This is a genomic window from Amycolatopsis sp. NPDC102522, assembly GCF_055584485.1.
This window is the reverse complement of sequence record NZ_JBVJLY010000005.1, coordinates 56,784-113,479: the sequence shown is the minus strand read 5'-3', so window position 1 is coordinate 113,479 and position 56,696 is coordinate 56,784. Positions and strand designations below refer to the sequence as shown.

Here is a 56,696-nt window from a genome sequence, read left to right as displayed (position 1 = left end):
TCGGGTCAGCCACGTCGTCAAGCCTATGGGGCACCACCGACAGTCTTACGAGCCCCCGCCCTAAGACCGGGTCCGGTCAACCCTTCGAGTGGCCATTCCCACGATCCGGTCCGTATTTCACTACGTATACCGACCTAAGTCGGGTATTCGGGCGGAACCGACGTTCGTTGGTTCCTAGCGAGTGAACTGGGTGATTACTTTCCGTCCCAGTTCCACTTCACTCGGTTCTTCGTCAGATGACGCTCGAAAGGACTCCTGCACCGTGAGCCGTCTTCGTACGCTGGGCGCCGCCACCCTCGCCGCCGCAGCCCTCACCATGACCGCCGGCGCGGTCGCCTCCGCGGGCACCCCCACCGGTGTCCAGCCCAACATCGTGGGCGGCGGCACCGCCCCCACCGTGAGCTGGGGTGCCCAGGTCTACGTCAACACCCCGGGCCGTCAGTGGGACGGCTTCAACTGCTCCGGCAGCGTCATCGCCCAGCGCTGGGTCCTGACCGCCAAGCACTGCCTCGACTCCGACGGCACCGGCATGCGGGTCCGTGTCGGCAGCAACCAGCTCCAGGGCGGCCGCGTGATCGCCGTCGACCGCAAGGTGTCCTCGCCCGCGGGCTCCGACATCTCGCTGCTGCACCTGGCCTCGGACGCCGGTGTCACGCCGATCGGCCTGGCCAGCTCGAACCCGTCGAGCGGGTCCACCAACCAGCTCTACGGCTGGGGCCGTGAGACCCCGACCGGCCCGCCCGCCTCGGCGCTGAAGGTGGCCAACGTCCGCGTCAGCGGCAGCTCCTCGGACGCCTACGGCGGCCCGGCCATCCAGAGCGTCGGCATCAACGGTTCGGCGTGGAAGGGCGACTCGGGCGGCCCCCAGGTCTCCAACGGCGTCCAGGTCGGTGTCGCTTCGACCGTGCAGAACCAGAGCGGCTCGAACACCCGCGGCACCAACAACTACGGCAGCGTCGCTTCGGCCCGCTCCTGGATCCGCACGACCGCCGGGGTCTGACCTCTTCCCCGGCGGGGCCCCTCCGAGACGCGACCCGTCTCGGAGGGGCCCCTTTCGCGTCAGGATGTCGGTGGGGTGTGGGACGCTCGCGGGCATGCGGATCGCGACCTGGAACGTGAACTCGATCGGGCCCCGGCTGCCGAGAGTGCTGGACTGGCTCGGCTCGGCCCAGCCGGACGTCCTGTGCCTGCAGGAACTCAAGAGCGGCACCGATGCCTTCCCCGTCGACGCCGTGCGGGAAGCGGGCTACGAGACCGCCGCGTACGGCATCGGGCGCTGGAACGGCGTGGCCATCCTCTCCCGCGTCGGCCTGGAAGACGTGACGCGCGGCCTGACCGGCGAGCCCACCTTCGAAGACAAGACCGACGCGCGGGCCATCGGCGCCACCTGCGGCGGGGTGCGGCTGTGGTCGGTGTACGTGCCGAACGGGCGCGACCTCGAGAACCCGCACTACGAATACAAACTCGCCTGGCTCTCGGCGCTGGAGGCGACCGTGCGGGAGGAGCAGGCGCGCGGCCTGCCGTTCGCGGTGCTCGGCGACTTCAACATCGCGCCCGCAGACGAGGACGTCTGGGACATCGGCGTGTTCGCCGAGTCGACGCACGTGACCGAGCCGGAGCGGAAGGCGCTCGCGGCGCTGCGCGATCTCGGCCTGTCCGACGTGTTCCCACGGCCGCTGAAGTACGACCACCCATTCACGTACTGGGACTACCGGGCCGGGAACTTCCCGAACAACAAGGGAATGCGGATCGACCTCGTGTACGCCGACTCCCGTGTCTCCGGCGCGGTCACGGATTCCTATGTGGACCGTGACGCGAGGAAGGGCAAGGGGCCCTCGGATCACGCGCCGGTCGTGGTGGATCTTTCGCTTTAGGGGGCCTTCACGTACTTCAGCGACCATCGTGCCGAACCGCGGAGGGCCGGGTGGGCCGTGAGGCTGGAGGGAGGCGACATCCGACGGTGAGCCACTGGGGGTCCGTGAACCCTGAGGGACGGAAGGCCCAGCGCGCCCCGCCCCCGAGTGTTATGAAGGGGGCTTTCATCGCAAATTTTGCGATGAAAGCCCCCTTCATAACACTCGAAAGAGCGCGAAGAGCGTCAGCCGTTCCAAGCCGCCTTGTGCAGCCGCCGCAGCGCCCGCACCGCGGCCACCGCGCGGTCCCGGTCCACCGCCTGCACGGCCATGACCGAGTAGTACTCGTCGTCCGGCAGCTCCAGCCGCGCCCACGAAGCCCCGTCCGGGAAGCTCACCGAAAGCACTTCGCTCCAAGCGAACTTCTTCGTCAGCAGCACGTTCCGGACCTCGATGCCGTCGGCGTCGGCCTTCACGCGCGCGGTCGCGAACAGCATCGTGCCCGCGGCGAGCAGGACCCCGATGCCGATCATCGCCGCCTGGTCGGACGGCTGGAAGATCACGCCGGTGTCCGAGCCGCGCAGCAGTACCGCGACGACCACGAACGTCGCCAGCAGGATCACCGCCAGCACCGAGCACATCACCAGCGCACGGCGGGGCCGCACCACCACGACCTCGGACTCTGTCATCACACCTGCCTCGACGCTCACACGAAGCCCCGCTCGGTCCACGGCTGCCGCAGGTTCCGCAGCGCGTGCGCGGCGTCCAGCGCGGCGACGGTCGCTTCGTAGCCCTTGTCCTCGACGGAGCCGGGCAGGCCGGACCGGTCGAGGGCCTGCTGCTCGGTGTCGCAGGTGAGCACGCCGTTGCCGACGGGGGTGCTCTCGTCGAGCGCGACCCTGGTCAAGCCCGCGGTGACCGCGTCACAGACGTACTCGAAGTGCGGCGTCCCGCCCCGGACGACCACGCCCAGCGCGACGACGGCGTCGTGCGTGCGGGCCAGCGCCTGCGCGGCAACGGGCAGTTCGACGGCGCCCGCGACACGCACGACCGTCGGCTCTTCCTCCAGGTCGGCCGCCTTGGCCGCCTCGAGGGCACGGTCCAGCAGGGCGCTCGTGATCTTCGTGTGCCAGCGCGTGGCCACGATCCCGAGGCGGATGTTCTTACAGTCGGACAGGTCGAGTTCGACGTCCGGACGGCCCTCGCCGCTCACCGCGTGCCACCTCCGTTGCCCTGGTCGACTTCGGCGCCGACCTGGTCGTAATGCTCCAGCTGGGACAGGTCGTGCCCCATCCGGTCCCGCTTGGTCTTGAGGTAGCGCAGGTTCTCCGGGTTCGGCGAGATCGGCAGCGACACCCGCCCGGTGACCCGCAGGCCGTATCCCTCCAGGCCGACCCGCTTGGCCGGGTTGTTCGTCAGCAGCCGCATCGAGCGGACGCCGAGGTCGCACAGGATCTGCGCGCCGGTGCCGTAGTCCCGCGCGTCGGCGGGGACGCCGAGCTGCAGGTTCGCGTCGACGGTGTCCGCGCCGGCGTCCTGCAGCTGGTAGGCCTGCAGTTTGTGCAGCAGCCCGATGCCGCGGCCCTCGTGACCGCGGATGTAGAGCACGACGCCGCGGCCTTCCTTGGCCACCGCTTCGAGCGCCGCCTCCAGCTGCGGGCCGCAGTCGCAGCGCAGCGAGCCGAAGACGTCGCCGGTGAGGCATTCGGAGTGCACGCGGACCAGGATGTCCTCGCCGTCGGCGATCTCGCCGTAGACGAACGCGATGTGCTCGATGCCGTCGAGCAGGCTGTCGTAGCCGACCGCGCGGAACGTGCCCGCCGTCAGCGGGATGCGCGCCTCGGCGACCCGCTCGACCTGCTTCTCGGTGCGCCGCCGGTACGCGATCAGGTCGGCGATGGTGATCATCTTGAGGTCGTGGTCCGCGGCGAAGACCTCGAGCTCGTCGCGGCGGGCCATGTCGCCCTCGTCCTTCTGCGACACGATCTCGCAGAGCACGCCGGACGGCGAGAGCCCGGCGAGGCGGGCCAGGTCGACGGAGGCCTCGGTGTGCCCGGGGCGCCGCAGGACGCCGCCCTGCTTGGCGCGCAGCGGGACCACGTGGCCGGGACGCCGGAAGTCCGCCGCCGTGGACGCCGGGTCGGCGAGCAGCCGGACGGTGTGCGAGCGGTCGGCCGCGGAGATGCCGGTGGTGATGCCCGCGGCGGCGTCGACCGTGACGCTGTACGCGGTGCCGCGCTGGTCCTGGTTCGTGTGGTACATCGGCGGCAGGTCGAGCCTGTCCGCCTCGGCCTCGGTCAGCGCCACGCAGACGTACCCCGAGGTGTAGCGCACCATGAAGGCCATCAGTTCGGGCGTGGCCTTCTCCGCCGCGAAGATCAGGTCGCCTTCGTTCTCACGGTCCTCGTCGTCCACCACGACGACCGGACGGCCCGCCTTGATATCGGCGATCGCCGCCTCGATGAGCTCGGCGTTCACGGCCACCCCGCCTCCACAGGGGGTCAGATCAGCCGACCCCGGAATCGCACTCGTCCCACTCACGCCCGCTCCTCCGTACCGCCATTGTCCCCCTGCGCGCGCAGGTGCGGCATGGCCAGCTTCTCCACGTACTTGGCGACCACGTCGACCTCGAGGTTCACCAGGTCGCCCGGGGTGTTCCGGCCGAGCGTGGTGAGTTCGAGAGTGGTCGGGATCAAGGCGACCGCGAACTCCTCGTCGGTCACCGAAGCGACCGTGAGGGAGACGCCGTCGACCGCGATCGACCCCTTCTCGACCACGTACCTGGCCAGTTTGCCCGGCAGGGCGAACGAGGTGAGCCCCTGTTCGTCCCGCTTGAGGAAGACGCCGGTGCCGTCGACATGGCCCTGCATGATGTGCCCGCCGAGCCTGCCGCCCGCCGGCGTCGCGCGTTCGAGGTTCACGACGTCGCCGACGTGTACCTTCGCGAGGCTGGAGCGCTGCAGGGTTTCGTGCACGACATCGACGGTAAACTCACCGCCCGCCACCGCGACCACGGTGAGGCACACGCCACTCACCGCGATGGAGTCGCCGTGACCGGCGTCGCTGGTCACCAGCGGCCCCCGTACGGTCAGCCGCGCGGCGCTGGGGACCTGCTCGACCGCGGTGACCTCGCCGAGTTCCTCGACAATGCCGGTGAACACTCCTGCTGCCCTCCTCCTGGGTCGCACCGTCGCTGGAACGGTGCTTGCCCCATCCAACACCCAACGGGGCCGTTTCCTTCTCCTGACCCGATAGGTGGATCAAGAGCCGGGATCAGCCGCGGGCGCGGGCCGCCTGCTCGCGCAGCGCCGCGACGGCCTTACCAGGGTCTTCGGCGCCGTAGACGGCGGAACCGGCGACGAAGCAGTCCACGCCGGCCTCGGCGGCCCGCTCGATGGTGTCGGCGTTGATCCCGCCGTCGATCTCGACGACGAGCTTGAGGTGCCCGGTGTCGACCAGGCGACGCGCGGTGCGCACCTTGTCGAGGACGCCCTCGATGAACGACTGGCCGCCGAAGCCGGGCTCGACCGACATCACCAGCAGCGTGTCGTAGTGCTTGAGGGTGTCGAGGTGGTCCTCGATCGGCGTGTTCGGCTTGATCGACAGCCCGGCCTTCGCCCCGGCGGCACGGAGGTTCTTCGCCAGCGCGACAGGGTCGTGCGCGGCCTCGACGTGCACGGTGACGTTGTAGGCGCCCGCCTCGGCGTACCCGATGGCCCATTTGTCGGGATTCTCGATCATCAGGTGGCAGTCGATCGGCACGTCGGTGGACTTGATCAGCGACTGCACCACGGGCAGCCCGAGCGTCAGGTTCGGCACGAAGTGCGCGTCCATGACGTCCACGTGGACCCAGTCGGCGCGCGTGTCGCCTTCACCCGCGACGGCGCGGATCTCGTCGCCGAGCCGGGCGAAGTCCGCGGATAGGATGCTGGGTGCGATCAAAGGTCGGTGAGCCACGCGCCCGAGTGTAGGAGGACGCCGCTAACGCCCGCTAACCGGCTGTGACCGGCGCCGGTGGTCTTGAGGATGACGCGAAATGGCCCCGGAGTGGGAGGTGCACGCACGCGGCGCCGAATAGCGTTCTGGTCATGGTCAACCCACTCACAACCCTGGTGCGGATCGGTAGTTACCGCAGCGTGCCCTTCGGTCTCCTCGGCATGGCGGCGACGGCGGTCCCGTTCCCGATCGCGCTCATCCCCGCCGTCCTCCTCCCCGGCGACGCGAGGGTGAAGCTCGTCTACGGGATGCTCGCGATGGGCGTCCTGGTCGGGCTGATCGGGTTGGCCGGGCCGATGCGGCGCGTCGGCATCTGGTTCTCCAACCAGATGCTGGGCACCCGGATCGCGCAGCCCCCGCCACACACCAAGATCGCCTGGGCCGAACGCTGGCGTTCGGCGGCCTGGCTGCTCCTGCACACCGGGCTCGGCTGGGTGCTCTTCGGGATCGGCTGCTTCCTGATGATCGGCTTCGCGTTCGCCGTGATCTGGCTGGGCGGCGGTGGCAGCCCCATCGAGTTCTTCGGCGAACGGGTCACGATCGAAGCCGGTGCCGCCGGGCTGTGGACGCTGCCGATCGCGCTGGTCACGCTCGTCGTCATCGCGTACGTCCTCGCCGGTTTCACCAAGCTCTTCCAGTACAGCGCGCTCTCGCTGCTGGGCCCGTCGGCCGCCGAACGCGTCGCCGCGGCCGAGGTCCGGGCGAACCATTTCGAGCAGCGCAACCGGCTGGCTCGCGAACTGCACGACTCCATCGGCCACACCCTGACGACGTCGACCATCCAGGCCGCCGCGGCCGCCGAACTGGTCGATTCCGAACCGCGGCTGGTGCGCCGGGCGCTGGGCACCATCGAGGAGTCGTCCCGGGCGGCGCTCGAAGACCTCGACCACGTACTCGGCCTGCTGCGGGAAGACCGGTCGTCCCGTGAGCCCGAACGGAGGCTCCTCGAAGCCGGGACGCTGGCCGAGCGGGCCCGCGCGGGCGGCGCGGTGATCGACTACGAACTGACCGGGCCCGCCGCCGAACTGCCCGCGACCCTTTCGCGGGAGGCGTACCGGATCGTCCAAGAAGGACTGACGAACGCGTTGCGGCACGCCCATCCCGGGCCGGTGACCGTCCGGGTCGCGGTGCTCGCCGACGCGCTGCGGATCGAGATCGTGAACCCGCTCGTGGAGCACGCGGCCGCGTCCGGCCGCGGCGGCAACGGTCTGCCGGGGCTCACCGAACGCGTCGAGGCGCTGCGCGGCGAGCTCATCGCGGGGCCCGCGATCGACGGGGAACCGCTGTGGCGGCTGGTGACCACGATCCCGCTACGGTCACGCTCATGACCCTGCGTGTCCTGATCGTCGACGACGAACCGCTGCTGCGCGCCGGCTTGCGCTCGCTGCTGGACAACCAGCCCGACCTGACCGTGGTCGGCGAGGCGGGCGACGGCGGCGAGGTGGTCGGCCTGGTGCGGCGGGCGAATCCCGACGTGGTCCTGATGGACGTCCGGATGCCGCGCGTCGACGGGATCGAGGCGACCCGACGGATACTGGCAGAGATCCCCGAACCGCCGAAGGTCCTCGTGATCACGACGTTCGACAACGACGACTACGTCTACGACGCGCTGCTGGCCGGGGCGAGCGGGTTCCTGCTCAAGCGGGCGCGCAAGGAGGAGTTCGCGCACGCCATCCGGACCATCGCCGCCGGGGAAACGCTGCTGTTCCCCGACGCCATCCGGCGGATGGTCACCGCGCGCCCGGCGCCGTCTGGCCTGGCGCCACGGCCGTCGTCGCTGACGAAACGGGAGACCGAGGTGCTGCGGCTCATCGCCACCGGGATGTCCAATGTGGACATAGCAGCCGATCTGGTCATCAGTCTCGAAACCGTCAAAACCCATGTGGGCAACATCTTCGGCAAACTGGGCGCGGCCAACCGCAGTCAGGCGGTGGTGTTCGCTTACGAGAGCGGCGTCGTCGCACCGGGTCACAGCCTGCGCTAGCGGACGGCCGTTGTTCCACTCGCGTTCATCCGGAAACCCCCGGCCGCACACATGCGCGGTGACTAATGGGACTGCCCCGATCCCCGGGTATCCCCCAGTGTCACAAGGAGATTTTCGATGGCTTCGCTGTTCACAGGACGGCGCAAATGGCTCGCGGGCGGGGCGCTCGGCGTCACGCTGATCGCGCTGGCGCCCGCCGCTCTCGCCGCCGGCGACGACGCCCGCCTCGCCTCCGCGCAGGGTGACCGCACCCAGGACGTGCGCGCCGCGATCAAGGGCGGCCACGCCCGCAACGTCATCCTGTTCATCGGCGACGGCATGGGCCAGTCCGAGATCACCTCGGCGCGGAACTACGAGCGCGGCGCGGCCGGGCGGCTCGCGATGGACGGCCTCCCGCTCACCGGTGACTACACGACGTACGCGGTCGAGAAGAACAACCCCTCGAAGCCCGACTACGTGACCGACTCGGCCGCCTCCGGCACCGGATGGGCCACCGGCGTGAAGACCTACAACGGCGCGATCTCCGTCGACCCGTACGGCAACGCCGTCCCGTCGATCCTCGAGATCGCCAAGCGTTCGGGCCTGCGCACCGGCGACGTCACCACGGCCGAGGTCCAGGACGCCACCCCCGCGGTGCTCGGCTCGCACGTCGTCAACCGCGACTGCAAGGGCCCCGACGAGACCAGCAAGAAGTGCGCGGCCAACGCCAAGGAGAACGGCGGCGCCGGATCCATCGCCGAGCAGCTGGTGCAGACCAAGCCGGACGTCCTGCTCGGCGGCGGCGCGAAGTACTTCGACCAGCAGGTCAAGGCCGGGAAGTTCGCCGGCAAGACCGTGCTGGAGCAGGCGAAGTCCGCCGGCTACCAGGTGGTGAACACCGCGGCCGACCTCGACGCGGCCAAGCCGGGCAAGCCGCTGCTGGGTCTGTTCGCCGCCGGCAACATGCCGGTCAACTGGACCGGCCCCGCCGCCAAGCTGGGCGGCACCCCGCCGACCCGCTGCACGCCGAACCCCGCGCTGCCCAAGACGCAGCCGAAGCTGGCCGACCAGACCCGCAAGGCGCTCTCGCTGCTCGACGACCGCCGCAAGGACAAGGGTTTCTTCCTCCAGGTCGAGGGCGCGAGCATCGACAAGCAGGACCACGCCGCCGACCCGTGCGGCCAGATCGGTGAGACGATCGACTTCGACCAGGCCGTCGCGGCCGGGCTCGCGTTCGCACGCAGCAACCCCGAAACCCTGGTGATCGTCACCGGCGACCACGGCCACACCAGCCAGATCATCGGCAACGGCACCGTCAGCCCCGGCCAGACCGCGACCCTGATCACCAACGAGGGCGCGAACATGACCATCAACTACGGCACCGGCATGCCCGGCTCGTCGCAGGACCACACCGGCACGCAGATCCGCGTCGCGGGTTACGGGCCGCAGGCGGCGAACGTCGTCGGCCTGACCAACCAGACCGACCTCTTCGACACCTTGAAGCGCGCGCTGCGTCTGCGTTGATGGTGGGGCAGGCCCCCGATGAGGGGTGGGGGCCTGCCTCATGGTCGCGCGCGGCCGGTTTCCCTAGCTTGGGATGCATGCGAAAAACCTTGCCAGGTAAGAAGATTGTCGCAATAAGTTCGCTGATCGCCTTGCTGGCCACCACCACCGCCGCACCGGCGCTTGCCGTGACCAAACCGCACGACGAGGTCGACAAGGCGCTGAAAACGCTGGTACAGGACGGGGCTCCCGGCGCGCAGGCGACGGTGACGAGCGCGTCCGGGCGGACGTGGTCGGAACGCGAGGGCGTCGGGAACGTCAAGACCGGGACGCCGATCCCGCACGGCTCGAAGTTCCGGACGGCCAGCATCACCAAGACCTTCGTCGCCGTCGTGGTGCTGCAACTGGTCGCCGCGGGAAAGGTCCAGCTGGACACGCCGATCGACCGGTATTTGCCGGGTCTCGTACGCGGGAACGACAACGACGGCACCAAGATCACCGTCCGGCAGCTGCTCCAGCACACCAGCGGGCTCTACAACTACGTCCGCGACCTCGACGTCGCCGAGTGGCGGCATCGTGGCGCCGAACCCGAAGAGCTGGTGGCGATCGGCCTCGCCCATCGGCCCGACTTCACTCCCGGCACGAGCTGGGCGTACTCCAACACGAACTACATCATCGCCGGAATGCTCATCGAGAAGCTCACCGGCCAGTCCGTCTCCACCGAGATCCGGAACAGGATCGCCAAGCCGCTCGGCCTGCGTAACACCTATCTACCGCTGCGCGGCGACGAAAGGCTGCCGTCACCACACCCCCGGGGATACGCACCGGGCGAGGACGGGCTCGTCGACTTCACCGAACTCGACCCGTCGATCGCCTGGGCCTCCGGTGGGCTCATTTCGACCGGAGAGGAGCTGAACCGCTTCTACGGGGCTCTCGTCGAAGGCCGTCTCCTGCTTCCGCCGGAACTGGCGGAGATGCAGCGGACCATTCCGGTACCCCTTGGCCCGCCCGGCGCGGAGTACGGGCTCGGCCTCGCGTCCGTCAAGTTGACCTGCGGTGGCAAATTCTGGGGGCACACCGGAAGCCTCCGTGGCTTCACGAACATGTCCGGCGCCGTCCCGTACGGCAAGCGGGTGAACGTCATGGCGAACCAGGACCCGTTGCCGGCGAAGGCTTCGAAGTCCCTCCTGACCGCCGTCGACACGGCGTTCTGCGCCCGCTAAGGCTTCGGGAGCAAGTCCAGCACGGAGGTCCAGGGCGCGTCCGGAGTGAGCCGTGTGGTGGTGACGCCCGCCGATTCGAGGGTGTCGAGATGCCGCCGCCACGCCGGATGGTGCACCCGCGTGTCCTGGATCTGGTAGCCGAGAGCGATCGTGATCCCCGGCGTGCCGAGGACGTCGCCGAGCAGGGTCAGCGCCTGGTTGTCGGCGATGCCCAGAGCCAGTTTCGCCACGGAATTCGCCGACGCGGGCGCGAACAGGAACACCGAGGGATCCGGATGCGGCCGGGGTTCGCCCGGCAGCCGGGAGGTGCTGCGGACCGGCAGCCCGGTGCACGCTTCGAGGTCACCGAGCCCGCCGGTCTTCTCCAGCCAGCGGGCCGCGGTGGGGGTCAGCGTGATCGCGAGCTCCCAGCCGCGGTCCGCGGCCGGTTTCGCCAGCTGCGCGGCGAACCGGGTGTCCAGTCCGCCGCACGAGCTCGCGACCAGGCCGAGGATCCTGCTCACCCGGCGGTTTCCGGCTTCCGCAGGACGGCGCAGAACATCGCGTCGGTGCCGTGGCGGTGCGGCCACAGCTGGACGTACGGGCCGTTGCCGAGCTGCGGGACGTCCGGGAAGAACGGCCGCGCGTCGACGATCTCGGCACCGGCGCGGCGCGCGGTCTCCCCCACGACGCCTTCGGTCTCGGCCAGATGCGGCGAGCAGACGACATAGGTGACCACACCGCCGGGGCGGACCAGGTCCAGCGCCGCGGTGATCAGCTGGCCCTGCAGTTTCGTCAGGTCCGAGATGTCGCTGGGCTGACGGCGCCAGCGCGCCTCGGGGCGGCGGCGCAGCGAGCCGAGACCGCTGCACGGCGCGTCGACCAGGACCCGGTCGTAGCCCGGTTCGAGGTCGGTCTCGCGGCCGTCGGCGACGTGGATGGTCACCGGAAGCCCCTGGACGGCGTTCTCGATCAGCTTCGCGCGGTGCGGCGCCTTCTCGACGGCGTCCACGGTCGCGCCGCTGATCGACGCCAGCGCGCCCAGCAGCGCGGCCTTGCCGCCCGGGCCGGCGCACAGGTCCAGCCAGCGCTCGTCGGAGCCGGTGAGCGGGACCTTCGTGACGGCGACGGCGCACAGCTGGCTGCCCTCGTCCTGGACCGCGGCCAGCTTTTCCTTGATCGGCTCGATGTCGCCGGGGTCACCGGAGCCCGAGGGCATCCGGACGCCGTACGGCGAGTACGGGGCGACGTCGCCACCGGTGATGGCGGCCAGCTCGTCGGCGCTGATCTCGCCGGGCCGGGCGACCAGGTGCACGTCGGGACGGTCGTCGTCGGCCTCCAGGGCCGCCTTCAGCTCGGCTCCCTTGTCTCCCAGCGCTTCCGCGAACGAACGCGCGACCCAGCGCGGGTGCGCCGTCCGCAGCGCGTAGGCGCCGATCGGGTCGGCGGCCTCGTCCGGGGCCAGCTCGTTCAGCCAGGTGTCTTCGTCCTTTTCGGACACCGAGCGCAGCACGGCGTTCACGAAACCCGCGATCCAGGAACCGACTTCGGCGCGGACGAGGTCCACAGTGGCCCCGACGGCGGCGTGCTGGGGGATGCGGGTGCGCAGCAGCTGGTACGCGCCGAGACGGAGGCCGTCCAGCACGATGGCGTCGACCTTCTCCAGCGGGCGGTCCAGGCAGGCAGCGATGACGGCGTCCAGCATGCCGACCGCGCGGCAGGTCCCGTAGGTCAGTTCGGTGGCCAGCGCCGCGTCACGACCGGAGATCCGGCGGTTGCGCAGCAGTTGCGGCAGCACCAGGTTCGCGTACGCGTCATCTTCCCGGACCGCGCGCAGGACGTCGAAGGCGACCTGCCGGGCCGGGTCGATCTGCGGCGGGCGGCTGGGCCCTTCCTTGCGCGGGCCCGGACGGCCTCGCTCCGGCCTCGACGGCCGGCGTTCCCTACGCTCGTTCACTGCAGGCGCTCCCCTTGTTCGATCCTCGTACCGCGCGCCCAGTCGGTGGCCGCCATCCGCTTCTTCCCCTGCGCCTGCACTTCGCCCAGCCGCACCGGTTTCGACGCCGTGCCGACCAGGACCCGCTTGCGTTCCACGACCAGTTCGCCGGGCGGGGGGCCCGGCTCGTCGACGACCGTCACCGAGCCGAGCTTCAGCCGCTCGCCCCGGAACTCCGCCCACGCGCCCGGTTCCGGGCTGACCGCGCGGATCAGCCTGTCGACCGCGGCGGCCGGGTCGGCGAACGACACCCGCGCGTCCTCGACGGTCACCTTGGGCGCGTAGCTCACGCCGTCGCCGGTCTGCTCGACCGCGCGCAGCGTGCCGTCGGCGATCCCGTCCATCGTGGACACGAGCAGCTTCGCCCCGGACTCCGAGAGCCTGCCGAGCAGTTCCCCGGCGGTGTCGCTGTCGGCGATCTGCTCGGTGATCACGCCGTAGACCGGGCCCGCGTCGAGTTCCTTGACGATCCGGAACGTCGAGGCGCCGGTGATCTCGTCACCGGCGCGGATCGCGGCCTGGACCGGCGCGGCGCCACGCCACGCGGGTAGCAGCGAGAAGTGCAGGTTGACCCAGCCGTGGACCGGGATGTCCAAGGCGGCCTGGGGCAGCAACGCCCCGTACGCGACCACCGGGCACGCGTCCGGGGCGATCTCCGCGAGCCGGGCGAGGAACGCGGGGTCGCTCGCCTTCGGCGGGGTCAGCACCTCGATCCCGTGCTCGTCGGCCAGCGCGCCGATCGGGGACCGGACGACCCGGCGGCCGCGGCCTGCCTGCGCGTCCGGGCGGGTCACGACGGCGACGACCTCGTGCTGCTCGGACGCGAGGAGCGCGCGCAGAGACGGGACGGCCGGTTCGGGGGTGCCGGCGAAGACAAGGCGCATCAACGCACCTCCACCGAGGGGACGGGTACCTCTGACTGGGCGAACATCGCCGGTCAGTCTATGTCGCGCGCTGACGGAAACATTTCGCAGGGCGCGGCATCGCTGTCACGTCACGTGGGCGAAGAGGGCGCCCTGCAAAATGTTTCCGTGGCCTCCGGCCGAAAGAGGCGCGCGACGGTGAAGTCTTCTGCCGCGCTGACGCGCTCCCAGGAGACGTACTGCCGGTCACCTTCGGGTCGGTCCCTATCGGTGCGGCCAGGGCAGGACGACGGCTGCGGAGCCGCCACCACGGCGCGTGGGTTCGGCCGCGGCGAGCCACCGGCCGTCGCGCAGCCGTTCGACACCGGTCGCGGCTCCGATCTCGGCGGGCGCCGTCGAGAAGCCCTGCTGCTTGGCCTTCAGGATCGCGAGGACGTCGGTCTGGTCGAGGAACGCCTGCTCGACCTGCGCGGCCGCCGAGTTGCGCTGCGAGGCGCGCGGTTCGGCGATCGCGTCGACCAGCTTCAGGCCGCGGTCGATGCGGCCGGTGAGGACCTGCAGCACCGTGGTGATGATCGACGCGCCACCCGGCGAACCGACCGCGAGGAACGGCTTGCCGTGATCGAGCACGATGGTCGGCGCCATCGACGAACGCGGCCGCTTGGCCGGGCCCGGCAGGTTCGGGTCGGGCACGCCCGGCGTCACCGGGGTGAAGGAGAAGTCGGTGAGTTCGTTGTTGAGCAGGAACCCGCGGCCCGGCACGACGATGCCGCTCCCGCCCTCCTGCTCGATGGTCAGCGTGTAGGCGACGACGTTGCCCCACCTGTCGGCGACCGTGAGGTGCGTGGTGTTCTCGCCCTCGTACGGCGTCGGCGCGGCGTTCGTCCCCGCCACGCACGGCGCCGGCTTACGCGGGTCCGCAGGCGCGACCGGGCTCGTCCCGGCCTTCGCGGGGTCGATCAGGCACGCGCGGCTGTCGGCGAACTTCTGGCTGATCAGTTCCTTCGCCGGAACGTCGACGAAGGCCGGGTCGCCGATCCACCGGTTGCGGTCGGCGAAGGCGTACCGGGTCGACTCCAGGAAGTAGTGCAGGTAGTCGGCCTTCTCCAGCTTGGAGAGCTTCGTGTTCTCGAGGATGTTCAGCGCCTCGCCGACGGTCAGCCCGCCGGACGACGGCGCGGGCATGCCGTAGACGTCGAGACCGCGGTACTCGGTCTTGGTCGGCTTCCGCTCGACGACGCGGTACTTGGCGAGGTCGGCCGCGCTCAGGTCGCCAGGGCGGACGTTCAGCGTCGACGCGGGGTCGACCGGCGGTTTCCGGACCGTGTCGACGACCTCCTTGCCGATCGGGCCGCGGTAGAGGACGTCGGTGCCCTTCGCGGCGAGTTGCGCGTACGTCCCGGCGAGGTCCGGGTTCTTGAACGTCGTGCCGACCGCGGGCGGCGCCCCGCCGGGCAGGTACAGCGAGCGGGTCGACGGGAACGCCGAGAAGCGGGCGGCGTTGTTCGAGATCTGGGTGTTGAAGGTCTGGTCGACGGTGAAACCCTTGCGGGCGAGGTCTTCGGCGGGCTTGACCGCCTTCGCCAGCGACTTGGTCCCCCACTTGCGCAGGGCTTCCTGCCAGGTGGCGGGCGTGCCGGGCACGCCGACGCTCAGTCCGCTGGTGACGGCCTCGGCGAACGGGATCGCCTTGCCGTTCTCGACGAAGAGGTTCTCGTCCGCCGTCGACGGCGCGGTCTCGCGGCCGTCGAGCGTGTGCACCTCGCCGGTGCGCGCGTCGTAGTAGACGAAGAAGCCGCCACCGCCGACCCCGGCGGAGAACGGGTCGGTGACACCCAGCGCGGCGGCCGTCGCGACGGCGGCGTCGACGGCGTTACCGCCCTCACGCAGGATCTTCGTGCCGATCGCGGTCGCGTCGGAGTCGATGCTCGACACCGCGCCCAGATAGCCGACGGCGACCGGGGACTTGGGCGGTGGTGCCGCCGCCGCGGCGCCCGGAGCGGCGGTGGCGACCAGTGCGGCGATCGCGGTGACTGCGGTGATGCGTCCCGGAGTGCTTCTGTGCGCGGCCATGGCGCGAGTCTGCCCCGCCTGTCCACCCCGGACAAGACCCGTCCAGACCTGCGTTCGTCGGTGGTGCGGCCCGGCCGGGATGAGCAGAATGCGGTCCATGAAGACTCCCGGCAGGCGGTGGGGCGCGCTCCTCCCGCTGCTCATCGCTCTCCCCGTCCTCGCGGTCCCCGGCGTCGCGCAAGCCGAAGGCGCGCGTGGCTGCTTCGACGACTCGGCGGCGATCACCGTCGAGGAGAAGCGGCTCGCCGCGACGATGCCGTCGGGCGGCCCCGCGGTCGGTCCGGAACTGGTCCGGCTCGCCGGATTCGACAAGCTCGTCTCCGACTTCACGACGCGGCTCTGCGCGACGAAGACCGCTTTGCGCGCCGGGAAGCTCGCCGAGACCGCCGGTGACGGGCTCTGGCGGACCGCGGTCGACCGCGCGCAGGGCCGCCGTCCCGACCTCGGCAGCATCGACAAGGCCGACGACCGGCCGCTCTACTGGGCGCGGCTGCAGATGAGCAAGGCGCTGCGCCAGTGGACGCCGCGCTTCCCGCTGTCCGCACCCGCCCGCGCCGACCTGCTGAAGACGTTCGACGTCGGCGCGCGCGGCCTCGACGACTCCCGCTTCCCGTCCGGCCCGAAGCTGCGCCGGGTGCTGGTGAGCGGGTTCGACCCGTTCACCCTCAACGGCGCGGGCGTCCGCATCGCGAACCCGTCGGGCGCGGCCGCGCTGCACCTGGACGGCAAGGTCGTCCAGACCCCGACCGGGCCCGCGCAGGTGCAGGCCGTGTCGTTCCCGGTGGTGTGGAGCTACTTCGACGCGGGCATCGTCGAGGCGGCCTACGGCCAGGCGTTCAAGGACCGCTTCCGGCAGCCGGAGCTGATCATGACGATCAGCCAGGGCCGTCCCGGCCGGTTCGACATCGAGCGATGGGCCGGTGCCTGGCGCGGCGGTTCGCCGGACAACCTCGACGAGGCCGTGAAGGGTCAGGTCCCGCCCGCCAAGGGCTGGCCGCAGCCTGCCGACCAGTTCATCGAAACCACGCTGCCGTACGAAAAGATGCTCGCCGCGCCCGCCGGGGCGTACCAGGTGCAGTACAACCAGGCGTTCTGCGTCTGGCCGGACAGCGGCCAGCCCGGGACAGGGACCGCGGTGTGCCGGACGGACGCGCCGAAGCCCGGTGAGATCGCCGCTTCCGGCGGGGGCGGCAACTATCTGAGCAACGAATCGATGTACCGGAGCAACCGGCTGCGGACGGGACTCGGCCTGACCGGGATCGCGGGCGGGCATCTGCACACGCCCGTCCTGGGCACTCCCACCGACCCGGCGGCGCTGACTGACGCCGATTTCGAGGCGCGGCGGGCGGCGATCTCGTCTCAGATCGTCTCGCTGCTCACCGCCGCCCTGGGCGGCTCGGTGCCGACCAAGCCCACTACGCCCGCTCCGGATGCTTCGGCTCGCGCCGACGTCCTCGCCACCCTCGGCACCACCCTCTGACCCCACGCGATTCGTCCTCTGGATGCGGTAGTTCAGCGTCGGACTACCGCATCCAGAGGACGAAACGCGGGCGCTAGATGAGCTCCAGCGGGTCCAGCTGGATCCGGATGGGCTCGGAGGCCTTGCGGGCGTCCCGGCGCCCGGCCGCGGCGTGGATCTCGGCGGCGAGCGCCTTCCCGTCGGGGCGCGCGACCCGCACCAGGGCCCGCTCCCGTTCGGCGTTGCCGTCCTCGTCGACCTCGCCGAGCGGCACCGGGCCCAGCACCTCGCCGGTCTCCGGGAGACCGAGGTCGTCGAGCAGCGCGGCGACCGCGTCCGGGGTGCCTTCGATACTCGCCATCCGCATCGCGGGCGGGAAGCCGAGTTCGCGCCGCTCCGCCAGTTCGAGGCTCGCGTGCCAGCCCGGGTCCCACCGCACCAGCGCCTGCACCACCGCAAGACCCGCTTCCGCGCCGACGAACACGCGTCCGCCTTCGGTCCCCGGCCGCACCAGGGCCGCGGCCGCCATCCAGCGGCGCAGGGTCTCCTCCCCCGCGCGCAGGTCCTGCCGCCCGAGCAGCGCCCAGCCGTCCAGCAGCAGCGCCGCGCCGTAGCCGCTTTCCGCGACCGGCTCGGCTCCCGGCGTGCACACGATCAGCGCCGGTTTTCCGGGCACCGAAGCCAAAACCTCCGTCGCGCCCGAGGTCCGTACCGGGAACCCGGAGAACGCGCGGCCGAGTTCCTCGGCGGTTCGCTTGGAGCCGACGACGACCGCCCGCAGCCGCACGGAACCGCAAGCGGCGCAATGGAAGTTCGTCTCGGGCACGCCACACCACCGGCAGGCGGGCGGCCTCGGCGCGCCGTCGATCAACCCACCCGGCAAGGAAAGCGGGCCCGCGCAGCGACGGCAGTGCGCCGACGTCCGGCAGTTGCCGCAGGCGAGCCCCGGAACGTATCCGCGGCGCGGAACCTGCACCAGGACAGGGAATCCGGCGGCCAGCGACTGTCGCGCCGCCTCGAAAGCGACCGAAGGGAGACGTGCCGCCTTCGCCGCTTCGTCCCGGGCGACGTCGAAGTCCTCTCCCACCGGCGTGACCCGGGGCGCGGCCGCCCGCAGTTCGGGACGCGCCGCCACGAGAGGCTGGGCCCAGCCCGATTCCACCAGGAACTGCGCCTCGGCCGTCCGCGCGAACCCGGCGACGAGCATGGACCCCTTCGCGGCGTGCGCGCGGTCCATCAGCACGTCGCGGACGTGCGGATACGGCGCGTGCTGGTCGAGGTGGACGTCGTCACCGTCGTCCCACACCACGAACAGGCCGGGATCGGCGACCGGCGCGAACATCGCCGCGCGCGTGCCGACGACGACCCGGACAGCGCCGCGCAGCACCGCGAGCCAGCGGCGGTACCGCTCGGCGGGGCCCAGCCCGGCGATCAGCGCGACCACGGAATCGGGGCCCAGCAAGGAAACGCACGCGTCGTGCAGCCGCGTGAGATCACGATGGTCCGGCACGACCATTACGACGCCACGTCCGGTGGAGGCCGCCACCGCGGCGGCTTCGGCCAGGCGACGTGGCCAGTCCTCCCCCGGCAGCGCCTGCCAGACGGCGTTGGCCGGACGTCGTTCCGCGACGGCCTCCAGGAACGCCGGACCGCTCTGGTACTTCTCCCAGGCCGTGGTTTCGGGCGCTTCCGGCGTGGGCGCGGGCTCGGCGGGCGGCTCGCCCTCGGCCTTCGCGTGCCGGGACGGGATCGCGAGCCGCAGGACGTCGCTGAGCGTGCCGCCGTACCGGTCCGCGACCGACCGGCAGAGCGTGTGCAGCGCCGGAGGCAGCACAGGCTCGCTGGAGGTCACCCTGTCGATGTACGCGAGCTTTCCGGCGAATTCCGTGGAGTCGGTGCGCTCGATGAGATACCCGTCCACGAGCTGGCCCGCGAACCGGACGCGCACCCGGCAGCCGGGCACGGCGGTTTCGTGGAGTTTCTCGGGAATCTGATAGTCGAAGGTCCGGTCGAGATGCGTGAGCGGGATGTCCACGACGATCCGCGCGACAGGGTTCTCGGGCGCGGGGTTCTGCGCGCCGCGACGGCTGGCGCTCTTCGCGCGCGAAGGCTTGGCCTTCCGAGCCGGTTCGGCTTTCGGCGAAGGCTCCGGAAGGTCCCACAGCGGGGTCGGTTCGGGACTGCTGCTCACCCGGTGATCTCTACCAGACTCCGTCGCCACTGGCCGTACCGCGTGGCCGGTACATGAAGGCCCCCTTCCTGTACCTAGGCGCAAGGAAGGGGGCCTTCATGTACTTGAGCGGAGCTGGCGAATCAGGCGCCCGCGGCCGACTTCAGGTCCGCGGCCCGCGCCGTGCTCTCCCACGGGAGACCCAGCTCGGGACGGCCGAAGTGGCCGTACGCGGCCGTCGGCGCGTAGATCGGGCGAAGCAGGTCGAGGTCGCGGATGATCGCGGCCGGACGCAGGTCGAAGACCTCCGTGATGGCGGCCTGGATCTTCGACGGGTCGACCGTCTCGGTGCCGAAGGTCTCGACGAAGAGGCCCACCGGGGCCGCCTTGCCGATCGCGTACGCGACCTGGACCTCGGCGCGCGTGGCGAGCCCGGCGGCGATGACGTTCTTCGCCACCCAGCGCATCGCGTACGCGGCCGAGCGGTCCACCTTGGAGGGGTCCTTGCCGGAGAACGCGCCGCCACCGTGACGGGCCATGCCGCCGTAGGTGTCGACGATGATCTTGCGGCCGGTCAGGCCCGCGTCACCCATCGGGCCGCCGATGACGAAGCGGCCGGTCGGGTTGACCAGCAGCCGCACGTTGGAGGTGTCGAGCCCGAGCTCGGCGATCTCCGGCGCGACCACGTGCTCGCGGACGTCGACGCCGAGCATCTGCTCCAGGTCGATGCCGTCCGCATGCTGGGTGGACACGACCACCGTGTCGAGCCGCACCGGCTGATCACCGGCGTACTCGATGGTGACCTGGGTCTTGCCGTCCGGGCGCAGGTACGGCAGCACGCCGTCCTTGCGGACCCGGGTCAGCCGCTGCGAGAGCCGGTGGGCCAGCGCGATCGGCAGCGGCATCAGCTCGGGGGTGTCCGAGCAGGCGTAGCCGAACATCAGGCCCTGGTCGCCGGCGCCCTGGCGGTTGATCTCGTCCTCGTCGGACTCGACGCGCGACTCGTACGCGGTGTCGACGCCCTGCGCGATGTCCGGCGACTGCGAGCCGATCGCGACGTTGACGCCGCACGAGTTCCCGTCGAAGCCCTTGGCCGACGAGTCGTAGCCGATCTTCAGGATCACGTCGCGGACGATCGTCGGGATGTCCGCGTAGGCCTCGGTGGTCACCTCGCCGGCGACGTGCACCTGGCCCGTGGTGATCAGGGTTTCGACCGCCACCCGGCTGCGCGGGTCCTTGGCCAAGAGGCCGTCCAGGATCGAGTCACTGATGGCGTCGCAAATTTTGTCGGGATGACCCTCAGTCACTGACTCCGATGTGAACAGTCTGCTCGTGGACGCGGTCACGGTGGCCGTCACTCCCTCACCTAGACGTCTGATGCCTAGAAAGTTAGGCACCCCTCAGCTTGTACTCAAGCCTACTGACTATCGTTCGAGGAGCTCTCAACGCTTCATCAAGGTCACAACAGCGTCCCACAATGTGGACGCCAGTTCGGCCTTGGCTCCCAGCGGGATCGGGATCTCGGTCCCGTCGGCCCCGAGCAACCAGCCCGAGTTGTCCTCGGTGCCGAACGCCTTCCCCTCCCCGACGGCGTTCACCACCAGCAGGTCCGCTCCCTTGCGCTTGAGTTTGACCCGCGCATGCTCGAGAACGCCACCCTTGTCGTCGCCGGTTTCCGCGGCGAACCCGACGACCACCTGGCCTTCTGTCCGGTTCCGCACCAGTTCGGCCAGGATGTCCGCGTTGCGCGCGAGTTCGACCACGGGGTCCGGCGAATCGTCGGACTTCTTGATCTTGTGATCGGCCCGGTTCGACGGCCGGAAGTCGGCGACGGCGGCGGCCATCACCAGGATGTCGGCGGAAGCGGCTTCGGCGTGCATCGCCTGGCGCATCTCCTCGGCGGTCGACACGTGGACGACCTTCGCGCCCGCGGGCTCCGGCAGCGCGACAGTGTGCGCGGCCACCAAGGTGACCTCCGCGCCGCGCTGGGCGGCGACGCGGGCCAGCGCGTAGCCCTGTTTGCCCGACGAGCGGTTGCCCAGATACCGGACCGGGTCCAGCGGCTCACGGGTGCCGCCCGCGGAAATCGCCACGCGCACGCCTTCGAGGTCGCGCGGGAGGGCGTCCGGCACCGCGAGCAGGAGTCGCGCGAGGTCGACGATCTCGGCGGAATCGGCGAGCCGCCCCTTACCGGTGTCCTTGCCGGTGAGCCTGCCGGCGGCGGGTTCGGCGACGACCAGGCCGCGCGAACGCAGCAGCGCCACGTTGTCGCGGGTGGCCGGGTGCTCCCACATCTCGGTGTGCATCGCCGGGAAGAAGGCCACCGGGCACCGGGCGGTGAGCAGGGTGTTCGTCAGCAGGTCGTCCGCGATGCCGTGCGCGGCCTTGGCGAGCAGGTTCGCCGTGGCGGGCACGACGATCACCAGGTCGGCTTCCTTGCCGACGCGGACGTGCTGGACCTCGGGCACTTCGGTGAAAACGCCGGTGTGCACCGGGTTCCCGGAAAGTGCCTCGAAGGTGGCCGCGCCGACGAAGTTCAGCGCGGCTTCGGTGGGGACCACGCGGACGTCGTGACCGGATTCGGTCAGTCCGCGCAGGACCTCACAGGCCTTGTAGGCGGCGATCCCGCCACCCACGCCTAGAACAACCCGGGGTTTACTCACCCTCGGTGTGCTCGAGCAGGCCACCGTGGATCTCGCGCAGGGCGATGGACAGCGGCTTCTCGCGCGGGCCTGGCTCGACCAGCGGGCCGACGTACTCCAGCAGACCCTCGCCCAGCTGGGCGTAGTAGTCGTTGATCTGGCGAGCACGCTTGGCCGCGTAGATCGCCAGCGCGTACTTCGAGCTGACCTTTTCCAGCAGGTCGTCGATCGGCGGGTTGGTGATGCCTTCGAGCTCTTCGTGAATACCGAGCGTGGACATGGTCGTCACTCGTGGTGCTCCGAATCTTCAAGTGTCAGGTCGCCGATTATCAAGTTTAGCAACTGCTCGGCGGCGTCTCGCACGTCGGCGTTGACGACGCGCTCGTCGAACTCCCCGGCGGCGGCGAGTTCGCGCTCCGCCTCGGCCAGCCTGGCCTTCACCGCGGCCTCGTTCTCGGTGCCGCGGCCGGTCAGCCTGCCGACCAGTTCGTCCCACGACGGCGGCATCAGCATCACCAGCCGGGCCTCCGGCATCGCCTTGCGGACCTGCCGCGCGCCCTGGAGTTCGATCTCCAGGATGGCGTTGCGCCCGGCGGCCAGCGCCCGCTCGACGGGCTCGCGCGGAGTGCCGTAGCAGTTGCCGGTGAACTCGGCGTGTTCCAGCAGTTCGCCGTCGGTGACCATGCGGTCGAACTCGGCGCGGTCGACGAAATGGTAGTGCTCGCCGTCGACCTCACCCGGCCTCGGCTTCCTGGTGGTCACCGAGACGCTGAAATAGATCTCCGGATCCAGCTTGCGCAGCTCCCCCGCCACGCTCGACTTCCCGACCCCGGAAGGCCCTGATACGACCGTGAGCCGGTGCCGGGATTCGACTCCCGCCACCGGCTCACCGCCGCGGTCAGCGCCCGGGTTCGCCGGGTGGTCCTGACCGGTGCCGCTCACTCGCCGCTGAATTCGGCCAGCAGCGCCTTGCGCTGCCGGTCGCCGAGGCCGCGGAGACGACGGCTGGGTGCGATCTCCAGTCGTTCCATGGTCTGCTGGGCGCGGACCTTGCCGACACCCGGAAGAGCCTCGAGCAGAGCCGAGACCTTCATCTTGCCGAGGACTTCGTTCTCCTCGGCCTGCTTCAACACGTCGACCAGAGTGGTACCGCCCCGCTTCAGCCGCTCCTTCAGCTCAGCACGGATGCGGCGGGCGGCGGCGGCCTTCTCCAGCGCCGCAGCGCGCTGTTCCTCTGTCAGCTGGGGAAGTGCCACGTTTTCCTCCGGTAGTTCTCAAATCTGGGTGGGTGTGGCGACGGTACCCACCCGTTACCTCGGCCCACAATGCGGGGGTGGCTGGTCATGACGGATTCCCGGGCCTGCTATTGGCCTTTTTCCAGGGGTCCGAGGGAATCCCGTGTCCTCCGAACGGCCGCACGGAGGGATTCGGGGTCCGGTCCGTGCTTGAGGACGTCGCGGGACGACGCGGGGAGCACACCCGGCAGTCCCGGCCCGAAAAGGGCGCGCAAATCGGCCGGAGTGGCCCCCTGGGCCCCGAAACCGGGCGCCAGGACAGGACCGTTCAGCTTGCTCAGATCGAGTTCTCCCGGCGCGATGGTGGCACCGACGACGACACCGATGTCACCCAGTGGCCCGACACCGGCGTTGTACGCCGCCGCCGTGTCGACGATGTCCTGCGCGACAGTCTTTCCGTTGGGCAGCAAGGCGTTCTGCAATCCCTGCGCCTCCGGGTTGGAGGTGCGCGCGAGGACGAACAGGCCCTTGCCTTGCGCCTGCGCAACCTCGACGGCGAAGTCCAGCGAGCCGAACCCGAGGTAGGGGGACACCGTTATGGCGTCGGCCTCGAGTTCCGCGCCGGGCGGCAGGAAAGCCGCCGTGTACGCCGCCATCGTGGAACCGATGTCGCCGCGCTTGACGTCCAGCAGGACGAGCGCGCCCGCCTCCCGGCACACCTTCATCGTCTTGGCCAGGACAGCGACCCCAGGAGGCCCGTAGGCCTCGAAAAAGGCCGACTGGGGCTTGATGACCGCGACCTCGGGCGCGATCGCCTCGGCGGCGGTGAGGGCGAACTTCTCCAAACCGCCCGCGTCCGCCGGGAGACCCCACGCCTGGAGCAACCCGGGATGGGGGTCGATCCCGGCGCAGAGCGGTCCCTTTTCCGCGACCGCCCGCGCCAGCCTCGCCCCGAACCGCCCGCTCACGCCTTGGCCTTCAGCGCCGCCTGGAGGCTCTGCAGCGATCGGACGCCGATGTCGCCCTTGATGACGGCTTCTATCCCGTGCACGGCCGCCGCGGCGCCCTGCACGGTGGTGATGCAGGGGATGTCCCGCGACACCGCGGCGGTACGGATTTCGTAGCCGTCGATCCGCGGACCGCTGTTGCCGTAAGGAGTGTTGATCACCATCTGCACTTCGCCGCTGAGGATGACATCCACGACGTTCTGTTCGCCTTCGGCCGAACCTTCGTAGTGCTTGCGCACGACGGTGCAGGCGATCCCGTTGCGCCGCAAGACTTCCGCCGTACCCGAGGTGGCGAGGATCTCGAAACCGAGGTCCGCCAGCCGTTTCACCGGGAACACGAGCGAACGCTTGTCGCGGTTGGCGACGGAGACGAAGACCTTGCCCGACGTCGGCAGCGAACCGTAGGCACCCGCCTGTGACTTGGCGAACGCCTTCCCGAAGGAAACGTCGACACCCATGACCTCGCCGGTGGACTTCATCTCCGGGCCGAGCAGCGAGTCGACGCCGTGGCCTTCGGGGGTGCGGAAGCGGTGGAACGGCAGGACCGCCTCCTTGACCGCGACCGGCGAATCGGCGGGCATGTGGCCCCCGTCACCCTCGGCCGGGAGGACGCCGGACGCGCGCAGGTCCTTGATCGACGAGCCGGTCATGATCAGCGCCGCGGCCTTGGCCAGCGGCACCGCGGTCGCCTTCGACACGAACGGCACCGTCCGCGACGCGCGCGGGTTGGCCTCCAGGACGTACAGGACGTCGTCCTTGAGCGCGTACTGGACGTTCAGGAGCCCGCGGACGCCGACGCCGCGCGCGATGGCCTCGGTCGAGCGGCGCACCGTCTCGATGTCGGTCCGGCCCAGCGTGATCGGCGGGAGCGCGCACGAGGAGTCGCCGGAGTGGATCCCGGCCTCCTCGATGTGCTCCATGACGCCGCCGAGGAAGAGGTCTTCGCCGTCGAAGAGCGCGTCGACGTCGATCTCGATGGCGTCGTCGAGGAAGCGGTCGACCAGCACCGGGTGCTCGGGCGTGACCTCGGTGGCGCGGTGGATGTAGCCGGCCAGGGACTCCTCGTCGTAGACGATCTCCATGCCGCGCCCGCCCAGCACGTAGGACGGCCGCACCAGGACCGGGTAGCCGATCTTGTCGGCGATCCGCTTCGCGCCCTCGAACGAGGTCGCCGTGCCGTACTTCGGCGCGGGCAGCCCGGCGTCGGTGAGGACCTCGCCGAACGCGCCGCGGTCCTCGGCGAGGTGGATCGCGTCCGGGGAGGTGCCGATCACCGGGACACCGGCGTCGGCGAGGCGCTTCGCGAGCGAGAGCGGCGTCTGGCCGCCCAGCTGCACGATGACCCCGGCGACGGTGCCCGACTCCTGCTCGGCGTTGACGACCTCCAGCACGTCCTCGAACGAGAGCGGCTCGAAGTAGAGCCTGTCCGAGGTGTCGTAGTCGGTGGAGACGGTCTCGGGGTTGCAGTTGACCATGACGGCCTCGAAACCGGCCTCGCGCAGGGCGATCGCGGCGTGCACGCACGAGTAGTCGAACTCGATGCCCTGCCCGATGCGGTTCGGCCCGGAGCCGAGGATCAGGACCTTCGGCTTCTCGGTCTGCGCGGTGATCTCCGACTGCGCGGCGGGATCGGTCTCGTAGGCCGAGTAGTGGTACGGCGTCTTGGCCGCGAACTCGGCCGCGCAGGTGTCGACGGTCTTGTACACCGGCCGTACGCCGAGACGGCGGCGCAGCGCGCGGACGCCGTCCTCCCCCGCCAGTTCCGGCCGCAGCGAAGCGATCTGGCGGTCGGAGAGGCCGATCCGCTTGGCGCGCCGCAGCAGCGGCTCGTCCAGCACCAGGGCGTCGCGGACCTCGGAGCCGACCTCGCCGATGAGGGCGATCTGGTCGATGAACCACGGGTCGATGCCCGAGGCCTCGTGGATCTGCTCGACGGTGCCACCGAACCGCAGCGCCCGCTCGACCTCGTAGAGCCGGCCGTCGTGCGGCGTGCGCAGGGCGTCCAAAATGGACTCCAGCGTCGCGCCTTCGGGGTCGGGGCGCGTCCAGAAGCCGGTGGCCTTGGTGTCGATGGAGCGCAGCGCCTTGCCGAGGGCTTCGGGGAAGCTGCGGCCGAACGACATCGCCTCGCCGACGCTCTTCATCGTCGTGGTCAGCGTGGGGTCCGCGCCGGGGAACTTCTCGAAGGCGAACCGCGGCACCTTCACCACGACGTAGTCCAGCGTCGGCTCGAAGGCCGCCGGGGTCTCGCCGGTGATGTCGTTGCGGATCTCGTCGAGCGTGTAGCCGATGGCGAGTTTCGCGGCGATCTTGGCGATCGGGAAACCGGTCGCCTTCGACGCCAGCGCGCTCGACCGGGACACGCGCGGGTTCATCTCGATGACGACCATGCGGCCGTCGGCCGGGTTGATCGCGAACTGGATGTTGCAGCCGCCGGTGTCGACGCCGACCGCGCGCAGCACGTCGATGCCGACGTCGCGCATGTGCTGGTACTCGCGGTCGGTCAGGGTCATCGCGGGCGCGACGGTGACCGAGTCGCCGGTGTGCACGCCCATCGCGTCGATGTTCTCGATCGAGCAGACGACCACCACGTTGTCGTGCCGGTCGCGCATGAGCTCGAGTTCGAACTCCTTCCAGCCGAGGACGCTCTCCTCGATGAGCACCTCGGTGACCGGCGACTCGTCGAGGCCGGTGGAGGCGAGCCGCTCCAGTTCCTCGTCGGTGTGCGCCATGCCCGAGCCGAGCCCGCCCATGGTGAACGACGGCCGGATGACGACCGGGAGGCCGACGTCGGCGACGGTCGCGCGGACCTCGTCCATCGTGTTGCAGACGCGGCTACGCGGGGTCTCGGCGCCGATTTCGGCGACGATGTTCTTGAACTTCTGCCGGTCCTCACCGCGCTGGATGGCTTCGACGTCGGCGCCGATCAGCTCGACACCGTACTTCTCCAGGACACCGCGCTCGTGCAGGGCGACGGCGCAGTTCAGCGCCGTCTGGCCGCCGAGGGTCGCGAGGATCGCGTCGGGACGCTCCTCGGCGATGACCTTCTCGACGAATTCCGGCGTGACCGGCTCGATGTAGGTGGCGTCGGCGAACTCGGGGTCGGTCATGATGGTCGCCGGGTTCGAGTTCACCAGCGAGACCCGCAGTCCCTCTTCGCGGAGTACGCGGCAGGCCTGGGTGCCGGAGTAGTCGAACTCCGCCGCCTGGCCGATCACGATCGGCCCGGAGCCGATCACCAGCACGTGCTGGATGTCTGTCCTCTTCGGCATTACTTGGCCTTCTCCATCAAGCTCACGAACTCATCGAACAGGGGGGCCGCGTCATGCGGGCCGGCGGCGGCCTCGGGGTGGTACTGCACCGAGAACGCGGGGACGTCGAACGCGCGGACACCTTCGACGGTGTCGTCGTTCGGGCAGTAGTGCGAGATCTGCGCGGCGCCGAACGGCGTCTCGAACCGCTGACCCGGCTCGCCTTCGAGGGCGAACCCGTGGTTCTGCGCGGTGATCGCGACGCGTTTGGTCGCCACGTCGATCACCGGGATGTTGATCCCGCGGTGGCCGTAGCGCATCTTGTAGGTGCCCAGCCCCAGCGCGCGGCCGAGGATCTGGTTGCCGAAGCAGATGCCGAACAGCGGGATCTCCCGCTGCAGCACCGCTTTCGTCAGCTCCGTCGCGTGCGCGGTGGTCGCCGGGTCGCCGGGACCGTTGGACAGGAACACGCCGTCCGCCTCGACAGCGAGCAGATCGTCCACAGTGGACGACGAGGGCAGCACGTGCACCTCGATGCCGCGGGCGGCCATCATCCGCGGGGTGTTGGACTTGATGCCCAGGTCCAGCGCGGCGACCCGGAACTTCCGCTCGCCCTGCGCTTCGACGACGTACGTCTGCTTGGTGCTGACCTCGCCGGCGAGGTCGGCGCCCTTCATCTGCGGACTGGCCTGCACCTCGGCGAGCATCTGCTCGTCGCTGCCCAGTGCGTCACCCGAGAAGACGCCGGACCGCATGGCGCCCTGTTCGCGCAGGTGCCGGGTCAGCGTGCGGGTGTCCACTTCGGAGATCCCGACGACGCCCTGGCGCTCCAGTTCCTCATCGAGCGTGCGCTTGGCGCGCCAGTTCGACGGGGTGCGCGCGGGGTCGCGGACGACGTAGCCGGAAACCCAGATGCGCGAGGACTCGTCGTCCTCGTCGTTCCAGCCGGTGTTGCCGATCTGCGGCGCGGTCTGGACCACGATCTGCCGGTGGTAGGAGGGGTCGGTCAAGGTCTCCTGGTAGCCGGTCATCCCGGTGCAGAACACCGCCTCACCCAGGCTCCGGCCGCGGGCGCCGTACGCGGAGCCGCGGAACACCCTGCCGTCTTCGAGGACCAGCGCGGCGGGGGTCCTGGTGTTGTTCGCGGTGCTCATCAGGCACCTCCCTTGATGTCGTTGGGAATGTCTTGCAAAGCTTCGATCCACTGTGGATAGTCGTCGACGTCGTCGCCGCGGAATCCGGTGTCCAGTTCGACGTCCCCGGCGAGCCAGGTGATGACCAGCAGGGCGTCGATGCCCATCACCTTCCCGGCCATCCCCTTGTCCTTGCGGACGCCGGTGACCGAGGCGCGCGGGATCCAGAAGTCCGGGGCGCCGCCGCGTTCGATGGCGATGCCGTCTTCGTGCAGCCGCCAGACCGCGCCGGTGCGCAGGCCCGCGCCGCGGGTGACCACGCGCTCCTGCCAGTGCCCCGCCGTCGTCGTGCTGATGTAGACGCCCACCGATTCGATGAGCGCCTCGCCGGGCTCGGCCGGGATCTCGGCGAACGGCGGCACCTGGACGCTCTGCGCCCGCGACTTGCGCCGCCAGCCGCGCCACATCAGGAGGACGCAGACGAGGAAGAAGGCGAAGACCCCCAGGGTCAGCAGAATCCGGTCGCTCATGGTGCGATCTTCCCTTCCCGCGCGGTGATCCGCCCGCGCAGCAACGTCGCCGTCACCACGCCGGGGAGCCGCATTCCTTCGTACGGGGTGTTGCTCGAGATGCTGGCGAGTTCGAAGCCCCGCACGGTCCATTCGGCGTCCGGGTCCACCAGCGTCAGGTTGGCCGGCTCGCCGACCTCGATCGGACGGCCGTGGTCGGACAGGTTCCCGATCTCGGCGGGCCGCTCGCTCATCACCCGCGCGACACCGCGCCAGTCCAGCAGGCCGGTCGAGACCATGGTCTCGACCACGATCGACAGCGCGGTCTGGAGACCGAGCATGCCGGGGCGGGCCGAGTTCCACTCGCAGTCCTTGTCCTGGACGGCGTGCGGCGCGTGGTCGGTGGCGACGCAGTCGATGACGCCCTCGGCCAGCGCGGCGCGCAGCTTCTCGGCGTCGGATCCGGTGCGCAGCGGCGGGTTGACCTTGTTGACCGGGTCGTAGGTCGCGAGCCGCTCGTCGGTCAGCAGCAGATGGTGCGGGGTGACCTCGGCCGAGACCTTGGTACCGCGCTCCTTGGCCCACTTCAGGATGTCGGCGGTGCCCGAGGTGGACACGTGGCAGATGTGCAACCGCGCGTTCGCGTGCCGGGCGAGCAGGCAGTCGCGGGCGACGATCGACTCCTCCGCCGAAGCGGGCCAGCCGGTGTAGCCCAGGCGCGCGGCCTGCTCACCTTCGTGCGCCTGCGCGCCGACGGTCAGCCGCGGCTCCTCGGCGTGCTGGGCGATGACCACGCCGAGCGCCGTCGAGTACTCCAGCGCGCGGCGCATGAGCAGCGGGTCCGCGACGCAGAGGCCGTCGTCGGAGAAGACCTTCACCCGGGCCTCGGACTTCGCCATGGTGCCCAGCTCGGCGAGCCTCTCGCCCTTGAGGCCCACGGTGACCGCGCCGACCGGGTGCACGTCGACCAGCCCGGCCTCCTGGCCGCGCCGCCACACGTGGTCGACGATCACCGCGTTGTCGGCCACCGGATCGGTGTTGGCCATGGCGAACACCGCGGTGTAGCCGCCGAGCGCGGCCGCGGCCGAACCGGTGGCGATGGTCTCGGTGTCCTCGCGGCCGGGCTCGCGCAGGTGGGTGTGCAGGTCGACGAAACCGGGGAGCAGCACCTGGCCGCCCGCGTCGATCACCTCGGCGTCTTCAGGGACGTCCAGGCTTCCGATGTCGGTGATGACCCCGTCCTCGACGAGCACGTCGACCGGGTCGCCCTCTCCGTAGGGTCGGGCGCCCTTGATCAGGACGGTGGTCACGCGGCGGCTCCTTCGCTGGCAAGCAGGTGGTAAAGGACCGCCATGCGCACGTGGACGCCGTTGCGGACCTGTTCGGTGATGGCCGAGGCCGGGGAGTCGGCGACCGCCGAGGCGATCTCCATCCCGCGCAGCATCGGGCCGGGGTGCAGGACGACGGCGTGCTCGGGCAGGAGCTTCATCCGCCGCTCGTTGAGGCCGTAAGCGATCGAGTACTCGCGTGCCGAAGGAAAAAAGCCCCCGTGCATACGTTCCGCCTGGACCCGCAGCATCATGACCGCGTCGAGCGCGGGCAGTTCGGCGTCGAGTTCGTGCGACACCGTGACCGGCAGGCTCTCCACGCCCGCGGGCAGCAGCGTCGGCGGGGCGACGAGCACCACTTCCGCGCCCAGCGAGGAGAGCAGGTGGATGTTCGACCGCGCCACCCGGCTGTGCAGGACGTCGCCGACGATCCCGATCCGGCGTCCCTCGAACGATCCGAGGCGCTCCCGCAGCGTCGCCGCGTCGAGCAGCGCCTGGGTGGGGTGCTCGTGGGTGCCGTCCCCCGCGTTGACGACCGCCGTCCCGGCTTCGGCGAGCCAGCCCGAAAGCCGCTGTGCCGCCCCGGAAGCGGGGTGCCGGATGATCACGCAGTCGGCGCCGGCCGCGGCCAGCGTCAGCGCGGTGTCCCGCAGCGATTCGCCCTTGTTGACCGAGGAACTGGACGCGGAGACGTTGATCACGTCGGCGCTCATCCACTTCCCCGCGATCTCGAACGAGACGCGGGTGCGGGTCGAGTTCTCGTAGAACAACGTGATGACGGTGCGGCCACGCAACGTGGGCAGTTTGCGGACCTCGCGGCCCAGCAGGGTGTGCTTGAGCTCTTCGGCGGTGTCCAGCACGGCTGTCGCGAGCGCCGGGTCGAGCCCGTCGGTGGCGAGCAGGTGCTTCACGATCGGTCTCCTTCTGGTGAAGCGCTGTCCTTCAACGACCGCAGCAGAACCGTGTCCCGTCCGTCCACCTCGGACAGCAGGACCTCGATCCCCTCGGCACGTGAGGTGGGCACGTTCTTGCCCACGTAGTCGGCGCGGATCGGTAGTTCGCGGTGGCCGCGGTCGACCAGCACGGCCAGCTGGACCGCGCGCGGGCGGCCGTGGTCGCGCAGGGCGTCGAGGGCGGCGCGGACGGTGCGGCCGGAGAAAAGCACGTCGTCGACCAGGATCACCACCGCGTCGTCGATACCGGTCGGCGGCAGCTGCGAATGTTCGAGCGCGCGGGGCGGGCGGCGGCGGAGATCATCACGGTAGAGCGTGATGTCCAGCGCGCCGGTCGGCGGACGGATGCCGGAGAACTCGGCGATCTTGTCCGCGAGCCGCAGGGCGAGCGGGGTACCCCGAGTGGGGATGCCCAGCAACACGGGTGGAGTCGAGCCACCGGCACCGAGAGCGGTCTTCTCGATGACCTGGTGAGCCATTCGGGCGATCGTGCGCGCGACATCCCCGGACGAGAGCAGCTCGCGCTCTCCCGCCGGTTCCGCCGCGCCACGCGGGCGTGACGACAAGGCGGACCTCCTTCCCCGCCTCTCTGGACGGGTCCTTAAAGGACGTCGACTTCCTGCGTAGCGAGGAAATCGAGTCGACACTAGCAGGAACGGAGCCTCATTCTTACGGGTGGCGCGCCCCAGGTGACGAAGGCCTCGCGAAAGCACCCGCTTGACCTGGTGACAACTATGCGTAACCATTACTCTGAGTATTCGACTCTAGGAGTCCCCTGGATCGGTCACCCCGACCGGTTGGGGGTGAGGAAACGGAGAACCACCAGATGGGCGATTACGCCAAGGCGCTCGGGGCCAAGCTCCGCGGGATCCGCCAGCAGCAGGGCCTGTCCCTGCACGGGGTCGAGCAGAAGTCCGGAGGCCGCTGGAAGGCCGTCGTCGTCGGTTCGTACGAGCGTGGCGACCGCGCCGTCACCGTGCAGAAGCTCGCCGAGCTCGCCGATTTCTACGGCGTGCCGGTGGTCGAGCTGCTGCCGGAGGGCCGGGTGCCGTCGGGCGCCGAACCCGCCACGAAGATCGTCATCAACCTGGAGCGCCTTCAGCAGCTCCCGGCGGAGAAGGTCGGACCGCTCGCCCGCTACGCGGCCACCATCCAGAGCCAGCGGGGCGACTACAACGGCAAGGTGCTCTCGATCCGCACCGAGGACCTGCGTTCGCTGGCGATCATCTACGACATGACCCCCGGTGAGCTCACCGAGCAGCTGATCGACTGGGGTGTGCTGCCGCCCGAGGCTCGACCGTCCAAAGAGGACTGAATGGTCCATCGCGCAGCCTTGTTTATCGCGCGACCGGAAACACGTCTACGGGCCGTGCCTTGGCAAGGCACGGCCCGTTAACATGAAGGCGGCCCGCAGCCGCGTTTCCGAGGCCTGACGGCCAAAACGCGCGACTTCAAGGGATCAAAAGACCTTGGTCGCCTTAGCCTTGGTCGCCTTGGCGTTGGTCACCTGATCGTGGTCACCCTTGTCACAAGACAGCCCTGAGCCTGTCGGCGATCGTGCCGATGCGGCCGAGCACGCCGTTCACGAACCGCGGCGAGTCGTCGGTCGACAGCTCCTTCGCCAGCCCGACCGCCTCGTCGATGGCGACCGGGTCCGGCACGTCCGTGGCCCACAGCAGCTCGTAGACGCCGACCCGCAGCACCGCGAGGTCCACCGGAGGCATCCGGTCCAGCGTCCAGCCCTGAGCGTGCTCCGAGAGCAGCTCGTCGATCTGGGTCTTGCGCCCGGTGACGCCCTCGACCAGCGAGATCGTGTAGTCGGCGATCGGGTCGACCTCGACGGAACCGACCCTGCCCGCGAGCAGTGTCACCGCGTCGGCACCGCGCTGGGCGGCCTCGTACATCATCTCGACAGCGCGCTTGCGGGCCTGACGACGGCTGATCGGCCCGCCGCGGTTCGGGGACTTGCCGGCTTTGCCTGAGTCAGCCATCAGTTGGAGACGCGGCCCAGGTAGCGGCCGTCACGGGTGTCGACCTTGATCTTCTCGCCGGTGGTGAGGAACAGCGGCACCTGGATCTCGGCGCCGGTCTCCAGGGTGGCCGGCTTGGTGCCACCGGTGGAGCGGTCGCCCTGCAGGCCGGGATCGGTGTGCTGGACGAGCAGCTCGACCGAGGTCGGCAGCTCGATGTACAGCGGGACGCCCTCGTGCACCGCGACCTGGACCTCGAAGTTCTCGAGCAGGTAGTTCGCGTTGTCGCTGACGGTCTCGGCCAGCACGGTGATCTGGTCGTAGGTCTCCGAGTCCATGAACACGAAGTCCGTGCCGTCCTTGTACAGGTACGTCATGTTGCGGCGGTCGACGGTGGCCGTATCGACCTTCGTTCCCGCGTTGAAGGTCTTGTCGACGACCTTGCCGGTCAGCACGTGCTTGAGCGTGGTGCGGACGAACGCACCGCCCTTGCCCGGCTTGACGTGCTGGAACGCGGTGACGGTCCAGAGCTGGCCGTCGAGGTTGAGGACGAGCCCGTTCTTCAGGTCGTTGGTGGTGGCCACGAGTGTGCAGTCTCCTGTGTCGATCTTCCGGGCCGCCGTCAGACGACCACGAGGTCCTTGGTGCTCAGCGTGAGGAGTTCGGGCGTACCTTCCCGCACGACCAGCGTGTCCTCGATGCGCACGCCTCCGCGTCCGGGCAGATACACACCAGGTTCGACGGTGACGGCCATACCGGCGGATAGTGTACCGACGCCGGTGGCGGCGAGGCTGGGCGCCTCGTGCACCTGCAGTCCGACGCCGTGGCCGAGACCGTGGCCGAACTCCTCTCCACGTCCCGCGTCGACGATGACACCACGGGCCGCTTTGTCCACTTCGGACACCACGGCGCCGGGAAGAACGGCGTCACAGCCCGCCGCTTGCGCACGCTGGACCAGCTCGTAGATCTCTTCCTGCCACGCCGCCGGCTTCCCGATGACGAACGTGCGGGTCATGTCCGAGTGGTAGCCGTCGACCGTGGCGCCGAAGTCGATCTTGACGAAACCGCCGGTCACGAGCGCGGCCGAGGTGGGCCGGTGATGCGGGATCGCGGAGTTGGCGCCCGCCGCGACGATCGTGTCGAACGACGGCCCGGTCGAGCCGTGGCCGAGCATGCGATTCTCGAGGTCGCGGGCGACGTCCAGCTCGGTGCGGCCTGGCCGGAGCCCCCCGGCGGACACCAGGTCCTCCAGCGCCCTGTCGGCCGCCGCGCACGCCTGGCGCAGCGCCTCGATCTCCTGCTCGTCCTTGACCAGCCGCAGCTGCTCGACGAGACCGGGCGTCCGGACCAGCTCGACACGGTCGAAGCGAACCTTGAGGTCTTCGTGCTGCTCGACACTGACGTGCTGGCTCTCGAACCCGGTCTTGCCGAGCTTCTTCTCGGCCGCCAGATCGGCCAGCTTCGCCGCGCTCGCACGGTCCAGCACCCGTTCGAGATCGGGCACCTCTGTCGCCGACTGGACCGTGTAGCGGCCGTCGGTACAGAAGATCGTCTTGTCGTCACCGCCCTCGTGGACGAGGAGAGCGGCGTTGGACCCGGTGAAGCCGGTCAGGTACCTGATGTTGAGCAGGTCCGTGACCAGCAGCGCGTCCACCCCGGAGTCGGCCAGCAGGGAACGCAGCGCCGCGCGGCGGCGAGAGAAGTATTCACGCACGGAATCGAGTTTAGGGGGTGATCCGCCGGTGGCACGCGTTTCGCCGACTGGTTGCGCCGCCTGTGGCACCCGGCGGTCCAGTCCTCGTGAGTGGCAAGTGGGGTTAGAACGACACTTGCCACTCACGACTCAGGACTTCACCGGCGAAGCCGCCGAAGTGAACGACCGGTGCGCAGCGTCGAGCAGGTACACGTTCGCCTTCCCGACGTCGAAGTACATCCCCGTGAGCCGGAGTTCGCCGCGGGCCAGCGCGGCCTCGACCACCGGGTACGAACGCAGGTTTTCCAGCTGCTGCACCACGTTGTGCAAAGCGAGCCGATCACCCTCCTGCGAGGGGCGGGCACCGTCGAGCAGCACCGGCCCTTCACTGGCCTGGCGCCGCATCGTCGCCTCGCCATGCCGCAGCCAGCCGCCGAGGTGCACGAGCCCGGTGGGCGCGTCGCCGAGCAACGCCTTCATCGCCCCGCAGCCGGAATGCCCGCACACCACCACTTCCCGCACCCGCAGAAGACCGACGGCGTACTCGATCGCCGCCCCCACCGAGAAATCCGCTTCGGCGCCGGCGTGCGGGACGAGGTTCCCGATGTTCCGCACGGTGAACAGGTCACCCGGGCCGCTGGTGGTGATCAGGTTCGGCACGATCCGCGCGTCGCCACAGGTGACGAACAACGTGTGCGGCTGCTGGCCGTTCGCCAGCCCGTCCCAGGTGCTCCGCAGCAGCGGCGCGGTCCGCCGCTGGAACTCCGAAGCGCCGCGGCACAACGGGACGCTGCCTCCCCGCTGGCTCGGCAGTTCGAGGTGTTCGGCCTGCCATTCCGACCACGGCGCGAGCCAGCGCGGCACCACCCTGGACGCGACGCCACGCCGCACGGTCGGCATCCCGGCCTTGCCGCGTTCGAACCACGGATGCCCGACCTCGTCGACGATCACGACTCCCCCGGCGCGTTCGTACGTGCGCTGCCAGCCGCGCAGGCAGTCGAAAGCGGCGTGGTCGAGGTAGTCGACGAACAGTTCCAGCGTCACTTCCGAACGCTCGGGGACTTCGGCCAGGACGGTCGTGAGCCTTGGCACGGAAAGGAAAGTGAGCGCGCCTTCGATGACGACACGGGTCCGCGGGCCGTCCTGTTCGACGTGGATCCCGGAGAACAGCATCCGCCGCAGCATCAGCGCGAGCGCCACCGCGATCCCCGCGGCGACCCCGGTGAGCAGGTTGACGGCGACCGCGCCGAGCAGGGTCGCGAGGTAGACCGGCAGGTCACCGTGGCGGCGGACCTCACGGAGGCTGGTGACGTTGACGAGTTTGGCGCCGACGTAGACGAGGAGACCGGCGAGCGCGGCGAGCGGGATCTGCCGCAGCGCGCCCGCCAGGAACAGGCAGCAGCCGAGGATCCAGACGCTGTGCAGGATCGCCGACATCCTGGTCCGGGCGCCCGCTTCGAAGTTGGTCATGGTGCGTACGACGACGCCGGTGACCGGGAACCCGCCGAGCGACCCGGCGGCGACGTTCGCCAGGCCCTGGCCGATCAGTTCGCGGTTGAGGTCGGTGCGCGGCCCGTCGCGCAGTTTGTCGATGGCGACGGCGGAAAGCAGGCTCTCCAGGCTGGCGATGAGCGCGATGGTGAGCACGGCGCCGATGATCGCCACCCAGGACCCGGACGGCGCCTCAGGGACGAAACCCAGCCCTGGCAAGCCGTTCGGGAGGTCGACGCGCGGCAGGTCCATGCCCACCGCGACGGAAAGGCCGGTCGCCAGCGCGACGGCGGCGAGCGGGCCGGGGACGCGGCGCACCGAACGCGGCATCCGGGTCCACGCCAGCAGGACACCGACGGTGACCACGCCGACCACCGCGGCCTGGTCGTGGTGGCCGATGATGCGGCCCGGCAGCGCGAGGATGTTCGCGATCGTGGAGCCCTGCGCCGCGCCGCCGAGTACGACGTGCAGCTGGCCGAGGATGATGATCAGGCCGATCCCGGCGAGCAGGCCGTGCACGATGGCAGGCGAGATCGCCAGGGTGGCCCGTGCGACGCGGCTGACGCCGAAGAGGATCTGGACCACACCCGCGGCGGCGGTGATCGCGCAGGTGGCGGCCCAGCCGAAGGTGGCGATGGTCTCCGCGAGGACGACGGTCAGCGCGGCGGACGGACCGCTGACCTGAAGGACGGAAGCGCCGAAGAAGCTCGCGACGAGTCCGCCGACGACGGCGGAGATGAGTCCGGCGAGCAAGGGGGCTCCGGCGGCGTGTGCGACGCCGAGCGAGAGCGGGACTGCCACGAGGAAGACGACGACCGAAGCCGGGAGGTCGTGGCGAAGGTTCTTCAGGAGGGTCGATGCGGGATTGTCGCGGCGGCCCGGGGGCCCGGTGTCGTGCTCGTCACCAACGATGTCGATCATGGGGGCAGGAAACCTGATCGGCGCGCAAAAGTCCGCTATGCAAAGGTTTCTCAGGTTTGCTTGTGCGCCGGAGAACTAGGGCATAACGCCTTTTCCTGACAAAACACCCGGACAAGGTCTCGATCGGACTCGCCCGTTCGCTTGACCGGGATCAGCCGCGACCACGCTCTGTACCCAGCGTGGCCTTTCCGGATTGCTGTGGCCGCCGTCACACTCTTTAGGCTGAATTCGGTCCGTTTCAGGCTTTTAGTGCGGCCGCGACCACGGCCGAGGTGATCGTCGCGAGGTCTTCCGCGTCGGTGACGTAGGGCGGCATCGTGTAGATCAGGTTCCGGAACGGGCGCAGCCAGACCCCGTTCCCCGTGAGGATCTCGGTCGCGACGGCCATGTCCACCGGGTGGTCCAGTTCCACCACGCCGATGGCGCCGAGCACCCGCACGTCGACGACCGACGGCAGCTCGCGAGCCGGTTCGAGACCGGCCTTCAGCGCGGCTTCGATCCGCGGGACGTCGGACTTCCAGCCGCCTTCGGCCAGGATTCCCAGCGAAGCGTTGGCGACGGCAGAGGACAGCGGGTTCGCCATGAACGTCGGGCCGTGCGCCAGCACCGGCAGTTCGCCTCGCGAGATCCCGTCGGCGATCTCCGGCGTGCACAGCGCCGCCGCCATCGTCAGGTAACCGCCGGTCAGCGCCTTGCCCAGGCACAAGACGTCCGGGGTGACCCCGGCGTGCTCGGCGGCGAACATCCGGCCGGTGCGGCCGAAACCGGTGGCGATCTCGTCGAAGATGAGCAGGACGCCGTTGGCCTCGGTGATCTCGCGCAGCGCGCGCAGGTACGCGGGCGGGTGGAACCGCATCCCGCCGGCGCCCTGCACGACCGGCTCGACGATGACCGCGGCGAGTTCGCCCGCGTGCCGCTCGATTTCGGACGCGAGCAGGCCCAGGTAGGCCTGATCCGGCTCGTCGCCGAACCCGCCGGGAGGTTTGGGCAGGAACAGTTGGTCCGGCAGGATCCCGCGCCACAGCGAATGCATCCCGCCTTCGGGGTCGCAGACGCTCATCGGCGTGAACGTGTCGCCGTGGTAGCCGCCGCGCCAGGTCATCAGGCGCCGCTTTTCCTTGCGCCCCACCGACTGCCAGTACTGCAGGCACATCTTGACGGCGACCTCGACCGACACCGACCCGGAATCGCACAGGAACACGTGCCGCAGGCCGTCCGGCGCGAGATCGACCAGCGTCTTCGCCAGCCTGATGGCCGGTTCGTGGGTGAGCCCGCCGAACATCACGTGACTCATCCGGCCCGCCTGCTCGGCCAGCGCCGCGTCCAGCACCGGGTTCCGGTAGCCGTGGATCGCCGCCCACCAGGACGACATGCCGTCGACCAGTTCGCGGCCGTCGTCGAGGGTGAGCCGGACGCCGTTCGCCTCGCGGACCAGCAGCGAGTCGATCGGGCTCGGCATCGGCCCGTACGGGTGCCAGACGTGTTCCGCGTCGAGCGCGAGGAGTTCGGCGGCGTCCATCCGGCGACCCTACGACACGCTGGGATCAGCGCAGGCGAACAGGGAGGGTTTCGAGGCCGTGGACGAGGGTGCTTTCCCGCCACCGCAAGGTTTCCGGGTCGGCGTCCAGGCCGAGGTCCGGGAACCGCTCCAGCAGGCCGCGCAACGCGATCTCGGCCTCCAGCCTGGCCAGCGGGGCGCCGACGCAGTGGTGGATCCCGTGCCCGAACGCGAGATGCCCGGTCGCCTGCCGGGTGACGTTCAGCCGCTGCGGGTCTTCGAACCGCTCGGCGTCCCGGTTCGCGCCGAGCAGGGAAACGAGCACGAACTCGTCCGCCGGGATCTCGACGTCGCCGACCCGGACGGGTTCCCTGGTGAACCGGATGGTCGCCAGGTGGATCGCGCCGTCGTAGCGCAGGAACTCCTCGACAGCTCCGCGCAGCAACGTGAGATCGGCGCGCAGCGTGGCGAGCTGATCGGGTTCGCACAGGAGGGCGAACACGCTGTTCGCGATGAGGTTGACCGTGGTCTCGAATCCCGCCACCAGCAGGAGGAACGCCATCGACAGCAGTTCTTCCCCGGAGAGCGAGTCACCCTCGTCACTGGCGTTGATCAGGCCCGAAAGCAGGTCATCGGCTGGTTCGGCGCGCTTTTCCTCGATGAGGCCGACCAGGTACGCGTGCATCTGTGTCGCCGCTGCGCGGAGTTCCTCCGGCGTCGACCAGGCGAGCATCGTGTTCGACCACCGCGCGAACTCCGGCTGATCGCCCGCGTGCACGCCGAGCAGTTCGCAGATCACCCGGATCGGCAGCGGGACGGCGAAGGCGGGCAGCAGGTCGACGCGTTCGGCGTCACCGATGTCGTCCAGCAGTTCCGCGGCGATCTGTTCGATCCTCGGCCGCAGGCGGGAAACGGTGCGCGAGGTGAAGGCCTGGTTGACCAGTTTCCGCAGCCGTGTGTGGTCCGGCGGGTCGGAGTTGAGCATATGCCCGTTCAGCGCGCGGACGGCGCTGTCACCGGCGGATTCGAAACCGTCGCGTTCGAAGAGGCGCCGGATCTCGGCCGTGTCCTTGCCCACGCGGGGATCCGCGAGCACAGCGCGGGCATCGGCGTACCCGGTGACGACCCAGACCTCCAGGCCGCGGGGCATGCGCACCTTCCGGACCCCGCCGTCTTCCCGCAGCAGCGCGGAGACCTGGTGCGGTTCCTGGACGAAATCCCAGCCAGGGGTCGTGACTTCTTCGGCTGCCACCATCGGTACGCCTCCCCTGCGCGCCGGTCAGCGTTCGGCCAGCGCGGCCACCACCCGCTCGGTCACTTCGGACCAGTATGCCCGCTGTTCTTCGCGTTCGTCGGCGCCCGCGAGCCATTCCTGATGGAACCGTAGCGTGGACTTCTGCTCGGTGCCGCTCACCGTGATCTGCAGGGTCGAGTCGTGGTCCCAGTCCTTCGGCCACCAGGTCAGCCGGAGTTCGGTGCCCTCGGAACGGCCGCGGATCTCGCCCGTCGTCCCGTTGGCCGTCTCGTATCCCGCGCCCGGCTCACGGCCGAGTTCGGCGCCGGGGCCGAGCCAGATCCCCACGCCCTCGCGACCGACCAGGAATTCCCACACCTGGGTGCTGCTGTGCGGCACCGTTTGGGAAACGCCTACCTGCCAACCACTTCCAGCTGTTTTGGCCACTGCTTTGGTCACCGGCCCATCATCCCATCGGGTGTACCGTGCGACAGTCACCGGTCCGGGTGGAGGATCTCTTTCTGTGCGCTACCGTCCGATTTCTCCCGCTCTGCTGGTTTCCGAACTGACCGAACGCATCACAGCGATCACGGACCGCCGCCGGATCGCGGTCGCCGTCGACGGCGCGGCCGGTGCGACAGACACCACAGAACTCGCCGACGCCCTGGTGGATCCCCTGCGGGTCGCCGGTCACGCGGCGCTGCGGATCTCGGCGAACGACTTCCTCCGCCCCGCCTCGTTGCGTTTCGAACGCGGCAAAGAGGATCCGGACTCGCGCTACAGCGACTGGCTCGACCTCGGTGCCCTGCGCCGCGAGGTGCTCGACCCGCTCGCCGAGGACGGCAGCGGCCGAGTCCTGCCCTCGCTGTGGGACCCGGTGCGCGATCGCGCCACCCGTGCCGAACGCGTCGAACTGCCCGAAGGCGGCGTCGTCGTGCTGGACGGCGAATTCCTGTTCGGCACGGGACTCGTCTTCGACCTGAGCGTGCACCTGTGGCTCTCGCCCGCCGCGCTCAAACGGCGGGTGCCCGACGAATGGGCGCTCCCGGCCTACGAACGCTACGAACAGGAAGTCGGCCCGGTGTCGCTGTCCGACGTGGTGATCCGCGTCGACGACCCGAAGCACCCGGCGCGCTACGAGCCCTGACTCCTCAGCGCACCGCCGCGACCGGATCGCCGTCGAGCAGGCCGGAAAGCCTGCCCGCCATGGTGTCCCACCGCCAGTTCTCGGCGACCCATTCGCGACCGGCGGCCCCCATGCGCCGCGCCCGCACCGGATCGGCCAGCAACGCGGCCAGCGTCTCCCTCAGCTGCTGTTCGTCGCGGCCGTCGACGACATGCCCGGTGACCTCGTCCAGCACCGTCTCCGGCGCACCGCCGGAGTTCCCGGCGACGACCGGCAGCCCGGTCGCCGAAGCCTCCAGGTACACGATCCCCAGGCCCTCGACGTCGAGTCCCTTCCCGCGCGTCCGCGCCGGCATCGCGAAGACGTCGCCCGCGTTGTAGTGCGCGGGCAGTTCCTTCCACGGCACCGACCCGGTGATGACGACGCTGTCCTCGACCCCCAGCGCTTCGACGAGCCCGGTGAGCGTCTTGCGGTACGGGCCGCCGCCGACGATCAGCAGCGCCACGTCCGGGATCTGCTTGCGGAGTTCGGGCAGGATCCTGATCAGCATGTCCTGACCCTTGCGCGGCACCAGCCGCGAAACGCAGACGATCGTCGGACGGTCGCCGAGACCGTGCCGATCGCGGATCTCCTTGCCCGCGGCGTCGTCCGGCCGGTAGAGCGCGGTGTCGACACCGCACGGGAGCATCTCCAGACCCGCCATCGGGCCGAAGGCGGCCGAAAACCGGGAGCGGGTGTACTTGCTGACGTACGTGATCACGTCGACGGTGTCGCCGATCCGCCGCAACGCCTGCCGGGAACCCGGGAGCATCGACCAGCCGACCTCGTGGCCGTGCGTCGACGCCAGCACGCGGCGGGCGCCCGCCGCCCGCAGCGGATGCCCCAGCAACGCGAGCGGCGCGGCTGCGCCGAACCAGACGGCCTCGCACTCGCGGGCCCGCATGATCTCCTTCGCCCGCTTGAGCACGTCCGGTGTCGGCAGCATCAGGGACGTCGGATGGCGCACCACCTCGAACGGCGCGGCGGCGTCGAACTCGCCATGTGAGCCGGTGCTCGATTCCCAGGACGGGGCGTAGACGACGAGGTCGTCCGCGGGCAGGCGGGTGGCCAGCGAGTTCAGGTAGTTCTGGATGCCGCCCGGCCGGGGCGGGAAGTCGTTGGTCACCAGCAGGGTCCTCAGCACCCCTGCAGGCTACTGGGCGCCGGACACGCGAAAGGGGCGGCACCGCCTGCGCGGTACCGCCCCTTTTCTCGCTGTTCGTCAGGCCGTCGGGCGACGGGCTCCGACGTAGTTGTTCTGCAGCGGCGACACCTTGACGACGTCACCGGTGGTCGGCGCGTGCACCATCATGCCGTTGCCGACGTACATGCCGACGTGCGAAACCGGCGAGTTGTAGAACACCAGGTCACCCGGCTGGAGCTGCGCCCTCTGCACCGGGGCGCCGAAGGTCGACTGCTGGCGGCTGGACCGCGGCAGGCTGACGCCCGCCTGCTTGTACGCCCACAGCATCAGACCCGAGCAGTCGAAGGACGACGGGCCGACATCGCCCCAGCCGTACGGGCTGCCGAGCTTGCTCTTCGCGGCCGAAAGGGCCGACGCCGCGGCGGGACCCGGAGCGGGCAGGTTGGGGAACGCCCCGCCCTTGTCCTTCTGGGCGTTCTTGTCCGCGGCGCTCAGGTTGCCGCTGGCCCGCTGGATCTCCTTGAGCTGGTCGTCCAGCGTCTTCTTGCGCGCCTCGATGTCCGTCGTCAGCTTGGCGGCGGTGTCACGGGCGGCGGTGGCCGCGCCCTGAGCGTCCGACGCCTGCTTCGCGGCGGCCGCGGACTGGGCGACAGCGCCGCTCAGGTTGTTCAGGGCGGTGTTCTTGTTCGCGGCGAGGACCTCGAGCGCTGAGGAGCGCTCCAGGAAGTCCTGGGTCGACGCGCCCGACAGCAGCGAGGACAGCTTGTTCAGCTGCACACCGCTGGTGAACGACGCGCCGGCGAACTTGTTCACCTCGGACTGGAAGGTCTTCTCGTCACCGGCCGCCTTGACGCCGAGGTCCTTGGCGGAGGCGGCGTCGGTGGTGGCCTTGTCGAGCTCACCCTGCTTCGCGGCGAGGTCGTCCTTCGCCTTGAGGAGGTCTTCGTTCGCCTTCTCGGCCTGTGCCGCGAGGTCGCGGTACTTGGCGAGGGCGTCCGAGCCGGAAGGGGGCTGCTGGGGGGCGGGGGCTGGGGCTGCAGTGGCAACAGGCTGGGCGACCGTTACTGCGGTGATCACCGCGGCCGCGGCCAAAGCTCCTGACACCACGCGCTTGACTGGATGCGACTGCACGGTCGCGCGTGTCTCCTTTGCTGTCGGCCACCGACGCAGAACCCGGGGCGAAGAGGTCGGGGGCCCTCTTCCGCGAAGCCGCGTCGCCGACCGTGAGGTCCGCGCGGTTCCCCGCGTTCCCGCCTTGCGCCTGGCCGAGTGCTATCGCAACAGGTTTGGCGCGCGGCTGGTTCTGGTGCAGCTCCCCGACAAAGCTGCTTCAGTGGCGATCCCGTGTCGTCGTCTGGCGACGACTTCCGGCCACGAGATCTCGGACAGGTTACGAAACCACGGGCACCGCGTCCACCATGGCAGGCGCAAAAACTCTCCGTGATGCGCCGAAACACCTTCGGACCAGCATGAGCGGAAAGTTGTGACGGGCGTTACATCCTGGGGCTGGTCGCGACTACCTACCGTTCACCCGATCGGATCGACCACTCGTCGAATGCCCCGGTCGCGGCGTGTCTCAAGCCGACTTTCGGCGCTCCTGCCCGACGATCTCGACCATCCGGAGACGCGGGACCATCCCGGCTTCCGCGAGCGCGTCGACCGCTTTCCGCTCGTCGGCGTCCCATTCGAGCGCGAGTGGCGCGCCGAGGAGGACACTGACGACACAGTCATGACATGCGTCACCGCGGACCGCGCACCGGTCGCAATCGATGACGAGTGTCTCTATGTCCGCTATATCGGCGATGGCCTTGTCGTCCATCTCGGGCTCCTCACTTTCAGTGGTGAGGTGCACATTAAGAGCGACCACCGACAGTTTCGGGCTCGTGAGTGGTTAGGACGGTTCTAACCGTCCTAACCACTCACGAGACTCTCCCCGCGACGTTGCGGCGCTTCTGGTCGCCTGAAGTACGTGAAGGCCCCCTTCACTGCGCTAGGCGCAATGAAGGGGGCCTTCACGTACTTGCTTCACGCGCAGCCGCTGTGACCGCTGGCGCGCGCGGGACGCACATGACGATCCGCAAGTCCGTCGATCAACCGCGCCCGAATCCAGTAGTACCTAAGACACCTTGGCCCCAATCACTCACGAGACTTGAGTTGTCCACAACCGCCCCGTCCATCCACAACTTTCGCCCTCGGTCCCCTTTGGCCACCTTTTCCGGGCCACCGTGGACGGGTGCCCCTACACAAACGCTGGTCGGAAGAAGCCATTCCGGCCGACCGAAGACCAAGCTGGCCGATCCTGCTGCGGGAGCAGCACGGGATCGTGACCAGAGCCCAACTCCTGGCCTACGGACACACCGGGGCGGCCATCGTCGCCAATCTGGACGCGGGGCGCTGGCAACGGGTGCTGCCGCGCGTCTACGCGACTTTCACCGGTCTTCTCCCGAGGGCGGCCGGAATCCACGCCGCCCTCCGTTATGGCGGCGGGCACGCGGTGCTGAGCCATCGCACCGCCGCCGAGGAATGGCATCTCCTCCCGGTCGCGGAGGGGCCGATCGAGATCACCGTGCCTTATTCCGGCTCGGCGATCTCCCAGCCTCCGCTGGTGAAGGTGCACCGGTCACGAGCGCTCCCGTACTCCGCCGCGGAAACCTGGCCGCCCCGCACCAAGCTCACGGACACGATCGTCGATCTGGCGGTTTCCCAGCCCACCGCGCACGAGGCGGTGAACGTCGTCGTCGATCTGGTGAGCCAAAGCAAAGTCCCGGTGTCCGAGATGCGGGACTGCGTCTCGATGCGCCCGCCGTACCGCTTCCGCACCGAAATCCGGCAAGGACTCGAACTGGTCGCCGGAGGTCTCATGTCGGCGCTCGAAGTGGAGTTCAAGAAACAGGTCGAGGAAAGGCACGGGCTACCGCCGGGAGACCGGCAGACAGCCGTCGAGGTCGACGGGAAGACGTTGTGGGAGGACGTCACCTACGACACGCACGGGGCGGGCCTGACCGTCCGCCTGGACGGGCGGGCGACCCACGCGATGGCCGCTGTCGCGTTCCGGGACCGGCGACGGGACAACGCCGCGGAACTCGCCGGCCGGGCACGCCTGGTCTACGGCTGGCAGGACGTCCGGAACTCGCCGTGTCAGGTCGCGGCCGAGGTCCGCGAAGTCCTCGTCCGGGAGGGGTGGCGGCCGGCGGCCAACCGCGTCGTCTGCCTGACGTGCTCGTGAGGTTCTGTTGGGGGTTAAGGCGAAGGTGTCGCGCAGGTCAAGTTGGTCGTGAGTGGCGATTCGGGTTGAGCGGACCGGTATTTGCCTACCTGCCGCTGACCTGCGCGAAGGTGGCGTTTCAAGAGAGTGCTGGGCCGACGGTGGAGGAATCGGGACGTTGAGTGTCCCGATTCCTCCACCGTCGCGAGGACACCCCGTCACACCTTCCACCCAGCACCAAGACACCGGATCCCAGCGGGCAGGCAAATACGAATCCGTGAGAACCCGAATCGCCACTCACGAGCCCAGACGCCTTGCCGCAGCCTTAAACCCGGCTGAGCCGCGACACCAGCACCGCGGAGGGCACCGGATGCGCACCCTTCCGCCGCACCGAGTCCGCCACCGCCCGGTCCGTACTCGCGACCACCATCGGCCGCCCTGGCGGCTCGGCCGCGACCAGGGACCGGATGACGTCGTCCGCGAGCACGCCGCGTTCGGAGAACAGCACCCGCACCCCGCGCGGCACCGCGGCGGGCACGGAAAGCACTCCGGCGCCGTCGAACACCACGGTCACCTCGGCCGAGGTCCGCGCGGCGAGCGCCGAAAGCTGGTGGATCAACCGGTCCCGCTGGTCGGAAAGGGCCATCTCCGGGTAGCCGGTCTTCGTGACGTTGTAGCCATCGACGATCAGGTGCACGTTGGGCAGTGCGAGATGCCTGTCGAGCGCGGTGACGTCCTGGATCTTGCCGCCCGCGCCCAGGCCCGACGTCGCGCCCCGGACCATGTCGGCCGGACGCTGGCCGTGGGCGCTCACCGAAAGTTCCCGGCGCAGGCCGCCGACGGCGCCTTCGATCGTGTCCAGCAGCAACCCGAGCCTGACTTCGTCCGCCTGACGCGCCTCACGGGCGGACTGACGGGCGATCTCGGCGTCCTGGACGGCCTTCTCCGCCCGCGCCCGCTCGGTCGCGACACGCTGCCTCTCACGGTCCAATTGGGCCTTCAGCGCCTTGATCTCCTCGGCGCGCTCGGCTCCGCCGCTCTCCAGTTCGGAGTGCGCCTCCGCGACCGAGTCCCTGGCCTGACGCAGCTGCACACCTTGTTCCCGCAGGCGCTTCAGCAATTTGTCGACTTCGGCGTCGCGTTCGCCCCGCGCGCCACCGGCGATCTCCTTGGCCTCGCGCAGTTCCTCGCGCAACTGGGCCACTTCGGTTTCGAGCCGCTGGTTGCGGGCCAGCGCGGCGTCGCGTTCGGCACGCAACGCCGTCTCCTCGGCGTTCTTCGCCACCAGCCGGACCCGTCCGGCAGCACCGGCCTCGCCCAGCAGCACGGCGGCGGCCGCGGCGGCGACGGAATCGGGGGCGTTCGGGTCGAGGGCGTCCTTGCGATGGTCACGCAGCCATTCGGTGACCGCGACCCGGAACTGCGAGGACTCCCCCAACGCGGCGAGCAGCGCCGTCCCGCCGAGTTTCGCTCGTTTCGCCGGGGCGAACTTGGCGACCGGGCGCAGCTGCCTCGGCACATCGGCGACCGGCAGCTTGCCGACGGCGGCGGCCGCCAGCTCGGCGATCCGCTCCCGCACGGTCTCCGGCAAGGCCGTCCAGCCTTCGGCCGGTACCTCTTCCGACGTCTCTTCCGCACCCGCCGACGCCACGACACCCGAAGGGCCGCCGGTGGCGTCCTCGGGCAATTCGGGCACTGCGGGCTGCGGTTGCATCGCTCCAGCGTAGGCCCCATGGGCTCGGGCCGCGCTCAATGGGACGGCGTGTGCGGATCCCGGGATTGTCGGTGCCCACCCCTACTGTGCCCGATCATGGACACCGGACGGCGGCCCGGCGCGGCGCAACTCGCCTTCGACGAGCTGGGAACCCCTTTGCGGGACATCACTTTCGTCGTGTTCGACCTGGAGACCACCGGGACGAAACCCGGCCCGGACGGGATCACCGAGATCGGCGCGGTCAAGGTCCGCGCCGGCGAGATCGTCGGCGAGTTCGCCACCTTCGTCAACCCGGGGATGCCGATCCCGCCGCAGATCGTCGAGCTCACCGGCATCACCGGCGCGATGGTCTACGACGCTCCCCGGATCGAGCGCGTGCTGCCGGCGTTCCTCGAGTTCATCTCCGGTGCCGTGCTGGTGGCGCACAACGCCGCCTTCGACACCGGCTTCATGCGCGCGGCCTGCGAGGGCCACGGCTACCGATGGCCCAAGGCCGCCGTGGTCTGCACGGTCCGGCTCGCCCGCCGGGTCATCTCCCGTGACGAGACACCCAGCTACCGGCTCTCCGCGCTGGCCGCCTTGTTCGGGGCGCGCACGACGCCCAACCACCGCGCGCTCGCGGACGCGCGCGCCACCGTCGACGTCCTCCACGCGCTGCTCGAACGCGTGGGCAACCTCGGCGTCCACACCCTCGAAGAGCTGCTCGACTACATGCCCGAGGTCACCCCGGCCCAGCGTCGCAAACGGACGCTGGCCGAGCACCTGCCGTCGAGGCCCGGCGTCTATCTGTTCCGCGGTCCCAGCGACGAGGTCCTCTACGTCGGGACGTCGTCCGACCTGCGCCGACGGGTCCGGCAGTACTTCACCGGATCGGAGAGCCGCGGGCGGATCCGGGAGATGGTCGCGCTGGCCGAACGGGTCGACGCGGTCGAATGCGCGCACGCGCTGGAGGCCGCGGTCCGGGAGTTGCGGCTGATCGCCGCCCACCGGCCCATGTACAACCGCCGTTCCAAGAACCCACGGCACGCCTGGTGGGTCGCGCTGACCGAGGAGGCCTTCCCGCGCCTGTCGGTGGTCCGCATGCCGCGAGACGGCATGCTGGGGCCCTTTCGCAGCCAGACAGACGCCCGGTCGGCCGCGGACACCCTCGCCGGCGCCTCGGGGCTGCGGACGTGCACCCAGCGCATCTCGGCCACCGCGCCGAGCGGGAAGCCCTGCGTCCTCGCCGAACTCGGCCGCTGCGGAGCGCCGTGCGACGGCACGCAGACGATCGAGGCGTACAGGCCCGGTGTGCTGGCGGTGTCCGGTCTCATCGCCGGGACGGACGGGCGGCCGCTGCGGGCCGCCGCCGATCAGCTGGCCCGGCTCGCCGAGGCCGAGCACTACGAACAGGCCGCCCAGCACCGCGACCAGCTGGCCGGACTGATCCGCGCGGTCGACCGGGCGCACCGGCTGTCGGCGCTGGCGGGCATCCCGGAGCTGATCGCCGCAGGGCCGGACGGGAAAGGCGGCTGGGAGCTGGCGGTGATCCGGCACGGCAGGCTCGCGTCGGCGGGTGTCGCGCGGCGCGGGGTACCGCCGATGCCGGTGGTCGAACTGCTCGTGGCGTCGGCGGAGACGGTGATCCCTGGCCCCGGGCCGCTCTTCGGCGCGATCTCGGAGGAGGTCCGCATCCTGCTGCGCTGGCTGGCCCGCCCCGGTGTCCGGCTCGTGCGCACCACGCACCCCTGGGCGGAGCCCGCCGCCGTGGCGGGCGGCTGGCAGGAGTGGCTCGACCTGGCGGCGAGCGCGACGGCGCTGGAGCAGGTGGCGGGCTAGGATCTTCCCTTGGCGGGACCACCGACGGTCTCCCCAAGGGCGCCCCACGCCCGACGGAGACTTCACCTCGCGCGCCTCTTTCGGGCCGAAGGCCCACGGAAACGCGAGGGAGGGGCGCCTGCCTGGTCAAGTCAGCCGGCCTGCTGACCGCGCTCCTTCGGCGCGTTTCCGTCAGCGCGCGACAACGAACACAGGAGGACCCTTTGATCACGGCGATCGTGCTGATCCAGGTCGAGGCCGATGCGATCCCCGAAGCGGCGCAGGCGATCGCGGACATCGAGGGCGTCCGCGAGGTCTACTCCTGCGCGGGCGACGTCGACCTGATCGCTTCGGTCCGCGTCGCGGCCCATGAAGACCTCGCGGATCTGATCCCGGCGAAGATCGGCAAGGTCCCCGGCGTGCTGAGCACGGTCACGCACATCGCGTTCCGCTCGTACTCGAAGGCCGACAGCGAGTCCGCGTTCGACATCGGCGTCGAAGGCGCCTGAGCTTCCCCTGCAAGTACATAAAGGCCCCCTTCCCGCGGGAAGGGGGCCTTTATGTACTTACGTCGAGCTAGTGCCCGGAGGTGATCTCCTTGCGCTCCTGCGAAGGCTCACCGCCGATGTCGTCGACCTTGCCGTTGCCGTTCGAGCCGTGCCCGTTGGACCGGGCGCGCTCCAGCGCGATGGTCTCCTCGACCGGGTCCGGCGTCCAGGTCGAACCCGCGACGGCGTGTCCGGCCGAGCCGAGCTTGTTCATCTTCTTCGGGACCGACGCGCCCTGGTACTCGAGCGGGATCGCGTGACCGTGGTCGTCCACCGGGCCGAGCGGCTGGTGGATCTCGATGAACTCACCGTGCGGCAGGCGCTTGATGATGCCGGTCTCGACACCGTGCTCCAGCACCTCGCGGTCGGCCCGCTGGAGGCCGAGGCAGATCCGGTAGGTGATGTAGTACGCGATCGGCGGCAGCAGCAGCACACCGATCCGGCCCGCCCACGTCGTCGCGTTCAGTGAGATGTCGAAGGCGAACGCGATGATGTCGTTGAAGCCCGAGAGCATGATGACCGCGAAGAACGTCAGGCCCATGATGCCCAGCGAGGTCCGGACCGGGACGTCGCGCGGACGCTGCAGCAGGTTGTGGTGCGCGGTGTCCTTGGACAGCTTTCGCTCGATCCAGGGATACATCACCAGCAAGCCGATCAGCAGTGGCATCCCGACCGCGCCGGGGAAGAACACCGCGGGGACCGTGTAGTTCCCGAGATAGAGCTCCCACGCGGGCCAGATCCGCAGCATGCCGTCGGCCCAGGCCATGTACCAGTCGGGCTGCGAACCCGCCGAGACCTGCGCCGCGTTGTACGGGCCGATGTTCCAGATCGGGTTGATCTGGAACAGGCCCGACATCAGCGCGATGATGCCCGTGACCAGCGCGAAGAACGCACCGCCCTTGAGCGCGAAGACCGGCATGATGCGGACGCCGACGACGTTGGTCTCCTTGCGGCGCACGCCAGGGAACTGCGTGTGCTTCTGGTACCAGACCAGCGCGAGGTGCGCGCCCACGAGCGCGAGCATGATGCCCGGCAGCAGCAGGATGTGGATCGTGTACAGGCGCGGGATGATCTCGTTGCCGGGGAATTCCCCGCCGAACAGCGCCCAGTGGATCCAGGTGCCCATGACCGGCACCGAGAGCACGATGCCCGACAGGGTCGCGCGGATACCGGTACCGGAGAGCAGGTCGTCCGGCAGCGAGTAACCGAAGAAGCCTTCGAACATGCCCAGGACCAGCAGCAGCGCGCCGATGACCCAGTTCGCCTCACGCGGACGACGGAACGCTCCGGTGAAGAAGATCCGGAACATGTGCACCATCATCGACGCGACGAAGATCAGCGCGGCCCAGTGGTGCAACTGGCGGACGAACAGACCGCCGCGGACGTCGAACGAGATGTCGAGCGTGGTCGCGAAGGCCCGCGACATCTCGACGCCCTGAAGACCGGTGTAGCTGCCGTTGTAGACGACCTCCTCCATGGAGGGGTCGAAGAACAGCGTGAGGTACACACCCGACAGCAGCAGGATGATGAAGCTGTAGAGCGCGATCTCGCCCAGGAGGAACGACCAGTGGGTCGGGAACACCTTGTTGATCTGGTGCCGCATGCCCTTGGCCAGGTGATACCGGTCGTCGGCCCACTTGGCACCCGCACCCGCGGCCTTCTCGACCGGGTTCGTCCCCTTCGTCGGGGTGGTGAGTGAACTCATGACTTACGCTCCCAAAAGGCCGGTCCGACGGCCTCGTTGAAGTCTCCGCGCGCGATCAGGAAGCCCTCTTTGTCCACTGTAATCGGAAGCTGGGCCAACGGCCGCGTCGCCGGACCGAAAATCGGCTTGGCGTAGTGGAGCGCGTCGAACTGCGACTGGTGACAGGGGCAGAGGATGCGGTTGGTCCGCTGCTCGTACAGGGAGGTCGGGCAGCCGACGTGGCTGCAGATCTTCGTGTACGCGTAGTAGTCGCCGAAGTTGTAATCCTCCTGCTTCGCCCGCTTGACGACCTTGGCGGCGTCGGTGGGGCGGAGGCGGATCAGCATGACGGGGTTGTCGACCCGCTTGAAGGCGGCGGACAGGGCGTGCTCGTCCTCCCGCTCCGACTCGCGGAACGGGAACACCGTCTCCATGGCGCCCGCGTCGAGGTCCTCGACCCTGACCAGGGAGACCTCGTGCGGACGGCCGGTGTTGCGGCGCAGGTAGACGACCTCTTCCGGGAAGTTCTTCTTCCAGCCCGAGTGCCACAGCGAGTCGCGGCCTTCGGTGTCCTTCCAGGGGTCCTTGATGAAGGACGCCACCGGCAGGGCGGCCACGGCGAGCCCGAGCACACCGGCGCCGGCACCCGCGGACCGCTTGATCATCGAGCGGCGCGCGATGGTGCTGTGGCTGCCCGAGTGGGCCAGCTGGGCGAGGATGGTGGCCTTGTCGACCTCTTTCGACCCGCCGTCCCCGCGCTCCTGCACCGCGACCTCGGCCGGGATGAACTTCTTGGTGTAGAGGACCGCGCCGACGCCGATGCTGAGCACGGCGAGGCCGAGCGTGATCCCGAGCAGCGGCGTGTACAGCGTGTACTTGGTGTAGCCGGTCGTACCCGGCTCCTTGTACTCGAACCAGTGCGGCCACGCGATGAGGACCACGAACGCGAGGCCCGCGATCGCGGCCAGCACGAACCAGAGGGCGACAGCGCGCTCGGCGCGCTTCTCCGCCTTCGTCCCCTCGACCGGCCACGGCTTCGGGTACTCCACGATCTCGACACCGTCGAGCGCGGTACCCAGCTTGACCAGCTGGTCGCGATCCATGTCCGCCAACTCCGCCTCTGTCGGCGGCTTCGGCCCTTCGGCGCTCATGCCTTCGATCCAATCCACAACGTCACGCCGATCAGCGCGGCGATCCCGACGATCCACGCGATCGCGCCCTCAGAGGCCGGGCCGATACCGCCGAGCGAGCTACCGCCGGGCGAGTTGTTCCCGTCACTCACGGACTTCACGAACGCGATGATGTCCTTCTTCTCCTCCGGCGACAGCTGCCGGTCGGAGAACTTGGGCATGTTCTGCGGCCCGGTGAGCATCGCGGTGTAGATCTGCTCTTCCGTGGCCGGGTCCAGGTTCGGGGCGAACTTGCCCGACGAGAGCGCGCCGCCGCGGCCGGTGAAGCCATGGCAGGAGGCGCAGTTGAGGCGGAAGAGTTCGCTGCCGCGCGCGACGTCCTCGCCGCGCAGCGCGTCACCCTTCTCGGTGGGACGCTGCGCGCCACCGCCGTTGGCCTGGATGTAGGCGCCCAGCGCGTTGATCTCGGCCTCGGACAGCTTCGGCGGCTTCCGCTGCGCCTGGGCTTCCTGACGCACGGCGGGCATGCGGCCGGTCGAGGTCTGGAAGTACACGGCCGCGTCGCCGATGCCGATGAGGCTCGGGCCACGGTCGGTGACACCTTCGAGCTTCGGCCCGTGACATTCGATACACGTGTTGTTGTAGAGCTTCTCGCCCTCGCGCAGGAGGGCGGACTCGCCCTGCGCCTGCGCGGTCTGCGGCTCCGGAGCGAAAACGGCGTACAGCCCGCCCACGCTCAGCAGCGCGATCCCGAGCGCCAGCGCGCCGGCGAACCGCTTGCGCGCCTTCGAGCGCTTGCGGAAGCGGCGCTCCGTCTTGTCCTTGCTGGAGGTCATCTTGCGGCAACCCTTGCTGTCAGTTCAGGCCGATAGGTCGTGGTGGCGGCTTGGTTCACGGAAGGATGTAGATCACCGCGAACAGGCCCACCCACACGATGTCGACGAAGTGCCAGTAGTACGACACGACGATCGCCGAAGTGGCCTGGGCCGGGGTGAACTTGCTCAGCTTGGTGCGGATGAGCAGGTACACGAACGCGATGAGCCCGCCGATGACGTGCAGGCCGTGGAACCCGGTCGCGAGGAAGAAGACCGTGCCGAACGGGCCGGACGGGATCGTCATCCCCTCGTCGATCAGGTGGAGGTACTCGTAACCCTGGCCGCCGACGAAGATCGCGCCCATGATCAACGTGATGATGTACCAGCGGCGAAGGCCGAAGACGTCACCCTTTTCGGCGGCGAACACGCCGAACTGGCAGGTGAACGAGGACGCCACGAGGATCACCGTGAACGGGATCGCCAGCGCGACGTTCAACTCGAAGGGCTCGCCGTGCAGTGGCGGCGGCCACTGACCGGTCGCGTTCTGCGCCTTCACGGTGAAGAACATGGCGAACAGTCCGGCGAAGAACATCAGTTCGCTGGACAGCCACACGATGGTGCCGACGCTGACCATGTTCGGCCGGTTCAGCGAGTGGACCCGCTGGCTGATGGTGGGAGCTGCCGTTGTCACGCGTCGCATTATGTCCTCTCACGCATGGGGCCCGCCGGGTGGGTCCACGGCAAGTCGCGTGCGTGTCGGGTCACATCTGAACGAAAGTGGGAACAGGGCTACTCATGGGTTTACTAGATCGGCTCCGTGACCTGGTCAAGAAGCCGAAGATCCCAGGTCTGACCGTCGACACGCCCGGCGTGGAGATCGTCGTGGAGGCCTTCGATCCGGCCGAGGCGGACTCTTCCGTGCTCGCGAGATCACCCGCTTGGGTCGCCGAGGCACCCGCGATCCTGCGCCACCACTTGAAACTTCCGCCCGAAAAGGTGGCGGAGGCGGCCGCGATCCTCGCCCAGGACGGCTGGGAGCTGCGGGAACAGGGCCCGGACGGCGACCTCACGACGGCGCACGCTCTGCGAGTCCAGACCCTCGACGCGCTGCACTGCGCTCAGGAACGGTCACGGATGGCGGGCCTCGCGCAGCGGCTCGGCGGGGACTCGCTGGGCTGGGACGCGCTCCAGCCGTCGGGGGCGTCCACGTGATGTCGGTCATGGCGGATAACATCGCGGGGTCGACACGACTAGACGAGGCGGAGGCGCGCTCATGGGCGAGCAGGCGATGCGGATCCTGGTGTTCAGCCACAAGGCGGAGGTGCGCGAGGCGATCATCAACGCCGTCGGCCGCCGTCCCGCCGCCGACCTCGGCCGGGTGGACTACACCGAGGCGTCCGGCATCTCCGAGGTGCTCGTCGAGATGGACGCGGGCAACGTGGACCTGGCCATCCTCGACGGCGAGGCGCAGCCGACCGGCGGCATCGGGCTGACCCGCCAGCTGAAGAACGAGATCGAGGATTGCCCGCCCATCGTGGTCGCGGTGCGACGCAAGGACGATCGCTGGCTCGCGACCTGGTCGCAGGCCGACGCGGTGCTGATCCACCCGCTCGACCCGCTGACCGCCGCCGAGACGGTCGCCGACGTGCTGCGCGCCCGCCGGGTGCCGGCCGTGCACGGCTGAGCCGATGAGCGCGGCCGCGAAGACCTGGCCGTCCCTGCTCAACCAGCTCATCGCGCGCGCGGATCTGTCCGAGGAGGACACCGCGTGGGCGATGGACCAGATCATGAGCGGGGCGGCGACGCCCTCCCAGATCGCCGGGTTCGCCGTCGCGCTGCGCGCGAAGGGTGAGACACCGGCGGAGATCTCCGGGATGGCCGACGCCATGCTGGCGCACGCCAAGCGGGTGACGATCGACAGGCCGTCGGTGGACATCGTCGGCACCGGCGGCGACCGGTCCAACTCGGTCAACATCTCCACCATGGCCACGGTGGTGACGGCCGCGGCCGGCGCCCCGGTGGCCAAGCACGGCAACCGGAGCGCGTCGTCGAAGTCCGGCGCGGCCGACGTGCTGGAAGAGCTGGGCGTCACCATCGACCTGCCGCCCGAGACGGTCCAGCGCAGCGTGAACGAGCTGGGCATCGGCTTCTGCTTCGCGCCGAAGTTCCACCCCGCGCTGCGCCACGCCGGCCCGACGCGCGGCGAGCTCGGCGTGCCGACGACGTTCAACCTGCTGGGCCCGCTGACCAACCCCGCGCAGCCATGCAGTTCGCTGATCGGCTGCGCGTACGAGGACAAGACCCGCGTGCTGGCCGAGGTGTTCGCGCGGCGCGGGATGACCGTGCTGCTCGTCCGCGGCGACGACGGGCTCGACGAGATCACCACCACGACCACCAGTTCGGTGTGGGTGGTCTCCGGCGGCGAGATCACGGAGCGGAGCTTCGACCCTTCGGCGCTGGACATCGCCCGGGCGACCGCGGACGACCTGCGCGGCGGCGACGCGGCGCACAACGCCGAGGTGTTCCGGCAGGTGATGGCAGGGAAGGCCGGGCCGGTGCGGGACGCGGTCCTGCTCAACTCGGCGGCCGCGCTGGCGGCTTTCACCGGATTCTCGGGGTCGCTGGAAGACGATCTGGCGGCCGGGCTCACGCGGGCGGCCTCGGCGATCGACTCGGGTGCGGCGGCCGACCTGCTGAACCGGTGGATCGCCTTCGCCTGACGCGCGTTTCGTCCTCTGGATGCGGTAGTTGCGCGTGCAAGGACCGCATCCAGAGGACGAAACGCGTCGGTCAGGAAACGGTGCGGAAACGCGCCCGGTAAGCCGTAGGTGTCAGCCCGGTAGCCCGCCGAAGCTGGGTACGCAGGTTCGTCGCGGTACCTAAGCCCGAAGCCCGCGCCACCGAGTCCAGCCGCTGCTCCCCGCGCTCGATCAGCCGGCACGCCAGCGCGATCCGTTCGGTGGTGAGCCACGCGAGCGGTGTCGTCCCCAGTTCGGCGCGGAACCGCCGGTGCAGCGTCGCCTGGCTGGCCGCCGCCCGCGCGGCGAGGTCGGCGACGGTGAGCGGCCGGTCCAGCCGTCCGCGCGCCCATTCGAGCACCGGCGCCAGCGAGGTGTCCGGCACCGGCGGCAACGGGCGCTCGACGAACTGCCGCTGGCCACCGTCCCGGTGCCCGGCGAACACCAGGCGCCTGCTCACCGCGTTGGCGATCTCGGCGCCGTGGTCGCGGCTGATCAGGTGCAGCCCCAGGTCGAGCGCGGCCGCGCTGCCCGCCGCGGTCAGGATGTCGCCGTCGTCGACGAAGAGGACGTCGGGCTCCAGCAGCACGTTGGGATACGACTCGCGGAACCGCTCGGCCCACTTCCAGTGCGTCGTCGCGCGCCGTCCGTCCAGGACGCCCGCCTGCGCGAGGGTGAAGGCGCCGGTGCAGAAGCTCACCAGCCGGGCACCCCGCGCGGCGGCGGCGCGGATGGCCGCCAGCACCGGCTCCCGTGCCGGGCGCTCCGGATCGGGCCGGTTGGGCACGATCACCGTGTCGGCGGCGTCCACGG

54 protein-coding genes (2 of these 54 cut by a window edge) are annotated in these 56,696 nt (G+C 69.8%); 15 read left to right on the top strand and 39 right to left on the bottom strand.

Features of this window, described 5'->3' with window-relative positions; genetic code table 11:
• A protein-coding gene (uvrC, locus tag ACZ6YV_RS15845; protein ID WP_465510269.1) for an excinuclease ABC subunit UvrC crosses the window boundary here: on the bottom strand, positions 1–13 show its beginning. 1,946 nt of this gene lie to the left of the window's left edge; the window shows 13 of its 1,959 coding nt (coding positions 1–13); it begins with the start codon at positions 11–13; its stop codon lies off the left edge, out of view.
• Positions 14–262: 249 nt separating this feature from the next.
• Here uvrC and ACZ6YV_RS15840 point away from each other — a divergent pair, with 249 nt between their 5' ends.
• Both ACZ6YV_RS15840 and ACZ6YV_RS15835 read left to right on the top strand, forming a co-directional pair.
• Positions 263–1,000 (top strand): S1 family peptidase, encoded by a 738-nt coding sequence (locus ACZ6YV_RS15840; protein ID WP_465510268.1) that lies wholly within the window; start codon positions 263–265, stop codon positions 998–1,000.
• Between the two features lie 94 nt (positions 1,001–1,094).
• Complete coding sequence (locus ACZ6YV_RS15835) at positions 1,095–1,874, top strand: exodeoxyribonuclease III (RefSeq protein WP_465510267.1); 780 nt, start codon at positions 1,095–1,097, stop codon at positions 1,872–1,874.
• Between the two features lie 224 nt (positions 1,875–2,098).
• On the opposite strand, the gene ACZ6YV_RS15830 is transcribed toward ACZ6YV_RS15835, so the two are convergent.
• The 5 genes from ACZ6YV_RS15830 to rpe all read right to left on the bottom strand — a co-directional run bounded on the left by ACZ6YV_RS15830 (position 2,099) and on the right by rpe (position 5,795).
• Positions 2,099–2,542: a PH domain-containing protein gene (locus ACZ6YV_RS15830; RefSeq protein ID WP_465510266.1), complete on the bottom strand. Its 444-nt coding sequence runs from the start codon at positions 2,540–2,542 to the stop codon at positions 2,099–2,101.
• A gap of 17 nt (positions 2,543–2,559) precedes the next feature.
• A complete protein-coding gene (ribH, locus tag ACZ6YV_RS15825) occupies positions 2,560–3,066 on the bottom strand; it encodes a 6,7-dimethyl-8-ribityllumazine synthase (RefSeq protein ID WP_101606755.1) in 507 nt (168 codons plus the stop codon).
• Positions 3,063–4,337 carry a bifunctional 3,4-dihydroxy-2-butanone-4-phosphate synthase/GTP cyclohydrolase II gene (locus tag ACZ6YV_RS15820; protein WP_465510265.1) on the bottom strand — a complete coding sequence of 425 codons (1,275 nt, stop codon included), beginning with the start codon at positions 4,335–4,337 and terminating at the stop codon, positions 3,063–3,065. The genes ribH and ACZ6YV_RS15820 overlap by 4 nt, the downstream gene beginning before the upstream one ends.
• Positions 4,338–4,390: 53 nt before the next feature.
• A complete protein-coding gene (locus ACZ6YV_RS15815; protein WP_378237809.1) occupies positions 4,391–5,014 on the bottom strand; it encodes a riboflavin synthase in 624 nt (207 codons plus the stop codon).
• A 112-nt stretch (positions 5,015–5,126) separates the two neighbouring features.
• Positions 5,127–5,795: a ribulose-phosphate 3-epimerase gene (gene rpe / locus ACZ6YV_RS15810; RefSeq protein ID WP_465510406.1), complete on the bottom strand. Its 669-nt coding sequence runs from the start codon at positions 5,793–5,795 to the stop codon at positions 5,127–5,129.
• 146 nt (positions 5,796–5,941) lie between these two features.
• Here rpe and ACZ6YV_RS15805 point away from each other — a divergent pair, with 146 nt between their 5' ends.
• The 4 genes from ACZ6YV_RS15805 to ACZ6YV_RS15790 all read left to right on the top strand — a co-directional run bounded on the left by ACZ6YV_RS15805 (position 5,942) and on the right by ACZ6YV_RS15790 (position 10,538).
• Positions 5,942–7,177 (top strand): sensor histidine kinase, encoded by a 1,236-nt coding sequence (locus ACZ6YV_RS15805; protein WP_465510264.1) that lies wholly within the window; start codon positions 5,942–5,944, stop codon positions 7,175–7,177.
• Complete coding sequence (locus ACZ6YV_RS15800; RefSeq protein ID WP_465510263.1) at positions 7,174–7,833, top strand: response regulator transcription factor; 660 nt, start codon at positions 7,174–7,176, stop codon at positions 7,831–7,833. Before ACZ6YV_RS15805 ends, ACZ6YV_RS15800 begins: the two co-directional genes overlap by 4 nt.
• 117 nt (positions 7,834–7,950) lie before the next feature.
• Positions 7,951–9,336 (top strand): alkaline phosphatase, encoded by a 1,386-nt coding sequence (gene phoA, locus ACZ6YV_RS15795; protein WP_465510262.1) that lies wholly within the window; start codon positions 7,951–7,953, stop codon positions 9,334–9,336.
• Positions 9,337–9,413: 77 nt separating this feature from the next.
• Positions 9,414–10,538: a serine hydrolase domain-containing protein gene (locus tag ACZ6YV_RS15790; RefSeq protein WP_465510261.1), complete on the top strand. Its 1,125-nt coding sequence runs from the start codon at positions 9,414–9,416 to the stop codon at positions 10,536–10,538.
• Here the strand turns inward: ACZ6YV_RS15790 and ACZ6YV_RS15785 are convergent.
• From ACZ6YV_RS15785 to ggt, 4 genes are all read right to left on the bottom strand, one after another.
• A complete protein-coding gene (locus ACZ6YV_RS15785) occupies positions 10,535–11,041 on the bottom strand; it encodes a flavoprotein (protein ID WP_465510260.1) in 507 nt (168 codons plus the stop codon). The two genes, ACZ6YV_RS15790 and ACZ6YV_RS15785, sit on opposite strands and share 4 nt — an antisense overlap.
• Positions 11,038–12,474, bottom strand: coding sequence for an RsmB/NOP family class I SAM-dependent RNA methyltransferase (locus tag ACZ6YV_RS15780; protein WP_465510259.1), 1,437 nt, complete (start codon positions 12,472–12,474; stop codon positions 11,038–11,040). The genes ACZ6YV_RS15785 and ACZ6YV_RS15780 overlap by 4 nt, the downstream gene beginning before the upstream one ends.
• Entirely contained in the window at positions 12,471–13,397 is a 927-nt protein-coding gene (gene fmt / locus ACZ6YV_RS15775; RefSeq protein WP_465510258.1) for a methionyl-tRNA formyltransferase, read from the bottom strand. Before fmt ends, ACZ6YV_RS15780 begins: the two co-directional genes overlap by 4 nt.
• A 243-nt stretch (positions 13,398–13,640) precedes the next feature.
• The gene (gene ggt, locus ACZ6YV_RS15770) at positions 13,641–15,449 is read right to left on the bottom strand and encodes a gamma-glutamyltransferase (RefSeq protein ID WP_465510257.1); all 1,809 of its coding nucleotides are present in this window, start codon (positions 15,447–15,449) and stop codon (positions 13,641–13,643) included.
• 97 nt (positions 15,450–15,546) lie between these two features.
• On the opposite strand from ggt, the gene ACZ6YV_RS15765 reads away from it, so the two are divergent.
• The gene (locus tag ACZ6YV_RS15765) at positions 15,547–16,929 is read left to right on the top strand and encodes a pyroglutamyl-peptidase I (protein WP_465510256.1); all 1,383 of its coding nucleotides are present in this window, start codon (positions 15,547–15,549) and stop codon (positions 16,927–16,929) included.
• A 73-nt stretch (positions 16,930–17,002) separates the two neighbouring features.
• On the opposite strand, the gene ACZ6YV_RS15760 is transcribed toward ACZ6YV_RS15765, so the two are convergent.
• The 13 genes from ACZ6YV_RS15760 to pyrR form a co-directional block, all read right to left on the bottom strand.
• The gene (locus tag ACZ6YV_RS15760; protein WP_465510255.1) at positions 17,003–19,099 is read right to left on the bottom strand and encodes a primosomal protein N'; all 2,097 of its coding nucleotides are present in this window, start codon (positions 19,097–19,099) and stop codon (positions 17,003–17,005) included.
• 122 nt (positions 19,100–19,221) lie between these two features.
• Positions 19,222–20,424, bottom strand: coding sequence for a methionine adenosyltransferase (gene metK / locus ACZ6YV_RS15755; protein WP_181772746.1), 1,203 nt, complete (start codon positions 20,422–20,424; stop codon positions 19,222–19,224).
• A 96-nt stretch (positions 20,425–20,520) separates the two neighbouring features.
• Entirely contained in the window at positions 20,521–21,741 is a 1,221-nt protein-coding gene (coaBC, locus tag ACZ6YV_RS15750; RefSeq protein WP_465510254.1) for a bifunctional phosphopantothenoylcysteine decarboxylase/phosphopantothenate--cysteine ligase CoaBC, read from the bottom strand.
• Positions 21,734–22,000, bottom strand: a complete 267-nt coding sequence (gene rpoZ / locus ACZ6YV_RS15745) for a DNA-directed RNA polymerase subunit omega (protein WP_364025271.1) — start codon at positions 21,998–22,000, stop codon at positions 21,734–21,736. Before rpoZ ends, coaBC begins: the two co-directional genes overlap by 8 nt.
• Positions 22,001–22,005: 5 nt before the next feature.
• The gene (gmk, locus tag ACZ6YV_RS15740) at positions 22,006–22,662 is read right to left on the bottom strand and encodes a guanylate kinase (protein WP_378237796.1); all 657 of its coding nucleotides are present in this window, start codon (positions 22,660–22,662) and stop codon (positions 22,006–22,008) included.
• A complete protein-coding gene (gene mihF / locus ACZ6YV_RS15735) occupies positions 22,659–22,976 on the bottom strand; it encodes an integration host factor, actinobacterial type (protein ID WP_003096398.1) in 318 nt (105 codons plus the stop codon). The genes gmk and mihF overlap by 4 nt, the downstream gene beginning before the upstream one ends.
• Positions 22,977–23,083: 107 nt before the next feature.
• Positions 23,084–23,923, bottom strand: coding sequence for an orotidine-5'-phosphate decarboxylase (gene pyrF, locus ACZ6YV_RS15730; protein ID WP_465510253.1), 840 nt, complete (start codon positions 23,921–23,923; stop codon positions 23,084–23,086).
• Positions 23,920–27,234 carry a carbamoyl-phosphate synthase large subunit gene (gene carB / locus ACZ6YV_RS15725; RefSeq protein WP_465510252.1) on the bottom strand — a complete coding sequence of 1,105 codons (3,315 nt, stop codon included), beginning with the start codon at positions 27,232–27,234 and terminating at the stop codon, positions 23,920–23,922. Before carB ends, pyrF begins: the two co-directional genes overlap by 4 nt.
• Entirely contained in the window at positions 27,234–28,367 is a 1,134-nt protein-coding gene (carA, locus tag ACZ6YV_RS15720) for a glutamine-hydrolyzing carbamoyl-phosphate synthase small subunit (protein WP_465510251.1), read from the bottom strand. The genes carB and carA overlap by 1 nt, the downstream gene beginning before the upstream one ends.
• A complete protein-coding gene (locus ACZ6YV_RS15715) occupies positions 28,367–28,876 on the bottom strand; it encodes a PH-like domain-containing protein (RefSeq protein ID WP_465510250.1) in 510 nt (169 codons plus the stop codon). The genes carA and ACZ6YV_RS15715 overlap by 1 nt, the downstream gene beginning before the upstream one ends.
• On the bottom strand, positions 28,873–30,165 hold the full coding sequence (locus tag ACZ6YV_RS15710) for a dihydroorotase (protein ID WP_465510249.1): 1,293 nt from the start codon (positions 30,163–30,165) through the stop codon (positions 28,873–28,875). Before ACZ6YV_RS15710 ends, ACZ6YV_RS15715 begins: the two co-directional genes overlap by 4 nt.
• A complete protein-coding gene (locus tag ACZ6YV_RS15705) occupies positions 30,162–31,094 on the bottom strand; it encodes an aspartate carbamoyltransferase catalytic subunit (protein ID WP_034311667.1) in 933 nt (310 codons plus the stop codon). Before ACZ6YV_RS15705 ends, ACZ6YV_RS15710 begins: the two co-directional genes overlap by 4 nt.
• The gene (gene pyrR, locus ACZ6YV_RS15700; RefSeq protein ID WP_378237787.1) at positions 31,091–31,702 is read right to left on the bottom strand and encodes a bifunctional pyr operon transcriptional regulator/uracil phosphoribosyltransferase PyrR; all 612 of its coding nucleotides are present in this window, start codon (positions 31,700–31,702) and stop codon (positions 31,091–31,093) included. Before pyrR ends, ACZ6YV_RS15705 begins: the two co-directional genes overlap by 4 nt.
• Before the next feature lie 260 nt (positions 31,703–31,962).
• On the opposite strand from pyrR, the gene bldD reads away from it, so the two are divergent.
• A complete protein-coding gene (gene bldD / locus ACZ6YV_RS15695; RefSeq protein WP_003096372.1) occupies positions 31,963–32,451 on the top strand; it encodes a transcriptional regulator BldD in 489 nt (162 codons plus the stop codon).
• Between the two features lie 211 nt (positions 32,452–32,662).
• Here the strand turns inward: bldD and nusB are convergent, their stop codons facing one another.
• The 7 genes from nusB to ACZ6YV_RS15660 all read right to left on the bottom strand — a co-directional run bounded on the left by nusB (position 32,663) and on the right by ACZ6YV_RS15660 (position 40,342).
• Positions 32,663–33,127 carry a transcription antitermination factor NusB gene (nusB, locus tag ACZ6YV_RS15690; protein WP_378237786.1) on the bottom strand — a complete coding sequence of 155 codons (465 nt, stop codon included), beginning with the start codon at positions 33,125–33,127 and terminating at the stop codon, positions 32,663–32,665.
• Positions 33,127–33,690 (bottom strand): elongation factor P, encoded by a 564-nt coding sequence (efp, locus tag ACZ6YV_RS15685; protein ID WP_378237784.1) that lies wholly within the window; start codon positions 33,688–33,690, stop codon positions 33,127–33,129. Before efp ends, nusB begins: the two co-directional genes overlap by 1 nt.
• A gap of 38 nt (positions 33,691–33,728) precedes the next feature.
• Complete coding sequence (locus tag ACZ6YV_RS15680) at positions 33,729–34,820, bottom strand: M24 family metallopeptidase (protein ID WP_465510248.1); 1,092 nt, start codon at positions 34,818–34,820, stop codon at positions 33,729–33,731.
• Between the two features lie 129 nt (positions 34,821–34,949).
• Positions 34,950–37,211 (bottom strand): bifunctional SulP family inorganic anion transporter/carbonic anhydrase, encoded by a 2,262-nt coding sequence (locus ACZ6YV_RS15675; protein ID WP_465510247.1) that lies wholly within the window; start codon positions 37,209–37,211, stop codon positions 34,950–34,952.
• A 238-nt stretch (positions 37,212–37,449) separates the two neighbouring features.
• Complete coding sequence (locus tag ACZ6YV_RS15670) at positions 37,450–38,730, bottom strand: adenosylmethionine--8-amino-7-oxononanoate transaminase (protein ID WP_465510246.1); 1,281 nt, start codon at positions 38,728–38,730, stop codon at positions 37,450–37,452.
• A gap of 25 nt (positions 38,731–38,755) precedes the next feature.
• Entirely contained in the window at positions 38,756–39,964 is a 1,209-nt protein-coding gene (locus tag ACZ6YV_RS15665) for a cytochrome P450 family protein (protein ID WP_465510245.1), read from the bottom strand.
• A 24-nt stretch (positions 39,965–39,988) separates the two neighbouring features.
• A complete protein-coding gene (locus ACZ6YV_RS15660; protein ID WP_465510405.1) occupies positions 39,989–40,342 on the bottom strand; it encodes an SRPBCC domain-containing protein in 354 nt (117 codons plus the stop codon).
• Positions 40,343–40,466: 124 nt separating this feature from the next.
• Here ACZ6YV_RS15660 and ACZ6YV_RS15655 point away from each other — a divergent pair, with 124 nt between their 5' ends.
• Positions 40,467–41,090, top strand: coding sequence for a nucleoside/nucleotide kinase family protein (locus ACZ6YV_RS15655; protein WP_465510244.1), 624 nt, complete (start codon positions 40,467–40,469; stop codon positions 41,088–41,090).
• 4 nt (positions 41,091–41,094) lie between these two features.
• Here ACZ6YV_RS15655 and ACZ6YV_RS15650 read toward each other — a convergent pair whose 3' ends face one another.
• From ACZ6YV_RS15650 to ACZ6YV_RS15640, 3 genes are all read right to left on the bottom strand, one after another.
• On the bottom strand, positions 41,095–42,252 hold the full coding sequence (locus ACZ6YV_RS15650) for a glycosyltransferase family 4 protein (protein ID WP_378246779.1): 1,158 nt from the start codon (positions 42,250–42,252) through the stop codon (positions 41,095–41,097).
• A gap of 78 nt (positions 42,253–42,330) precedes the next feature.
• Positions 42,331–43,383, bottom strand: a complete 1,053-nt coding sequence (locus tag ACZ6YV_RS15645) for a C40 family peptidase (RefSeq protein WP_465510243.1) — start codon at positions 43,381–43,383, stop codon at positions 42,331–42,333.
• A gap of 445 nt (positions 43,384–43,828) precedes the next feature.
• Positions 43,829–44,071: a hypothetical protein gene (locus tag ACZ6YV_RS15640; protein ID WP_364214220.1), complete on the bottom strand. Its 243-nt coding sequence runs from the start codon at positions 44,069–44,071 to the stop codon at positions 43,829–43,831.
• Positions 44,072–44,485: 414 nt separating this feature from the next.
• Here ACZ6YV_RS15640 and ACZ6YV_RS15635 point away from each other — a divergent pair, with 414 nt between their 5' ends.
• A complete protein-coding gene (locus tag ACZ6YV_RS15635; RefSeq protein WP_465510242.1) occupies positions 44,486–45,478 on the top strand; it encodes a hypothetical protein in 993 nt (330 codons plus the stop codon).
• Positions 45,479–45,782: 304 nt separating this feature from the next.
• On the opposite strand, the gene ACZ6YV_RS15630 is transcribed toward ACZ6YV_RS15635, so the two are convergent.
• Positions 45,783–47,171 carry an NYN domain-containing protein gene (locus ACZ6YV_RS15630; protein ID WP_465510241.1) on the bottom strand — a complete coding sequence of 463 codons (1,389 nt, stop codon included), beginning with the start codon at positions 47,169–47,171 and terminating at the stop codon, positions 45,783–45,785.
• Positions 47,172–47,267: 96 nt separating this feature from the next.
• On the opposite strand from ACZ6YV_RS15630, the gene ACZ6YV_RS15625 reads away from it, so the two are divergent.
• Entirely contained in the window at positions 47,268–48,989 is a 1,722-nt protein-coding gene (locus ACZ6YV_RS15625; protein WP_465510240.1) for a DEDD exonuclease domain-containing protein, read from the top strand.
• A 203-nt stretch (positions 48,990–49,192) separates the two neighbouring features.
• A complete protein-coding gene (locus ACZ6YV_RS15620) occupies positions 49,193–49,477 on the top strand; it encodes an Lrp/AsnC family transcriptional regulator (protein ID WP_005154220.1) in 285 nt (94 codons plus the stop codon).
• Positions 49,478–49,544: 67 nt separating this feature from the next.
• Here ACZ6YV_RS15620 and qcrB read toward each other — a convergent pair whose 3' ends face one another.
• From qcrB to ctaE, 4 genes are read right to left on the bottom strand one after another with little or no spacing between them, the layout of a single operon-like run.
• Complete coding sequence (gene qcrB / locus ACZ6YV_RS15615; RefSeq protein WP_465510239.1) at positions 49,545–51,221, bottom strand: cytochrome bc1 complex cytochrome b subunit; 1,677 nt, start codon at positions 51,219–51,221, stop codon at positions 49,545–49,547.
• Positions 51,218–52,351 carry a cytochrome bc1 complex Rieske iron-sulfur subunit gene (gene qcrA, locus ACZ6YV_RS15610; RefSeq protein WP_465510238.1) on the bottom strand — a complete coding sequence of 378 codons (1,134 nt, stop codon included), beginning with the start codon at positions 52,349–52,351 and terminating at the stop codon, positions 51,218–51,220. Before qcrA ends, qcrB begins: the two co-directional genes overlap by 4 nt.
• On the bottom strand, positions 52,348–53,166 hold the full coding sequence (gene qcrC / locus ACZ6YV_RS15605; protein WP_378246794.1) for a cytochrome bc1 complex diheme cytochrome c subunit: 819 nt from the start codon (positions 53,164–53,166) through the stop codon (positions 52,348–52,350). Before qcrC ends, qcrA begins: the two co-directional genes overlap by 4 nt.
• 55 nt (positions 53,167–53,221) lie before the next feature.
• Positions 53,222–53,845 (bottom strand): aa3-type cytochrome oxidase subunit III, encoded by a 624-nt coding sequence (gene ctaE / locus ACZ6YV_RS15600; protein WP_005164165.1) that lies wholly within the window; start codon positions 53,843–53,845, stop codon positions 53,222–53,224.
• A gap of 95 nt (positions 53,846–53,940) precedes the next feature.
• On the opposite strand from ctaE, the gene ACZ6YV_RS15595 reads away from it, so the two are divergent.
• From ACZ6YV_RS15595 to trpD, 3 genes are all read left to right on the top strand, one after another.
• Positions 53,941–54,357 carry a hypothetical protein gene (locus tag ACZ6YV_RS15595; protein ID WP_465510237.1) on the top strand — a complete coding sequence of 139 codons (417 nt, stop codon included), beginning with the start codon at positions 53,941–53,943 and terminating at the stop codon, positions 54,355–54,357.
• Between the two features lie 61 nt (positions 54,358–54,418).
• Positions 54,419–54,829, top strand: coding sequence for a hypothetical protein (locus ACZ6YV_RS15590; protein ID WP_378246799.1), 411 nt, complete (start codon positions 54,419–54,421; stop codon positions 54,827–54,829).
• Positions 54,830–54,833: 4 nt separating this feature from the next.
• Complete coding sequence (trpD, locus tag ACZ6YV_RS15585) at positions 54,834–55,865, top strand: anthranilate phosphoribosyltransferase (protein WP_465510236.1); 1,032 nt, start codon at positions 54,834–54,836, stop codon at positions 55,863–55,865.
• Between the two features lie 70 nt (positions 55,866–55,935).
• Here trpD and ACZ6YV_RS15580 read toward each other — a convergent pair whose 3' ends face one another.
• On the bottom strand, positions 55,936–56,696 hold the 3' portion of the coding sequence (locus ACZ6YV_RS15580; protein WP_465510235.1) for a helix-turn-helix domain-containing protein. Its footprint extends 205 nt past the window's final position; 761 of the gene's 966 nt are visible here — the last part of the coding sequence; its start codon lies off the right edge, out of view — the gene reads right to left on this strand; it ends in the stop codon at positions 55,936–55,938.

Bases quoted from the DNA above. Each gene is read 5' to 3' on its own strand.
- ACZ6YV_RS15835 (WP_465510267.1), top strand. From the start codon at position 1,095: ATGCGGATCGCGACCTGGAACGTGAACTCGATCGGGCCCCGGCTGCCG.
- ACZ6YV_RS15830 (WP_465510266.1), bottom strand. From the start codon at position 2,542: ATGACAGAGTCCGAGGTCGTGGTGGTGCGGCCCCGCCGTGCGCTGGTG.
- ACZ6YV_RS15805 (WP_465510264.1), top strand. From the start codon at position 5,942: ATGGTCAACCCACTCACAACCCTGGTGCGGATCGGTAGTTACCGCAGC.
- ACZ6YV_RS15800 (WP_465510263.1), top strand. From the start codon at position 7,174: ATGACCCTGCGTGTCCTGATCGTCGACGACGAACCGCTGCTGCGCGCC.
- phoA (WP_465510262.1), top strand. From the start codon at position 7,951: ATGGCTTCGCTGTTCACAGGACGGCGCAAATGGCTCGCGGGCGGGGCG.
- ACZ6YV_RS15790 (WP_465510261.1), top strand. From the start codon at position 9,414: ATGCGAAAAACCTTGCCAGGTAAGAAGATTGTCGCAATAAGTTCGCTG.
- fmt (WP_465510258.1), bottom strand. From the start codon at position 13,397: ATGCGCCTTGTCTTCGCCGGCACCCCCGAACCGGCCGTCCCGTCTCTG.
- ggt (WP_465510257.1), bottom strand. From the start codon at position 15,449: ATGGCCGCGCACAGAAGCACTCCGGGACGCATCACCGCAGTCACCGCG.
- ACZ6YV_RS15765 (WP_465510256.1), top strand. From the start codon at position 15,547: ATGAAGACTCCCGGCAGGCGGTGGGGCGCGCTCCTCCCGCTGCTCATC.
- rpoZ (WP_364025271.1), bottom strand. From the start codon at position 22,000: ATGTCCACGCTCGGTATTCACGAAGAGCTCGAAGGCATCACCAACCCG.
- carB (WP_465510252.1), bottom strand. From the start codon at position 27,234: ATGCCGAAGAGGACAGACATCCAGCACGTGCTGGTGATCGGCTCCGGG.
- carA (WP_465510251.1), bottom strand. From the start codon at position 28,367: ATGAGCACCGCGAACAACACCAGGACCCCCGCCGCGCTGGTCCTCGAA.
- ACZ6YV_RS15715 (WP_465510250.1), bottom strand. From the start codon at position 28,876: ATGAGCGACCGGATTCTGCTGACCCTGGGGGTCTTCGCCTTCTTCCTC.
- bldD (WP_003096372.1), top strand. From the start codon at position 31,963: ATGGGCGATTACGCCAAGGCGCTCGGGGCCAAGCTCCGCGGGATCCGC.
- nusB (WP_378237786.1), bottom strand. From the start codon at position 33,127: ATGGCTGACTCAGGCAAAGCCGGCAAGTCCCCGAACCGCGGCGGGCCG.
- ACZ6YV_RS15675 (WP_465510247.1), bottom strand. From the start codon at position 37,211: ATGATCGACATCGTTGGTGACGAGCACGACACCGGGCCCCCGGGCCGC.
- ACZ6YV_RS15670 (WP_465510246.1), bottom strand. From the start codon at position 38,730: ATGGACGCCGCCGAACTCCTCGCGCTCGACGCGGAACACGTCTGGCAC.
- ACZ6YV_RS15665 (WP_465510245.1), bottom strand. From the start codon at position 39,964: ATGGTGGCAGCCGAAGAAGTCACGACCCCTGGCTGGGATTTCGTCCAG.
- ACZ6YV_RS15640 (WP_364214220.1), bottom strand. From the start codon at position 44,071: ATGGACGACAAGGCCATCGCCGATATAGCGGACATAGAGACACTCGTC.
- ACZ6YV_RS15630 (WP_465510241.1), bottom strand. From the start codon at position 47,171: ATGCAACCGCAGCCCGCAGTGCCCGAATTGCCCGAGGACGCCACCGGC.
- ACZ6YV_RS15625 (WP_465510240.1), top strand. From the start codon at position 47,268: ATGGACACCGGACGGCGGCCCGGCGCGGCGCAACTCGCCTTCGACGAG.
- qcrB (WP_465510239.1), bottom strand. From the start codon at position 51,221: ATGAGTTCACTCACCACCCCGACGAAGGGGACGAACCCGGTCGAGAAG.
- qcrA (WP_465510238.1), bottom strand. From the start codon at position 52,351: ATGAGCGCCGAAGGGCCGAAGCCGCCGACAGAGGCGGAGTTGGCGGAC.
- qcrC (WP_378246794.1), bottom strand. From the start codon at position 53,166: ATGACCTCCAGCAAGGACAAGACGGAGCGCCGCTTCCGCAAGCGCTCG.
- ctaE (WP_005164165.1), bottom strand. From the start codon at position 53,845: ATGCGACGCGTGACAACGGCAGCTCCCACCATCAGCCAGCGGGTCCAC.
- ACZ6YV_RS15595 (WP_465510237.1), top strand. From the start codon at position 53,941: ATGGGTTTACTAGATCGGCTCCGTGACCTGGTCAAGAAGCCGAAGATC.
- ACZ6YV_RS15590 (WP_378246799.1), top strand. From the start codon at position 54,419: ATGGGCGAGCAGGCGATGCGGATCCTGGTGTTCAGCCACAAGGCGGAG.
- trpD (WP_465510236.1), top strand. From the start codon at position 54,834: ATGAGCGCGGCCGCGAAGACCTGGCCGTCCCTGCTCAACCAGCTCATC.